45 protein-coding genes and 2 pseudogenes (1 of these 47 running past the window's edge) are annotated in these 57,671 nt (G+C 67.6%); 23 read left to right on the forward strand and 24 right to left on the reverse strand.

The window, feature by feature from the left end; genetic code table 11:
- Positions 1-151: 151 nt before the first annotated feature.
- The 7 genes and pseudogenes from QO207_RS21480 to QO207_RS21510 all read right to left on the reverse strand — a co-directional run.
- Positions 152-445 (reverse strand): annotated as a pseudogene (locus QO207_RS21480) (hypothetical protein); the annotation flags it as partial.
- A complete protein-coding gene (locus tag QO207_RS21485; RefSeq protein WP_301534316.1) occupies positions 445-1,452 on the reverse strand; it encodes a VWA domain-containing protein in 1,008 nt (335 codons plus the stop codon). The gene QO207_RS21485 and the pseudogene QO207_RS21480, both read right to left, overlap by 1 nt.
- A complete protein-coding gene (locus tag QO207_RS21490; protein WP_301534317.1) occupies positions 1,439-1,936 on the reverse strand; it encodes a DUF4381 domain-containing protein in 498 nt (165 codons plus the stop codon). Before QO207_RS21490 ends, QO207_RS21485 begins: the two co-directional genes overlap by 14 nt.
- Positions 1,933-2,874 (reverse strand): DUF58 domain-containing protein, encoded by a 942-nt coding sequence (locus QO207_RS21495; RefSeq protein WP_301534318.1) that lies wholly within the window; start codon positions 2,872-2,874, stop codon positions 1,933-1,935. The genes QO207_RS21490 and QO207_RS21495 overlap by 4 nt, the downstream gene beginning before the upstream one ends.
- Before the next feature lie 10 nt (positions 2,875-2,884).
- Positions 2,885-3,865 carry a MoxR family ATPase gene (locus tag QO207_RS21500; protein ID WP_301534319.1) on the reverse strand — a complete coding sequence of 327 codons (981 nt, stop codon included), beginning with the start codon at positions 3,863-3,865 and terminating at the stop codon, positions 2,885-2,887.
- Positions 3,866-4,021: 156 nt separating this feature from the next.
- Positions 4,022-6,319, reverse strand: coding sequence for a tetratricopeptide repeat protein (locus QO207_RS21505; RefSeq protein WP_367620481.1), 2,298 nt, complete (start codon positions 6,317-6,319; stop codon positions 4,022-4,024).
- A gap of 168 nt (positions 6,320-6,487) precedes the next feature.
- Positions 6,488-7,438, reverse strand: a complete 951-nt coding sequence (locus QO207_RS21510) for an AraC family transcriptional regulator ligand-binding domain-containing protein (RefSeq protein ID WP_301534320.1) — start codon at positions 7,436-7,438, stop codon at positions 6,488-6,490.
- 92 nt (positions 7,439-7,530) lie between these two features.
- On the opposite strand from QO207_RS21510, the gene QO207_RS21515 reads away from it, so the two are divergent.
- Together QO207_RS21515 and QO207_RS21520 are read left to right on the forward strand one after the other, a co-directional pair.
- Positions 7,531-8,385: a sterol desaturase family protein gene (locus QO207_RS21515; protein ID WP_301534321.1), complete on the forward strand. Its 855-nt coding sequence runs from the start codon at positions 7,531-7,533 to the stop codon at positions 8,383-8,385.
- Positions 8,382-8,978: an NADPH-dependent FMN reductase gene (locus QO207_RS21520; RefSeq protein WP_301534322.1), complete on the forward strand. Its 597-nt coding sequence runs from the start codon at positions 8,382-8,384 to the stop codon at positions 8,976-8,978. Before QO207_RS21515 ends, QO207_RS21520 begins: the two co-directional genes overlap by 4 nt.
- A 49-nt stretch (positions 8,979-9,027) precedes the next feature.
- On the opposite strand, the gene QO207_RS21525 is transcribed toward QO207_RS21520, so the two are convergent.
- Positions 9,028-9,933, reverse strand: a complete 906-nt coding sequence (locus QO207_RS21525) for a LysR family transcriptional regulator (RefSeq protein ID WP_301534323.1) — start codon at positions 9,931-9,933, stop codon at positions 9,028-9,030.
- A 178-nt stretch (positions 9,934-10,111) separates the two neighbouring features.
- On the opposite strand from QO207_RS21525, the gene QO207_RS21530 reads away from it, so the two are divergent.
- Positions 10,112-10,861, forward strand: a complete 750-nt coding sequence (locus QO207_RS21530; protein ID WP_301534324.1) for an SDR family oxidoreductase — start codon at positions 10,112-10,114, stop codon at positions 10,859-10,861.
- Between the two features lie 34 nt (positions 10,862-10,895).
- Here QO207_RS21530 and QO207_RS21535 read toward each other — a convergent pair whose 3' ends face one another.
- Entirely contained in the window at positions 10,896-11,927 is a 1,032-nt protein-coding gene (locus QO207_RS21535) for an aldehyde reductase (RefSeq protein ID WP_301534325.1), read from the reverse strand.
- 228 nt (positions 11,928-12,155) lie between these two features.
- On the opposite strand from QO207_RS21535, the gene QO207_RS21540 reads away from it, so the two are divergent.
- Positions 12,156-13,103, forward strand: a complete 948-nt coding sequence (locus QO207_RS21540) for an AraC family transcriptional regulator (RefSeq protein WP_301534326.1) — start codon at positions 12,156-12,158, stop codon at positions 13,101-13,103.
- Between the two features lie 88 nt (positions 13,104-13,191).
- On the opposite strand, the gene QO207_RS21545 is transcribed toward QO207_RS21540, so the two are convergent.
- Positions 13,192-14,286: a polyamine ABC transporter substrate-binding protein gene (locus tag QO207_RS21545; protein WP_301534327.1), complete on the reverse strand. Its 1,095-nt coding sequence runs from the start codon at positions 14,284-14,286 to the stop codon at positions 13,192-13,194.
- A 223-nt stretch (positions 14,287-14,509) separates the two neighbouring features.
- Here QO207_RS21545 and QO207_RS21550 point away from each other — a divergent pair, with 223 nt between their 5' ends.
- Entirely contained in the window at positions 14,510-15,298 is a 789-nt protein-coding gene (locus QO207_RS21550; RefSeq protein ID WP_301534328.1) for a nuclear transport factor 2 family protein, read from the forward strand.
- Between the two features lie 17 nt (positions 15,299-15,315).
- Here QO207_RS21550 and mrdA read toward each other — a convergent pair whose 3' ends face one another.
- Complete coding sequence (gene mrdA, locus QO207_RS21555; RefSeq protein ID WP_301534329.1) at positions 15,316-17,208, reverse strand: penicillin-binding protein 2; 1,893 nt, start codon at positions 17,206-17,208, stop codon at positions 15,316-15,318.
- A 320-nt stretch (positions 17,209-17,528) separates the two neighbouring features.
- On the opposite strand from mrdA, the gene QO207_RS21560 reads away from it, so the two are divergent.
- Positions 17,529-18,287 (forward strand): class I SAM-dependent methyltransferase, encoded by a 759-nt coding sequence (locus tag QO207_RS21560; protein WP_301534412.1) that lies wholly within the window; start codon positions 17,529-17,531, stop codon positions 18,285-18,287.
- 7 nt (positions 18,288-18,294) lie between these two features.
- Here the strand turns inward: QO207_RS21560 and QO207_RS21565 are convergent, their stop codons facing one another.
- From QO207_RS21565 to QO207_RS21575, 3 genes are read right to left on the reverse strand one after another with little or no spacing between them, the layout of a single operon-like run.
- Positions 18,295-18,699, reverse strand: a complete 405-nt coding sequence (locus QO207_RS21565; RefSeq protein ID WP_301534330.1) for a hypothetical protein — start codon at positions 18,697-18,699, stop codon at positions 18,295-18,297.
- A 16-nt stretch (positions 18,700-18,715) separates the two neighbouring features.
- Entirely contained in the window at positions 18,716-20,323 is a 1,608-nt protein-coding gene (locus tag QO207_RS21570) for an EAL domain-containing protein (RefSeq protein WP_301534331.1), read from the reverse strand.
- Between the two features lie 47 nt (positions 20,324-20,370).
- A complete protein-coding gene (locus QO207_RS21575) occupies positions 20,371-23,247 on the reverse strand; it encodes an autotransporter outer membrane beta-barrel domain-containing protein (protein ID WP_301534332.1) in 2,877 nt (958 codons plus the stop codon).
- Positions 23,248-23,394: 147 nt separating this feature from the next.
- Between QO207_RS21575 and QO207_RS21580 the strand changes: the two genes are divergently transcribed.
- From QO207_RS21580 to QO207_RS21590, 3 genes are all read left to right on the forward strand, one after another.
- Positions 23,395-25,137: a response regulator gene (locus QO207_RS21580; protein ID WP_301534333.1), complete on the forward strand. Its 1,743-nt coding sequence runs from the start codon at positions 23,395-23,397 to the stop codon at positions 25,135-25,137.
- A gap of 171 nt (positions 25,138-25,308) precedes the next feature.
- Complete coding sequence (locus tag QO207_RS21585; protein WP_301534334.1) at positions 25,309-26,895, forward strand: bifunctional 3-(3-hydroxy-phenyl)propionate/3-hydroxycinnamic acid hydroxylase; 1,587 nt, start codon at positions 25,309-25,311, stop codon at positions 26,893-26,895.
- Positions 26,896-26,958: 63 nt separating this feature from the next.
- Positions 26,959-27,615: a TetR/AcrR family transcriptional regulator gene (locus tag QO207_RS21590; RefSeq protein WP_301534335.1), complete on the forward strand. Its 657-nt coding sequence runs from the start codon at positions 26,959-26,961 to the stop codon at positions 27,613-27,615.
- A gap of 12 nt (positions 27,616-27,627) precedes the next feature.
- Here QO207_RS21590 and QO207_RS21595 read toward each other — a convergent pair whose 3' ends face one another.
- The 5 genes from QO207_RS21595 to QO207_RS21615 are packed head-to-tail and all read right to left on the reverse strand — an operon-like array spanning position 27,628 to position 33,653.
- Positions 27,628-28,857: an NADH:flavin oxidoreductase/NADH oxidase family protein gene (locus QO207_RS21595; protein WP_301534336.1), complete on the reverse strand. Its 1,230-nt coding sequence runs from the start codon at positions 28,855-28,857 to the stop codon at positions 27,628-27,630.
- 40 nt (positions 28,858-28,897) lie between these two features.
- Positions 28,898-29,971 (reverse strand): amidohydrolase family protein, encoded by a 1,074-nt coding sequence (locus QO207_RS21600; RefSeq protein WP_301534337.1) that lies wholly within the window; start codon positions 29,969-29,971, stop codon positions 28,898-28,900.
- 30 nt (positions 29,972-30,001) lie between these two features.
- Positions 30,002-30,382, reverse strand: coding sequence for a hypothetical protein (locus QO207_RS21605; protein WP_301534338.1), 381 nt, complete (start codon positions 30,380-30,382; stop codon positions 30,002-30,004).
- 2 nt (positions 30,383-30,384) lie between these two features.
- A complete protein-coding gene (locus QO207_RS21610) occupies positions 30,385-32,031 on the reverse strand; it encodes an FAD-dependent monooxygenase (protein WP_301534339.1) in 1,647 nt (548 codons plus the stop codon).
- Positions 32,028-33,653 carry a bifunctional 3-(3-hydroxy-phenyl)propionate/3-hydroxycinnamic acid hydroxylase gene (locus QO207_RS21615; protein ID WP_301534340.1) on the reverse strand — a complete coding sequence of 542 codons (1,626 nt, stop codon included), beginning with the start codon at positions 33,651-33,653 and terminating at the stop codon, positions 32,028-32,030. The genes QO207_RS21610 and QO207_RS21615 overlap by 4 nt, the downstream gene beginning before the upstream one ends.
- A gap of 263 nt (positions 33,654-33,916) precedes the next feature.
- Here QO207_RS21615 and QO207_RS21620 point away from each other — a divergent pair, with 263 nt between their 5' ends.
- From QO207_RS21620 to QO207_RS31545, 10 genes and pseudogenes are all read left to right on the forward strand, one after another.
- Positions 33,917-34,531, forward strand: coding sequence for a TetR/AcrR family transcriptional regulator (locus tag QO207_RS21620; RefSeq protein WP_301534341.1), 615 nt, complete (start codon positions 33,917-33,919; stop codon positions 34,529-34,531).
- Between the two features lie 79 nt (positions 34,532-34,610).
- The gene (locus QO207_RS21625) at positions 34,611-35,702 is read left to right on the forward strand and encodes a VOC family protein (protein WP_301534342.1); all 1,092 of its coding nucleotides are present in this window, start codon (positions 34,611-34,613) and stop codon (positions 35,700-35,702) included.
- 68 nt (positions 35,703-35,770) lie between these two features.
- Complete coding sequence (locus QO207_RS21630) at positions 35,771-36,724, forward strand: fumarylacetoacetate hydrolase family protein (protein WP_301534343.1); 954 nt, start codon at positions 35,771-35,773, stop codon at positions 36,722-36,724.
- Positions 36,724-38,625 carry an acyl-CoA synthetase gene (locus QO207_RS21635; protein ID WP_301534344.1) on the forward strand — a complete coding sequence of 634 codons (1,902 nt, stop codon included), beginning with the start codon at positions 36,724-36,726 and terminating at the stop codon, positions 38,623-38,625. The genes QO207_RS21630 and QO207_RS21635 overlap by 1 nt, the downstream gene beginning before the upstream one ends.
- 72 nt (positions 38,626-38,697) lie before the next feature.
- The gene (locus tag QO207_RS21640; protein ID WP_301534345.1) at positions 38,698-39,729 is read left to right on the forward strand and encodes an MBL fold metallo-hydrolase; all 1,032 of its coding nucleotides are present in this window, start codon (positions 38,698-38,700) and stop codon (positions 39,727-39,729) included.
- A gap of 78 nt (positions 39,730-39,807) precedes the next feature.
- On the forward strand, positions 39,808-41,658 hold the full coding sequence (locus QO207_RS21645; protein WP_301534346.1) for a DUF1302 domain-containing protein: 1,851 nt from the start codon (positions 39,808-39,810) through the stop codon (positions 41,656-41,658).
- Positions 41,659-41,660: 2 nt separating this feature from the next.
- Positions 41,661-43,025 (forward strand): DUF1329 domain-containing protein, encoded by a 1,365-nt coding sequence (locus tag QO207_RS21650; protein WP_301534347.1) that lies wholly within the window; start codon positions 41,661-41,663, stop codon positions 43,023-43,025.
- Between the two features lie 63 nt (positions 43,026-43,088).
- Positions 43,089-44,477, forward strand: a complete 1,389-nt coding sequence (locus QO207_RS21655) for a DUF1254 domain-containing protein (RefSeq protein WP_301534348.1) — start codon at positions 43,089-43,091, stop codon at positions 44,475-44,477.
- 167 nt (positions 44,478-44,644) lie between these two features.
- Positions 44,645-45,667: pseudogene (locus tag QO207_RS31540) on the forward strand (PucR family transcriptional regulator ligand-binding domain-containing protein); the annotation flags it as partial.
- A 296-nt stretch (positions 45,668-45,963) separates the two neighbouring features.
- Positions 45,964-46,092 (forward strand): hypothetical protein, encoded by a 129-nt coding sequence (locus QO207_RS31545; protein WP_367620482.1) that lies wholly within the window; start codon positions 45,964-45,966, stop codon positions 46,090-46,092.
- A 57-nt stretch (positions 46,093-46,149) separates the two neighbouring features.
- Here the strand turns inward: QO207_RS31545 and QO207_RS21665 are convergent, their stop codons facing one another.
- From QO207_RS21665 to QO207_RS21685, 5 genes are all read right to left on the reverse strand, one after another.
- On the reverse strand, positions 46,150-47,661 hold the full coding sequence (locus QO207_RS21665; RefSeq protein WP_301534350.1) for a CoA-acylating methylmalonate-semialdehyde dehydrogenase: 1,512 nt from the start codon (positions 47,659-47,661) through the stop codon (positions 46,150-46,152).
- Positions 47,662-47,749: 88 nt separating this feature from the next.
- Entirely contained in the window at positions 47,750-48,100 is a 351-nt protein-coding gene (locus tag QO207_RS21670) for a cupin domain-containing protein (protein WP_301534351.1), read from the reverse strand.
- A 12-nt stretch (positions 48,101-48,112) separates the two neighbouring features.
- Complete coding sequence (locus tag QO207_RS21675) at positions 48,113-49,495, reverse strand: FAD-binding oxidoreductase (protein ID WP_301534352.1); 1,383 nt, start codon at positions 49,493-49,495, stop codon at positions 48,113-48,115.
- 70 nt (positions 49,496-49,565) lie between these two features.
- On the reverse strand, positions 49,566-50,960 hold the full coding sequence (locus QO207_RS21680; protein WP_301534353.1) for an amino acid permease: 1,395 nt from the start codon (positions 50,958-50,960) through the stop codon (positions 49,566-49,568).
- A 220-nt stretch (positions 50,961-51,180) separates the two neighbouring features.
- Positions 51,181-52,071 (reverse strand): LysR family transcriptional regulator, encoded by an 891-nt coding sequence (locus QO207_RS21685; RefSeq protein WP_301534354.1) that lies wholly within the window; start codon positions 52,069-52,071, stop codon positions 51,181-51,183.
- Between the two features lie 104 nt (positions 52,072-52,175).
- Here QO207_RS21685 and QO207_RS21690 point away from each other — a divergent pair, with 104 nt between their 5' ends.
- The 4 genes from QO207_RS21690 to QO207_RS21705 all read left to right on the forward strand — a co-directional run.
- Complete coding sequence (locus QO207_RS21690; protein WP_301534355.1) at positions 52,176-53,150, forward strand: DMT family transporter; 975 nt, start codon at positions 52,176-52,178, stop codon at positions 53,148-53,150.
- 36 nt (positions 53,151-53,186) lie between these two features.
- Positions 53,187-53,513, forward strand: a complete 327-nt coding sequence (locus QO207_RS21695; RefSeq protein ID WP_301534356.1) for a gamma-glutamylcyclotransferase — start codon at positions 53,187-53,189, stop codon at positions 53,511-53,513.
- A 121-nt stretch (positions 53,514-53,634) separates the two neighbouring features.
- The gene (locus tag QO207_RS21700; RefSeq protein ID WP_301534357.1) at positions 53,635-56,007 is read left to right on the forward strand and encodes a type VI secretion system Vgr family protein; all 2,373 of its coding nucleotides are present in this window, start codon (positions 53,635-53,637) and stop codon (positions 56,005-56,007) included.
- A 23-nt stretch (positions 56,008-56,030) separates the two neighbouring features.
- Positions 56,031-57,671, forward strand: the 5' portion of a protein-coding gene (locus tag QO207_RS21705) for a M23 family metallopeptidase (RefSeq protein WP_301534358.1). 768 nt of this gene lie beyond the right edge of the window; 1,641 of the gene's 2,409 nt are visible here — the first part of the coding sequence; the start codon lies at positions 56,031-56,033; its stop codon lies beyond the right edge, outside the window.

Genomic DNA, 57,671 nt, shown 5'->3' on the forward strand with positions numbered 1-57,671 from the left:
GCGATGGCAACGACGGCATTCGTCCCGGCGGCAATGCGACGATCACCAACTACGGCGAGATCAGCAGCTCGGACATGATCACCGCCGATACCAAGAACGACGGCATCGACTTCCAGGGCGCTTCGGGCGGCTACGTGGAAAACCACGGCCTGATCAGCGGCGCGCGGTTCTCCAGGAAAGCCGGGCGGTCCTGCTCCCAGGTCGGCCCGGAAGCGGCCACGGCGCCGATCACCAGCACGGCGCCGAGCAGTTGCACCGGGCGCACGCGGTGCGGGTCGACGGGGGTGATCAGCAGGTGCTGCAGCAGATGCGGCGCGATGACGCCATCGAGGCGCCGCGCCAGGTCGTGACGCCGACTCCACAATAGCGGCAGCAGCACGCCCGGCAGCACCAGCAACAGCCACAGCGGGCGGAAGAAATGGAAGGCGCTCAGGTCGATGTCCATCAGCCCTCCGCTTCCTGGCCAGCCCGCGTGGTGCGCGGCACTGCCAGCCGGCCGGCTATCGCCGCCAGCACATGGGCCACCAGCAGCATCAACAGCGCGGCGCCCAGCGGCAGCCAGAACAGGTCGCGCTTGGGCTGGTGGCTGAGGGTCTTCACCTGGTGCGGAGTGAGCTGGTCCAGGGTCGCGTAGACCGCCTGCAGCGCCTCGCGGTCGCCGGCACGGAAGAAGCGCCCGCCGGTAGTCCGGGCGATATCGCGCAGGGTCTGCAGGTCCACCTTCGACTCACCACTGGCCTCGGGGTCGCCGATACCGATGGTGTGCACCACCACGCCACGTTCCTTGGCCATGGCCGCCGCGTGGCTGGGGGTGATGGCGCTGCCAGTGTCGTTGCCGTCGGTGAGCAGGATCAGCACCTTCTCCTGCTCGGGTGCCTTCTCTAGCAGCTTGAGGGTCAGGCCAATGGCATCGCCCAGGGCGGTATTCGGCCCGGCCATGCCGATGCCTACTTCGTCCAGCAGCATCAGCAGGCTGGCGTGGTCCTGGGTCGGCGGCGACTGCGCGAAGGCGCCGGTGCCGAACACGATCAGGCCGATGCGGTCATCCTTGCGCTGCTCGATGAAGCCGCGCACCACGTCCTTGACGATGCTCAGGCGGTCCACCCGGTTGCCCGTGGCGTCGCGGTAATCGTTGGTCTCCATGGACTGCGAGATATCGATGGCGAGCATCAGGTCGCGGATCGGCTGCACGCGCTCGATGGGCTTCTCCACCAGCACCGGGCGGGAACAGGCCAGCAGGAGCAGCGCCCACACCAGCAGGTTCAGCGGCAGTTGCCAGCGCCCACCGGCCGCGCCGCCACGGCTGGGCTCCTGGCCGGCAGCCTGGCTCATCGCCGCGAAGAACGGCACGCGCAGGGCGCTGCGCGACTCGCGGTAGGCCGGCAGGTAGTGCCAAGCCAGCCACGGCAGGGGCAGCAGGAACAGCAGCCAGGGGTACTCAAGCTGCCACATGGTGCACCTCGACCCAGTTCCGACAGGCCGTCAGCAGCGCCTGCACGGCCTGTTCATCCAGCTCGCGAAGGCTGGCGTCCGGCGCGTAGGCCAGCAGCGCCAGCTGGCGGCCGAGATCGGCGGGCAATGGGGTTGCGCTGCGCTGCTGCAGGAAGGCCTGCCAGTCTGCGCCACCCAGCGGCGCCGCAGCCGAGCCAGCGGGCATCGACAAGGCCACGCGTTTGACCAGTGCCGGCAATTGGCGCAAGGCGATCAACCGACGGGCCGGATCATCAGCAGCGACGCCCAACACCTCCAGCTGCACCAGTGCCTCGCGCCGATAGCGATCCCGCTGCCATTGCCGGTAACGCCAGATTGCCCAGACCGCCACGGCCAGCAGCAGCACCAGTGCCAGCACCGCCCAGGCCCAGGTCTGCGGCCAGTAGCTGGCCAGCGGCGCTGGCGGTGGCAGCTCCTGGAGTTGATCGATGCTGGGAATGCTCATCGCGACAGCCGCCCCAGCTCGCCGCGCAACTGCTCCAGGCTGTCGCGCCCGCTGCTGAACATCATCAGCGGCACCTGGCTGCGGCGCAGCAGCGTGGCAACATCCTTGAGCCGCCCGGAGAGGAACTCGCCCAGTGGCCGGTGCACCTGGCGCCGGCCGACCTCCAGTTCGACCTGCAGCTCGCCCTGGGTGACGGTCACCCGCCCGCGGTCGGGCAGCTTCAGGGCGATGGGGTCGAAGACCTGCAGGGCCAGCACGTCGTTGTGCGCGCTCAGCTGCCGCAACAATTGCAACGTCTGCTCGGTGACCCCGGCGAAGTCGCTGATGATCACCACCAGGCTGTCGTGCCCGGCCACGCCCAGGCACTGGCGCAGCGCAAGGTCCAGCTGGCCGGGCGAATCTTCGTCACTGCGCGTGGCCTGCAGCGCATGGTTGTGGCGGATGATCGCCGCGCACAGTGCCTCCACCCGCGCCCGGCTGCGCAAGGGGCGGATGTATTCGATGTTGCGGTCGCCGAAGACCAGGCCGCCAACCCGGTCGCCGGCCTGCAGCGCCATCCACGCGCCCAGCGCGGCGAGTTCGGCGGCGAGCACCGACTTGAAGCTGCGCCGCGAACCGAAGTACATGCTCATGCGCTGGTCCACCAGCAGCAGGGTCGGCCGGTCGCGCTCCTCGGTGTAGCTGCGCACGAAAGGTTTGCCGTAGCGCAGCGAGGCGCGCCAATCGAGGTGGCGCAGGTCGTCGCCGGGGTTGTACTGGCGCAGCTCGTCGAAGCTCAGGCCGCGCCCGCGCAGGCGCGCCGCATGGCTACCGGAAAGCACGCTGGACAGCGGTTGCCGCGAGAGGAAACTCAGGCCGCGCACACGGTGCTCCAGCAGCATCAACTGGTCCAGCGATGCGTAGACGTAACCGTCGGCAATGGGCTGCGCTTCGGCCATGGCGGCCTCCTCAGGCGGGGATCGCCACCTTGTCCAGCAATCGGTCGATCAGCTGATCAGCGTCGACGCCATCGGCCACCGCGTCATAGGACAGCAGCAGGCGATGGCGCAGGACGGGATGCACCACGGCGCGCACATCGTCGGGGGTGACATAGTCGTTGCCGGCCATCCAGGCGTGGGCGCGGGAAACCCGGTCCAGGCTGATGCCGCCGCGCGGACTGGCACCGACCTTCAGCCAGCGCGCCAGGTCGGCGTCGTAGTCGGCCGGGTGGCGGGTGGCATTGATCAGGTCGATCAGGTAGCGGTCGATGGCCTCGGAGACATGCACATCGCCGACCTCCCTGCGCGCGGCAAACACGGCTTCCTGCGCGAGTGGCGTGATCGCCTCGGCCGTCGCTCCCGACTGCTGGCTGCGCTCCTCCGCACGCACCAACTGCAGCACGCGGGACTCGTCCTCGACCCGTGGGTAATCGATCAGCAGCTTCATCAGGAAGCGGTCCATCTGCGCCTCTGGCAGCGGGTAGGTGCCTTCCTGCTCGATGGGGTTCTGCGTCGCCAGCACCATGAACAGCCCCGGCATGCGGTGGGTCTGCCCGGCCACGGTGATCTGGCGTTCCTCCATGGCTTCGAGCAGCGCCGCCTGGACCTTGGCCGGCGCGCGGTTGATCTCGTCGGCGAGGATGACGTTGCCGAACAGCGGACCGGGCTGGAACTTCAGCTGGTTGCCCTGCTCGGTCTGCTGGAGGATTTCCGCGCCGGTGATGTCCGACGGCAGCAGGTCCGGGGTGAACTGCACGCGGCTCATGCGCGCGTCGAGGTGCTTCGACAGCGCCTTGACGGTGCGCGTCTTGGCCAGCCCCGGCAGGCTTTCCAGCAGGACATGACCATTGGCCAGCAGGCCCAGCAGGATGTGTCGGACGGTTTCTTCCTGGCCCAGCACCTGCGCCGATACGGCGGCTTCCAGGGCGGCAATCTGTTCACGGGTGGACACGGCGAGTTCCTTGTTCCGTCGATTCGGATTCCCTGCCGATGGCGTGCTGGAGTCGCACACTGCCGTGCCACGGCTTGCGAGGTAACTGTAGCTCCTGTGAAACAGCGCGCCATGGTGGCACCTGCGATGAAATCAGCAGGTGCCCCAGCAAAAAAGCTACTGCGCCGGATTGCCCCACTGACGGTTGATCGGTTCCAGTCGTGGGTCGTTCGGTGCCACTTGCTGCAGGCGCTGCACATAGCCCTTGGCCTGGTCCAGCTGGCCCGCCGAGGTGTGCAGGTAGATCAGCGCGTAGAGCAGGTCGGGGTCATCGGGCGAGGTTTCCAGCCCCTTGGCCAGCGCACTGGCCGCCTCCCCCGGACGCCGCAGCTGGGCCAGCAGCAGGCCCTGGTTGTAGCGGACCCGCGCGTTGCCCGGCAGCTCGTCCGCCGCGGTGGACATCCACTTCACGCCCTCCTCCGAGTTGCCGTGCTCCACCAGCAGCAGCGCCAGCATGTAGGCCAGGTTGCCATGGTCGGTGGCCGGCAGGCCGTCCAGCGCCAGCCCCTCGCGCAGCAGTTGCTCGGCCTTGTCGCTCTGGTTGCTGCCGCTGTAGAGCGTCACAAGGTTCACCCGCGCCGGAATGAAGTGCGCGTCCAGGCGCAGGGCCTGCTGGTACTGCTCGATGGCCTGTTCGGTCTGCCCGCGGCGCTGGAGGAACACTGCCAGGTTCAAGCGCCCGCCCGGCAGGTCGGCGTTACCGCGCAGGCGCTTCTCGTAGTCGGCCAGCTGTTGCGAGAACGCATCGCGGCGCTCGGCCGGGATCGCTTCCAGCGGCACATCGGCCAGGGCTTTCAGCGCCTCGTCGCGCACGGCCAGGCTGGTGTCGTCCAGTTGCGCCAGCAGCAGCCGCGCACGGGGTTCGGGTGGCATCCGGGCGAAACCGGGAATCGCGTAGGCGCGCACCAGCGCGCTGTCGTCATTGAGCGCCCAGCGCAGGGTGTTCAGCCCCGGCTGGCCCAGTTCCACCAACTGCTGCGCGGCGCTGGCGCGGACGATGGGCGGGCTGCCGATATCGGCGATCACCGCACCCAGCAGGCTTACCGAGCCGGGGTCGCCCTGGCGCACGGCGTGGAAGGCTTCGCCATAGTGTTTCGGCCGCTTCGGCGAGCCGAACCAGCCTTCGATGGCCTTCGCCGCCCAAGCGGGTTTCTGCTCGCTGTGGCAGGCGGTGCAGGCATCCGGCGAGCCGGTCTGCTCGGTCAGGTCGGGGCGCGGCAGGCGGAAGTCATGGTCGCGGCGCGGGTCGACCACCATGTAATTCTTGCTCGCCATGTGGCAGTTGACGCACTGGGCGCCGGGCGAGCCGGCCGGATGGTGATGGTGCTCGGGGCTGTCGTAGTTCTTCGCCTGCAACTTGGCGAAGCGGGTGACCGGCGGATTGGCGTTGTGGCACTGGGTGCACAGGCCGTTGCCCTCGATACGCACCTTGCCGGTGTGCGGGTTGTGGCAATCGGTGCAGGCGACGCCGGCCGCATACATCTTGCTCTGGCTGAAGGAGCCGAACTCGTAGACCTCGCCGTCGATCTGCCCGTCGGCGTGGTAGAGCCCGGCGCGCAGGGTTGCCGGCAAGGACGTATCCAGCTGCGGATGGCCCGGTTGCTGGCCGACGCCCAAGGTCTGCCGGCGGCTGTGGCAGAAGGCGCACTGGCCCACCAGCTCCTGGCTGCTCAGCGCCTTGAAGTCGAACGGCAGGCCGATCTCCTTGGCCGAGGCATAGGTTTTGCTCGCGCTCTTATTCTGCTTGGCCCAGTCGACATGGGCCTGGCTCGGACCGTGGCAGCCCTGGCAACCCACGGTCTGTTCCTGCCAGGTGGTGGCGAAGGCATCGGTCTTGTCGTCGTAGTGCTTCATCAGCCGCGTCGAGTGGCAGTCGGCGCACATGGCATTCCAGTTCTGGAAGCGCCCGGTCCAGTGCAGGGCGTCGTCCGGGGCGAAGCGCTGGCCGGGATAAAGCGAGAACCAGCGCTGCCCGCCGGCCTCCTTGGGGCGACTGTCCCAGGCGATGGTCAGCACCTGCAGGTGGCCGTTGGGGAAGGAGACGAGGTATTGCTGCAGCGGGTAATGGCCGAAGCTGTACTGGATCGGGAAGTCGCCGGGCTTGCCGTCGCGCCCCTCGGTGTGGACGAAGTAGCGACCGTCCTTCTGGAAGAAGCGCGCGCTGACGCCGGCATCCTCGAACGTCTGGTCGGCGAAGTTGCCCAGCACGTTGCCGGCCTTGGCATCGCGCATGGCCCAGGAGTGATCGGATTGCTGCCACTGCTCGGCTTGCTCCTGATGGCAGCCCAGGCAGCTGGCCGCATCGGCATAGCCTTCGCGATCCTTCGCCAGCCCTGGCCTGGCCCCCGAGTCCGCGGCCATCACCGCGCCGCCCGCCAACCACAGAAAAAGCACCAGCACGTAGCGCAGCAGCACGCGGTTTCCTTACTCATCGGCCATGAGAGCTAACGGTTTGAAGGTATCGAGAGACGCGCTGTTTGGCATCGCTGCCCAGCGACTAGGTGATTGCTGCTCAAGCGTAGATACAAGGTGGCCGGCTTGCATGGAAATCGCCGGCACTGATGACCGCTGCCCGCCGCGTGACTATGAGGCCGACTCGCGCCAGCGCCTGCGCGCATGCAGATAGGCGTCCTGGTCGCCATAGCCCAGGCGCGTGGCGATCTCGCCGGTGGCCAGGCCCTGCAGCTCGAAGTGCTGCTCCAGTTCGCCGCGCACCAGGTCCAGCAGCTGGCGGAAGCTCAGCCCCTGTTCCTCCAGGCGCCGGCGCAGGGTACGGGCGCTCTGGTGCAGCGCCTCGGCCTGCTCCTCCAGGCCCGGCACCCGCCCTTCGGCGAGGGCGCGGCGCATGTTCCGCGCCAGCTTCCCCGCCCAGCCGCTGAGCTGCCGCTGGCGGCCGAGGCGGCGGTCGAGTTCCTGGCAGATGATTTCCAGCATGCCGGCGTGGCGGCCCAGCAGCGGCAGGGCCAGGTCCTGCGTGGCGAAACACAGTCGGTTGTCGAGCGCGCCGAATTCCACCGGCACGCCGAACGCCTCGACGTAGCGCGCGTGATGGGCCGGACGCGCATGGGCGAACTGCACCCGTGACGGTAGTACGCGGCAGCCAGTGGCCTCGCGCATCACGGTCAGGCTCATGACGAAATAGTGCTCGACGGTGAAGCGGGCGAGATCACCCGGCGCGTCGATCATCACCGCTACCCCGGCGCCGGCCTCGTCCTCGACGTAATCGATGGTGTCCATGTCCGAGGCCAGCCGGCCGTAGCGCGCCCAGAGCCGCAGGGATTCGCCGACATCCGCGCAATAGCCGGCAGACACCGCCAGGACATGCCGGTCCTGCGCGGTAAAGGTCTGGAACAGGTGCAGGCCGATGGCCGGGTCGTGCTGCTGCGCCTCGGCCAGCAGCTCCTCCAGGGCGACCATGCTGTAGTCGCCTTCGCGATGCCGCTGCACGCCCTGCAGGTAACGCTCCAGCACCGGGCCCAGCGCGCCACGGTGGTAACGCTGCGGATTGGCCACTTCTCGGGGATTTCTGTCCATTTCACGCCTGACGCAGACCGCGCCCTTGTTTTCTTATTGTTTCTGCCGCGCCCCGTGGGGCGAATCAACAAGCCATCCAACAAGAGAGTGCCATGAACTCCGAACTGCTCGCCAATAATCCGACCCCCGTGGTGGTCGCCATCTTCGTCGCCTTCATGCTGCTGGAAATGCTCTGTGCCCGCTTCCGCCAACCCGCCTCGCAGCGCCGCGATGCCATGGTGGAAATCTTCGGCTCGGGCATCCTGCTGCTGATCACCTTCCCGCTGATCCTGTTCACCACCAACCACTTGCTCGGCCACTTCGCCCCGCAGCTGCAGGGCCGCCTGGCGGACCTGCCGTGGTACGCCGCCCTCGGCCTGTTCCTGGTGCTCGACGACATGACCCAGTACTGGTGGCACCGCCTGACCCACCGCGTGCCGTTCCTCTACGCCCTGCACCGCGCGCACCACTCGGCGCCGTACATGAGCATCCGCATCGTCTATCGCAACAACAGCTTCTACTACCTGCTGATGCCCGGCATCTGGCTGACCAGCGCACTGGTCTACCTAGGGCTGGCGAACTTCTACTACGGCTACCTGATCGTGAAGATGCTGGTGATCTTCGGCGCCCACAGCAGCGTGGCCTGGGACGAAAAGCTCTACAACATTCGCGCCCTGCGCCCGCTCATGTGGCTGCTGGAACGGACCATCTCCACCCCCTCCACCCATTCCGCGCACCACGGCCTGAACGCCGAGGACGGCGTGACGAACTACAAGGGCAACTTCGGCAACCTGCTGTTCCTCTGGGACGTACTGTTCGGCACCGCGAAGATCACCCGTCGTCGCCCGCCGGCCTACGGCATCGAGGACATGCAGCCGGTGAGCTGGAAGCAGGAAGTGTTCTGGCCAGTGGTGCGTGACCCCAAACCACAGACACAAGTACAGGACGCCGCGGAGATCGCCCGATGAACCTGAATGTCACCCTGATCGCCGGCTCCAGCCAGCAGTCGAGCCAGTCCGCCAAGGTCGCCCGTTACCTCGCCGAGCGCCTGCAGGCGCTGGAAATCTGCCACAGCGCCAGCGTCGTCGACCTGGGCCGCACGCCGCTGCCACTGTGGCCGGCGCCCATCGAGGACAACGCCTGGGTCGAGCAGACCGGCGAGCTGCAACGCGCCGATGCGCTGGTGGTGATTTCCCCGGAATGGCACGGTATGGCCTGCCCGGCGCTGAAGAACCTGTTCCTGTATGCCGGCTACCGCGAGCTGGCCCACAAGCCGGCCTTGCTGGTGGGCGTGTCGGCGGGCCTGGGCGGCTCCTACCCGCTCTCCGAACTGCGCGCCTCCAGCTACAAGAACTCGCGCATCTGCTACCTGCCCGAGCAATTGGTCATTCGCCAGGTCGACCAGGTATTCAATGGCCCGGAGCCAACCGGCGAGGACGACCTGCGCATCCGCCGTCGGGCCGACTGGGCCTTGCGCGTGCTGAGCGAGTACGCCCACTCGATGAAGGGCCTGCGCGAGCGCATCCAGCTGGAGCACAGCGACTTCCACAACGGCATGTGAAGACGCCGACTGCGAGCCTGCGCAATGCAGGCTCGCTAGCGTTAAGCGCTCAACCGGCGACCTTCGCCGGAATGCACGCCACCAGCCAGTCGATGAACACCCGCAGGCGATGGGTCACGTAGCGGCTCTGCGGGTAGACGACGTGGAACGGATACGGCGCCGGGCGCCAGTCCGCGAGGATTTCCACCAGCGTGCCGTCGCGCAGCGCCGCACTGGCGGCGTAGCTGAAGGTCTGGATGATCCCCAGGCCCGCCATGCCGGCAGCCAGGTGCGCGTTGCTTTCATTGACGCCGATGCGGTGGTCGAGCTTCAGCTCGCTGCGTTCACCATCGCGCTCGAAACGCAGCGGCACCGCGCGGCCGTTCTGTGGCGACAGGTAGCTGACCAGCCGGTGGCCGTTGCGCAGCTCTTCCGGGTAGGCGGGGATGCCGTTGTGCCGCAGGTAGTCGGGAGACGCGCAGGTGAGCATGGTCGCCTGGCCAAGGCTGCGCGCCACCAGCGACGACGCGTCCAGCGCCCCGCCACGGATCACGCAATCGACGTTGTCGCTGATCAGGTCCACCGAGCGGTCGGATACCCCCAGGTCGATGCGGATGTCCGGATAGCGCGCGAGAAAATCCGGTAGCAGCGGCACCAGCACGTCCCGCGCGGTGGACCCACCGACGTCGATGCGCAGATGGCCGCGCGGCTTGCTGCGGGTGATGTCGAAGGACGAATCGATATCTTCCAGGTCGCGCAGCACGCGGCTGGCCTTGGCGTAGTAGTCCTGCCCTTCCGGCGTCACCGTCACCCGCCGCGTGGTGCGCTGCAGCAGGCGCACGCCCAGGTGCGCTTCCAGCTCCTGCACCAGCTTGCTCAGGGTGGCGTTGGGCATGTCCAGCGAATCGGCGGCGCGGGTGAAGTTACCGGCCTCGACGACGCGGGCGAAGGCGCGGATGGCCTGGAGCTGATCCATGGAAGTCTTCCTCGGCAAGAGAACTGCCGATTATCCATGGATATGGATAGTCATTCCATTGATCGCTATTTTTCCATCAATTATGACTCCCTAGAGTAGCGCCATGCCTCACCGCAAAGCCGCACAGAACGCGGCGACCGAGGCAGAACCCTCAACCACGAAAGCTATGGAGTCCATCATGAACAAGTCCCTCACTGGCAAAGTTGCACTGGTCACCGGCGGCAGCACTGGCATCGGCCTCGGCGCCGCCCAGGAACTCGCCGCCCAGGGCGCCCGCGTGTTCATCACCGGCCGCCGCCAGGCCGAACTGGATGCCGCCATTGAAGCCATTGGCCCGGCCGCCACCGCCATCCGCGCCGACGCTTCGGTGCTCGCCGATCTCGACGCGGTCTACGCGCAGATCGCCAGGAGCGCCGGGCGCCTGGACATCCTCTTCGCCAACGCCGGTGGCGGCGACATGCTGCCGCTGGGCGCGATCACCGAGGAGCACTTCGACCGCATCTTCGGCACCAACGTGCGCGGCGTGCTGTTCACCGTACAGAAGGCGCTGCCGCTGCTGAGCGATGGCGCCGCGGTGATCCTCACCTCCTCCACCACCTCGATCCAGGGCACCGCCAACTTCAGCGTGTACAGCGCGAGCAAGGCCGCCGTGCGCAACTTCGCCCGCTCCTGGGTGCTGGACCTGAAGGATCGCGGCATCCGCGTCAACGTCGTCAGCCCCGGCCCGGTGCGCACCCCCGGCCTCGGCGACCTGGTACCCGAGGAAGCACGCCAGGGCCTGTTCGACGCCCTCGCCAGCCAGGTGCCGCTGGGCCGCCTCGGCGAGCCGCGGGAGATCGGCAAGGCCGTGGCCTTCCTCGCCTCGGAGTCGGCCAGCTTCATCAATGGCATCGAGCTGTTCGTCGATGGCGGCATGGCCCAGGTCTGACCATAACGGGGCGTGCATCGCGCACGCCCCAACTTCAGTCAGCCAGCAAGCCCAGCCGCGCCAGGCTTTCCGCGGTAGCGACTATGGCCTCCTCGGAAGGCCGCGGCGACCAGCCCAGCAGCTTGCGTGCCTTGGCGCTGGTGGAGTTCATGTTGCGCCCCAGCAGCGGCACGGAACCCTTCAGCGCCGGGTCCTTGAGCGCGCCCAGGCGCACCACCCAGTTGGGCAGCACCCGCGTCGAGACCTTGGCTGCCACCGCGCCCATGCGTTCCTTGAGGATGCGCGCGACATCCCCCAGCCACAGGCTTTCCCCGGCGGTGGCGATGAAGCGCTCGCCACGGGCCGCCGCGTGGGTCATGGCCAGCACGTGGAGGTCGGCGACATCCCGCGCATCGACGAAGCCGCAGTTGATTTTTGGGCTGCCCGGCTGGCCGGCCAGCAGGTTGCGGATCAGGCGGATCGAGTGCGAATAGTCGGGGCCGAGCACCGGGCCGAGCACCGCCACCGGGTTGACCGCCGACAGTTCCTGCCCGCGGCCTTCCCGCGCGATGAAGTCCCAGGCGGCGCGCTCGGAGAGGGTCTTGGATTTCTGATAGAGCCACACGTCGCTGGCGGAAAGGTCGCTYCAGTCGTTCTCGTCGAAGGGCCGGCCCATCTCGCCGTGGCCCGCGCAGATGGCGCCGAAGGCCGAGGTCAGCACCACGCGTTTCACCCCGGCATCGCGGGCGGCACGCAGCACCCGCAGGTTGCCCTCCACGGCCGGGCGAATCCAGTCGTCCTCGTTGGCGTGCAGCCCGGTCGGGGTCGGCGAGGCACCGTGCAGCACATAGGAGCAACCGGCGGCGGCCTCGGCCCAGCCCTGGTCCTGCTCCAGGTTGGCGACCACGAAGCTCAGGCGTTCGCCGGCATCGATGCCGCCTTCACGCAGGTTGCCGCGCACTTCTTCTTCCCGGCCCAGCGAACGCACCGTGGCACGCACGCGATAGCCGCCGCGCAGCAGGGCCAGGATGCAGTGCTGGGCAATGAACCCGGTGCCGCCGGTAACCAGTACGGTTTCTTCGATCATGTTGTCTCTCAAGTTCAGGTGGCCCACCGCCTGGCGGGCCGGATGGGCAAAAAGTTACGCCCGCACCGCTGAACCGTGAATGCGCCGGAGTGCGCTTTACTTGCGTGAGCGTTCAAATTCACCGGCGGCCCGCTCGGCCGTTGCCCAGGCCGCTGGCCGATGCGACCCTGAACGCCACCGACCGCAACAGCGATCCCGGAAGGCACCCGCGATGGAAAGACAGCCGAGATGAATGCATTCCTGCCCCCCAGGTCCGACCCACTCTCCGACTTCCTCCGTGTGGCCGATGCCCAGCTGACCGTGGCCGGTGGCTTCAGCGCCGGCGGCGAGTGGAGCCTGCGCTTCCCGCCGCCGGCGCACCTGAAGTTCTTCGCCCTGGTGAAGGGCGCGTGCTGGCTGCAGATCGACGGCGAGGCAGAGCCGGTGCGGATCAACGAAGGCGACGTGTTCATCCTCTGCTCGCGGCAATCCTTCGTGCTGGCCAGCGACCTGGCGCTGACGCCGCTGGACGCGATGCAGGTGTTCAGCGGCGAAGCCAACGAGCGCACCGCCACCCTGGGCAGCGGCGAGGACTGCATCCAGCTGGGCGGCCACGTGCGCCTGGACCCGACCAGCGAGGAGCTGGCGTTCCGCCTGCTGCCGCCGGTGATGCAGGTGCACGCCGGCTCGCAACAGGCCGGACGGCTGAAATGGCTGCTCGACCAGATCGTCGAGGAACGCACGCAATGGCGGCCGGGCGTCGGCCTGGTGTCGGCGCAGCTCACCCAGCTGCTGTTCGTGCAGACCATGCGCGCCTACCTGGAAGATGCCGACTCGCTGCCCTGCGGCTGGCTGCGCGCGGCCAGCGACAAGCGCCTGGCGCCGGTGCTGGGGCTGATGCACAACGAGCCCGGCCGCGCCTGGCAGCTGGGCGAACTGGCCAAGGTCGCGGGGATGTCGCGCACCAGCTTCGCCGTGCATTTCAAGTCGATCACCGGGATGCCGCCGCTGGGCTACCTGAGCCAGTGGCGCATGGTCCTGGCGCAACAGGCCCTGCGCCGCCGCGACGTGACCATGGCGGAGCTGGCCGCCGAGCTGGGCTTCGCCTCCGAGAGCGCCTTCAGCAACGCCTTCAAGCGCATCACCGGCAGCGCCCCGCGGCACTACCGCAAGCAGTGGCGCGACGCTGCGACGTAAAACTGCGGGCAAAAGAAAACCCGCGTGGCCCCAGGCCACGCGGGTTGCTTCAGGCGGAACGATTCAGGCGAATAGGCTCAGACGGGTATCAGACCCCCGACTTGATCCGGCTCCAGCTGCGGGTGATCAGGCGCAGGATCGACGGGCTCGGCGGCAGGCTGACGTACATGCTCTTGACCAGCTGCGCGTCCGGGTAGACCGCCGGGTTGCCGCTGACCTTCGGGTCCATCAGCGCCTTGGCCGGCAGGTTGGCGTTGGCATAGTGCAGGTAGTCGCTGGTCTTGGCGATCACGTCCGGGCGCATCAGGTAGTTGATGAAGGCATGGGCGCCTTCCGGGTTGCGCGCGTCCTTGGGAATCGCGAGGTTGTCGAACCAGATGTTGGTGCCTTCCTTCGGCACGCTGTACTGGACATCCACCGAACCGCCGGCGTCCTTGGCGCTCTTCTGCGCCTGCAGCACGTCGCCGGAGAAGCCGATGGCCAGGCAGATGTTGCCGTTGGCGAGGTCGGCAATGTATTTGGTCGAGCTGAAGTAGGTCACCGAGGGTTTCAGGCTTTCCAGCAGCTTGGTGCCGGCCTCGTAGTCCGCCGGGTTGTTGCTGTTCGGGTCGCGGCCCAGGTAGTGCAGCGCCAGCGGCAGGATCTTCGCCGGCGAGTCCAGCAGCGCTACGCCGCAGCCCTTGAGCTTGGCCAGGTTCTCCGGCTTGAACACCAGGTCCCAGGAGTCCACCGGTGCGTCGGCGCCCAGCGCGGCCTTGACCTTGGCCGGGTTGTAGCCGATGCCCACGGTGCCCCACAGGTACGGCACGGCGAAGCGGTTGCCCGGGTCGGACAGCGCCACGCGGGCCAGCAGGTCGGGGTCGAGGTTCTTGCGGTTGGGCAGCAGCGCATCGTCCAGCGGGCGGTACACGCCGGCCTTGAGCTGGCGGGCGAGGAAGTCCGCCGAGGGCACCACCACGTCGAAGCCGGAATGCCCGGTGAGCAGCTTGGCCTCCAGCACTTCATCCGACTCGAAGGCATCGAGCACCACGTGGATACCGGTTTCCTTCTGGAAGTCCTGCAGCACGGTCGGCCCGATGTAGTCGGCCCAGTTGGCGAAGTGCACCTCTTGCGGCGCCGCCGCCAACGGCAACGCGACACCGGCCAGCAGGCCGGCCAGACAACCCAAAGCACGCTTGTTCATCTCTACTCCTGGAGCGCGCCAGCTAGCGCGGCGCAATGCGATCGGCAGGTGGGAATGGGCCTTCTTCTATTGTTTTCGGCCCTGGCCGAAAAGTAGGCGCGGCGCCTGCCGGCGTCGTTCTTCCGTGCACGCTCGGAATGCGCCATGCTGCTGCGGACCCGCAACACTGGGCAGGCCGCCCGCTGCGCCCTACCCTGCGGGCCCCGACGGTGGAGGAACGAGAGTGGACGAGGAAACCGAACGCACCCGCGCAGTGGTGACGCGCTACCACCAGTACTGGATGGACCGCGACATCGAGGGCGTGCTGGGCATGTTCCACCCGCAGGTGCAGTACTGCGACTTCTACAACGACCTGGAAATCCCCGCCAGCGAGCTACCCGCCTACATCCGCACGGCCATGCCGCGCAGCGCGCAGCACCGCATCGAGCACATCGACAAGATCCGCGCCGACGGCGACACCGCGTTCATCCAGTACCAGTCGCGCCTGACCCTGCGGCGCAGCAGCCGCCTGGCCTCGTTCCGCGCCAGCGAAGCGATCACCGTGCGCGACGGGCTGATCTGGCGCGTCCACGAATACGCCACCCCCGTGCGCGAACAGCGCGCCGAAGGCCCCGGCGACCAGCAGCGCCTGGGCCTGAGCTCGGCGCAGGTGGGCAAGATGCTGCTGGACATCGAATCCTACTTCGGCAGCGCCCGCCCCTACCTCGACCCGGAAATGGACCTGGAACGCCTGGCCCGCGCCACCGGCTACACGCGCAACCAGATTTCCTACCTGCTCAACCAGGTGCTCGGGCAGAGCTTCTACCGCTACCTGAACCAGGCGCGCATCGTCCACCTGCTCGAACGCCTGCGCGAAGAACCCGCCGCGCGCATCGACGAACTGGCCTTCGCGGTGGGCTTCAACTCGCTGTCGGTGTTCTACCGCTGCTTCCGCGAACACACCGGCCAGCCGCCACGGGCGTACCTGGCGGCGCTGGCGAGCGAGCCCAAGACTGACGACAGCACCGACTGAACGGCGCTGCGCCAGCCTCAGGCATGCTTGTCGCGAGCGGGTTGCTCGGGCGTGGCGTACTTCGGCTTGAGCTTGCCGTCGTCGTCGAGCAGCCAGGCGTCCATGATCTCGCGCACCACCGGGCCGGCAACGCGGCCGCCGGCCTCGCCGTTCTCGATGGTCACCGAGACCACGATCGATGGCGCGCCGGCCGGGGCGAAGCCGACGAACAGGGCGTTGTCACGCTGGCGCTCCTTGGTCTTCAGGCGGTTGTAGCGTTCGCCCTGGCGGATCGCGACGATCTGCGCGGTGCCGCTCTTGCCGGCGATGCGGTACTGCGCGCCCTGCCCCGCCGCCCGCGCGCCGCCGCCCGGATCGTGCATGACCAGCTGCATGCCGTAGTTCACCGCATCCCAGGCATGGGGGTCGTGCAACTGGATATCGGGCATCGGCTGGTTGTCGACGACATCTTCGCCGCCCACCGACTCGGCCAGGCGCGGCCGGTGCCAGACGCCCTTGCTGGCGATCAGCGAGGTCGCCTCCGCCAGCTGCAACGGCGTCACCTGCATGTAGCCCTGGCCGATGCCGAGGATCACCGTCTCGCCGGGGTACCAGACCTGCCTCCGCGTCGCGCGCTTCCACTCGCGTGAGGGCATCAGCCCGGTGGACTCCTCGTCCATGTCGATGGACACCTTGCTACCCAGGCCGAAGCGCGTCAGGTAGTCGTGCATGCGGTCGATGCCGAGCTTGTGCGCGACGTCGTAGAAGTAGGTGTCGTTGGAGCGCTTGATCGCCGTGTCGAGGTCCACCCAGCCGTCGCCGCTGTGGTTCCAGTTGCGGTACTTGTGGTCGTAGTTGGGCAACTGGAAGTAGCCCGGATCGAACACTCGCGTGGCCGGCGTGATGGTGCCGGTATCCAGCCCGGCGATGGCCACCACCGGCTTGATGGTTGAGCCCGGCGAATAGAGCCCGCGCAGCGCCCGGTTGAACAGCGGCCGGTCGATGGAATCGCGCAGTTCGGCGTACTGCGCCGAGCTGATGCCGTTGACGAACAGGTTGGGGTCGAAGCTCGGATTGCTGACCATCGCCAGCACCTGGCCGCTGTTCGGGTCCAGCGCTACCACCGAGCCACGGCGATCGCCCAGGGCCTTCTCGGCGGCCTGCTGCAGGTCGACGTCCAGGCCCAGCACGATGTTCTCGCCGGCCACCGGTGGGACCTTCTTCAGCACCCGCATCACGCGGCCCTGGGCGTTGGTCTCGACTTCCTCGTAGCCCACGTGGCCGTGCAGCTGCGACTCGTAGAAGTGCTCGACGCCGGTCTTGCCGACGTATTCGGTGCCGCGGTACTCGGTGCTGTCCAGGCGTGCGGCCTCGCGCTCGTTGATGCGCCCGACGAAGCCGACCGAATGGGCGAAGTGCTCGCCGTAGGGGTAATGGCGGATGAACTCGGCGTCGACGTCGATGCCCGGCAGCTTGTAGCGATTGACCTCGATGAAGGCGATCTGCTCCTCGCTGAGGTCATGCAGGATGGTCACCGGTTCGAACGGATGGCGGCTCTTCTTCAGCGCCTTGTCGCACTGCTGGCGCTGCTCGGCGGAGAGATGAAGAATCTCCGTCACCTGGTCGAGCACGTCTTTGGAGTTACCCGCGCGCTCGCGGGTCAGGGTGAGGTTGAAACTGGGCAGGTTCTCGGCGAGTACCTTGCCCTTGCGGTCGAAGATCAACCCGCGTTCCGGCGCAATCGGCAGCACGTGAATGCGGTTGTTCTCGGAGACGGTGGCATTGGTCGCGTAGTCGGTCACCTGGAGGAAGTACATCCTCGCCACCAGGGTCACGCTCATCAGGGCGACCAGTGCCCCGCAGGCCACCAGGCGTCGATTGACCAGCTTCGACTCCTGCTGATGGTCCTTGAGTTTGATCGGATCGTGCATCGCATTTCCAGAAGCGCCACACCGATTGCGCGCCAGCAGACGCACCCCGTCAGGCGGGGCTTACCGATCGATGCGGCCCTGTTGCAGCAGGTTCATGAGGAAGTCGCCGGCGGCCGAAACTGGCGTGGTGGTGACTGTCAGATGGCATACCGGCGCGGCATGGTAGCAGCCGAGGCCGCCACTGGCACGCCGCTATCCGACCGACAGCGCTCGCAGCAGTTCACCCACGTGCCAGGCCGGACGTCCGAATTCACCGACGCGCGCCCGCCTTGAGGTACCATGCCGCGCCGAAAATCCCGTCGCCCTGCTACTGGCCGCCTATGTCCTCCAACGCGCTGTACACCGATCTGTCTTCCTATTACGACCTGATGTGCGCCGACATCGACTACCCGGCGCAGAGCCACTGCGTGCGCCGGCTGCACCAGCTGTTCGGCAACCCGCCGGCCGACCGACAGGACAAGCGCCACCTGGACCTGGCCTGCGGCACCGGCCCCCACGTGCGGCACTTCCTCGATGCCGGCTACCGCAGCGCCGGCCTGGACATCAACCAGCCGATGCTCGACATCGCCAGCCAGCGCTGCCCCGAGGCGCGCTTCAGCTGCCAGGACATGGCCGATTTCCAGGTGGACGAGCCGCAGGACCTGATCACCTGCTTCCTCTACTCGATCCACTACAACGCCGACCGGGAGAGTCTGCGCGCTTGCCTGGCCAGCGTGCACCGCGCCCTGGCCGACGGCGGGGTGTTCTGCTTCAACTCGGTGGACAAGTTGCAGATCGACAACAACTCCTTCGTGCGCCATGGCGTGGAGCACGCCGGCAGCCAGTTCAGCTTCGGTTCCGGCTGGTACTACGCCGGCAGCGGCGAACGCCAGGCATTGCGCCTGAGCATCGAGAAAACCACTGACGGCGTGACCCAGAGCTGGCAGGACGAACACCCGATGGTCGCCCTGAGCTTCGCCGAGCTGCAGCAACTGCTGCAGCCGTATTTCGAGGTGCAGGTGTTCGAGCACGACTACGAGCGCATCACGCCCTGGGGCGGTGCATCCGGCAACGCCCTGTTCGTCTGCGTGAAGCGCTGAGCGCCGCTCACTCGATGGCGACGTGGATGCTGTAGTCCACCTTAGTGCCGCGGCGCGCCGTGGCGCGCATCTGGTACACCTGCACGCTGTAGGTCCCCGAGCTGGGCAGCGCGCCGCTCCAGTCCTGGCCGACCGCACCGCTGCCCAGGGCGGTGGCTTCGCCCGGCTTGTCGCCCGGCGCAAAGACGTTGAAGTTGGCGTTGCTGCTGCCGCTGACGCCGACCTTCATGTGCTGCCCGGCCTTCGCCGACAGTGTGTAGAGCACCGTGTCGTAGCCCTTGAAACTGCCTTTCATCACGGTGCTGCTGGCGCCCTTGGTGAAGTGCACCGGGACAGTGGTGACATTGTCGGCGGCCAGCGCCAGTGCGGGGCTGGCACTGAGCAGGCAGAACAGCAGCAGGGAAGTTTTCATGACGGTCATCCAGTGATTAACGATGGGGTTGGCAGGCCGCTTGGCCGGTGAAAAGAGGCTCGCAGCCGGGTGAGGACGCGGGCGCCTGGCTGGCAGCGACGAAGGCCAGGAACGCCGGCAGCGGCATCGCCTTGCCGAACAGCCAGCCCTGCCCGTACTGCACGCCGCGCAGGCGCAGGTATTGCAGTTGTTCCTGGGTCTCGACGCCCTCGGCCACCAGTTCCAGCTGCAGGTGGCGCGCCAGGGCGATGGTGTGATCGGTCACCGGGCAGCCTGCATTCTGCTCCAGGGACTGTACGAAGGAACGGTCGATTTTCAACAGGTCCAGTGGCAGGCGCTTGAGGTATTGCAGGCTGGAGTAGCCGGTGCCGAAGTCGTCCAGCGCTACCCGGTGCCCGGCCTCGCGGCTGACGGCCAGGGTGCGGCGCGCCTCCTCGATATTGATCAGGCAGCTTTCGGTGACCTCCAGCCAGACCGCGGCGGCACCGATGCCGGCCTTGCGCATCGCTTGCGCCAGGTACGGCTGGTAGTGCCCGGTGGCCACGTCGCGGGCCGAGAGGTTGAGCGAAACATGCTCCAGGCGCCCACTGGCGAGGCTGCTGCCGAGGTCCGCACAGGCCGCCGCGATGACCTGCTCGGTGATCGGCAGGATCAGCCCGCTGGACTCGGCCAGCGGCAGGAAGGTATCCGGCATGCTCACCGAACCGTCTTCATGCAGCCAGCGCACCAGGGCCTCGGCGCCGACGCAGCGGCCGTCGCGCAGGTCGATGATCGGCTGGTAGAAGGCGCAGAACTCGCCCTCCGCCACCGCCCGCATCAGGTCGGCCAGCGGCGACAGGCGCTTGCGCGTGTGGCGCACCACGGCCCAGACCCACAAGCCCGCCATCGCCAGGCCCAGCGGCAGCAGCAGAAGCTGTTCCTGCCAGAGGTCGCTGAGCATTTCCTTGCGACTGACCGCGGCGACCGCCTGCCAGTTGCCGCGGGTGATCCGCGTATAGACGTAGCCATCCTTGAGCCCCGAAGCTGGCGCGGCATGAATGCGCGTCAGTACGCGGGCGAACCCCTCGGCCGGCTCGCCCAGCCAGCGTCCGTCGCGGGTGCCCAGTGCCAGGCTGACGCCCGGTTCGAGGGAGGTTTCGAGGAAGTGCTCGGGGTCGATCAACAGGTGGAAGGCGGCGTATTGCAGAGCCAGCATCGGCTTGGCCGGCACTTCGCGCGGCTGAACGTTGATCGATACGCCCACGCCGTCCTGCGTCTGGAAGTCCTGCGCCCAGGGCGTCACGTTCTTGCCGATCGGCCCCCAGGAGCTGCAGAGGAAGATTTCCTCTTCGACATAACCCACCGACTTCACCGCCACGGTGTCGATGGCGACCAGGCGCATCTGCTCGATGCTATCGACCGAGCAACGCGGCAGCGGCGAATCGTGCAGTGAACGCAGCGCCTGGGTGGCCTTGGCGAAGGTGCTGTCGGCGCGGCTGGAGGCAAGGCTGGCGAGCAGTTCCAGGCGCTGTTCGGTCTGTTTGAGGACCAGCGTCCAGGTCAGGTAGGCGGCGCCACCGAGGATCAGCGTGGCGCCCAGCAGGCCGGCGAAGACACCGGTGCGGATGATGCGAGCGCGTGGCATGGGATGCTCCAGAGGGCGCACGGCGTGCGCCCGAGCGGAATGAGCGGCTACCAGAGGTAGCGGTAGCCGAGGGTCAGCGAGAGCGGTTGCTCGATCTCGTGACCGTTGGCGTAGTGGGCCTCGACCATCACCTTCTGGTGAGAGCTGAGGAGCAGCGAACCGCCAGCGCCCAGCTCGGCGCGCGAGCCCGGCAGTTGGTTGTCCAGGGCGTGGCCGTTGACCTCGACCGTGCTGTCGCCGGCCAGTTCGTCGATCCACGAGGCGCTGAGATAGCCCTGCACCTGGGTGCCGGAGTCCAGCTGCCAGTTGCGCCCGGCGCGGCCGCCTGCGCGGGCCTGTACCGAGTCCACGGCGTCGCCGTCCACTTCCAGGTCGTCGCTGCTGGTGTACTGCGGCCCTTGCAGGTGCGCGCCGGCCAGCTGTATCTGCGGCTCGACGAACCAGCCCTGGCCCAGCTGCAGGGTGCGGCCCAGCTCGACGCTGGCGCCGTAGGCGTCGGCGTCGTAATGGCCGCGTACCTGCCCGCCGACATTGCTGGGAACCTTGACCTCGCCGCGTAGATGGTCGGCCTTCAGCACGGAGTCCAGGTACCAGCCGTCCTCGCGGACGTAGGTGACGTAGAGGCCGATGCTGCGGCTGTCGAGATCGCCGGAGCTGTGCTCGCCGAAGTCCTGGTCGGAGTGGCCGACCCCGAGCATGCCGCCGACATAGAGGGTGCCGTCGCCTTGCTCGAAGGCGCGGTCGGCACCGATCTCGGCACCGCTGAGGTTCTGCTCGAAGGCGCGGCTGTCGCCGTTGTCCACGTTCAGCCGGCCGCCCATGGCGCGGGTCCAGAGGCCGCCCTGGTCATGGCCCTGGCGCAGGTCGCCGAGGCGCCGGGTCAGGGTGCCGAGTTCGTTCTGCCAGAGATTGGCAGCGGCGGTCTGCATCCCCAGCGCGGCGTTGGCGCCCTTGGACAGGCGCTGCGCCTGGTTCGCCGGGCGCATGGCCGGGGTCAGCGTGCTCATCGGTACGGTGGCGGTCTGGCTCGTGGTCTGGGCCGTGGTCGCAGCCTGTTGCGCCGGCTGCTGTGCCGGAGTCAGGGCAGTCATCGGTAGTGTGGAGACTTGGGGCTGCGGCACCTGTTGCGGGTGCAGCGACGGGTTCAGCGCGGTCATCGGCACCTGGCTGCCGTTGGGCACTGGCACCTTCTGCGGTTGCAGGGCGGGTGTCAGCGCCGTCATCGGAATGCTGGAGCCGTTGGGCACCGGCACTTGCTGCGCTTGCAGCGCCGGGGTCAGCGTCTGCATCGGTGCCAGCTGGCCGGTCTGCACCAGGTACCAGTCATTGCCCTGTTGCTGCAGGCCATAGCGGAAAGCGCCGGCGTCCACATGGCCGCCCAGCAGGCTGAACTGCCCGGCGCCACCGCCGGTGCCGACCAGCTTCAGCGGCGCGCCCTGGGCGTCCCTGCCGCTGTCGGCCACCAGGATCTCGTGGCTACCCTGGGCCTGGCCCAGCACCTGCAGCAGGTCACCCTGGGAGGTGGAGAGATCGGTCTTCATGCGGAAGCGTCCGCTGCCGCTGAGGTCGCCGTTGACCGTCAGCACCTGGTAGCCGGAGCCGCTGAAGAACAGGGTGGTGTCCTGCAACTTCAGGTTGCTGACGGCGGAGTCACCGTCGAAGGCCCAGGTTGTCGAGCGCAGGTCCATGTCCAGCCGGCCACGGGCCGGGTCCGCCAGCAGGCTGTTGCCGCGCAGCGCGCTGCCGTCCGCGCTCAGCTGCAGTTGGCCGTTATCGGAAACGCTGGCGAGTGTCGGCGCGTCGACCGTACTGCCGCTCAGGCTGGATTGCAGCGCGCTGTCCGCCGCCACGGCAAAGGCCGGCCCGCCGCTGGAATTCATCCGGGTGCCCTGCACGGTCGCCTGGCCGTGGCTGCCGTCAGTGGTTTCGATCAACGCCCGCTGGCCGGTCAATGCGGTGTCGGTCAGGCTCAGTTGGCCGACGCCGGAACTGCCGGTGAAGCGGGCGGTGCTGCCATCGACATTGGCCACCGAACCCTGCAGCACGCTGATGCTGCTATCACCGTCGATGGACAGGGCCGGCGCCTGGGCGCCGACGCTCAGCACCTGGGTGCGCACCAGGCCGATGCTGCTCATGCGTGCCCACGCGCCTGCTGCCTGGCTGCCCTCGGTGAACAGAGTGCCATCGCTCATGTCGAGCACCGAACCGTAGGCCGCACTCAGCGCGGCGGCGTTGTCGCCTTGCGTGTGGACAGTGCTGCCCTGGCTAAGGGCGGCGCGGCTGCTGCGCAACGAGACGCCCTCGCTGCCGACGCCCTCGGTGAGGACGCTGGTGTTGACCAGCGACAGCGGGCCACTCCCGGACATGCCCACGCCGGCGCTTTCGGCCTTGTGCGTGTGGATCGCCGAATCGCTGACGTTCCCGGGCAACACGTTGCCCTCCTCCAGGATGCCTGTACTGCTGGTTTCGAAGGTCTCGATGGTCGAGCGTTGCACCTGCAGACCGGACTGTGCCCCGACCTTGATGCCCTGGCTGACGATGCCGCGGGTGACCAGGCTCGAATCGACCAGTTGCAGGTCGCTGCCGTCCAGGTGAATGGCCGGGCTGCTGGCGCCCAGCGTCTGCGCGTCGATGGCCGCCGCATCCAGGATCGCGCCGCCAATGATCTCCAGCGCACCGCCGCTGCCGGCGTTACGCAGCACTTCATCGCGCAGGGAAAAGTCCGTGCCCTGCACGCTGATGGCCGGGCCGTTGTCGGGGATGGCCACGCTGCCCTGCGCCAGCGCGTGGGGTTGTGCGCTGGCGGCGCTGAAGACCTGGGCCGTGGTGAAGTCTGCCGCCAGCGCCGGGGCGGCGATGAGCATGGCGATGATCAGCGCCAGTGGTGTGTGGGAAAGGTTGGGACTGCGTGTGAGGGGTTCCATGGCGAGTCACCTTGGCAAGAGCGGATGACGCCATTCTTGGCGGGCCCGGGCAAAGTGAGGATGCGAAAACCAGTCACGTTTTGTAGGAAAATGATTACACGACAGAACTCGCGTGCCCTAGAGTGAATGGCAGCCCAGGGGGAAGAGATGGCCCGGATACTGATCGCCGACGAACACCCGATGACCCGCTACGCCGTGCGCATGCTGCTGCAGGCCGAGAAACACACGGTGGTCGGCGAGGCCAGCAACGGCCTGGAAGCGCTGAGCCTGGCCACGCGCCTGGCGCCGGACCTGCTGATCATCGATATCGACCTGTCGCAGCTCACCGGGCTGGACGTCATCTCGCGCTTGCGCGCCCGTGGCCTGAGCCTGCCGATCCTCGGCTACAGCACCCAGGACTCGGAGCACTACGTCGGCCGCTTCCTGCAGGTCGGCGCCTCGGGCTTCGTCAGCAAGCACCAGGACATCGACAGGCTCAAGGAAGCCCTCGGCGTGGTGCTGCGCGGGCACAGCTACTTCCCCAGCGAGATGCTCGGCAGCGTGCACCGCGGCAGCCTGCACGAGAACGACGCCGAGCGCGTGGCCGCGCTGTCGAACCGCKAGCTGAGCGTGCTCAGCCTGCTCGCCAGCGGCTACAGCAACCAGGAGATCGCCCGCGAGCTGACCATCAGCGAGAAGTCCGTCAGCACCTACCGCGCGCGCATGCGCAGCAAGCTCAACCTCTCCAGCATGCTCGACCTGATCGACTTCGCCCGCCGCAACCGCCTCGCCGCCCCCGCCAGCCAGACCCACGGCAGCGCCGCCGACGAGGGCGAGGCGCCGCTCTGGCGCTCCATGGTCGAAAGCCTGCCGGCGGCCTTCTACGTGCGCGACACCGAGGCCCGCCTGGTGTACGCCAACCCGGCGCACCTGGCGCTGTACCAGGCCGAACTGGACGACGTGCTCGGCACCCGCACCACCGAGGTGGACTGGTACCAGCCGGGCGACGCGAAGAACATGCTGCGCTTCCTGCAGCGCGCCATCGCCGAGGAGAAATCCTTCAGCAAGGACATCGAGCTGAGCGTGCACGGTGAACGCCGTGTGCTGCACCACTGGGGCACGCCCTACCGCGACGGCGACGGCACCCTGCTCGGGATGATCTGCTGCAGCACCGACATCACCGAGCGCTACGACCAGCTCAACGAACTGCGCAGCCGCGCCGAGGCCGGCGAGCTGGCGCACCAGCAGCTGACCGACCTGTTCACCAGCGCCACCACCCACCTCAACGAACGCATCCAGGCCCTCGCCGAGCAGTTGCAGGAACCGAACGCCGGGCAGCTCGACCAGGCCCGCGCCATCCTCGAGGAACTGCGCCTGCACGGCGCCTCGCTCAAGCGCGCCCTGATCGCCCAGGACGACGTCCCGCTGCAGGCGGCACGCCTGGACGAGCTGGCCGCGGAGCTGGTCGATGAACTGCGCGGCCGCGCCGAGCAGAAGCAGCTGCGCCTGCAACTGGACAGCGACAGCCGTTCGCGGCAGGCCGTGCTGGTGGACGCCCGCTCCCTGCGCGAGGCCCTGCGCCACCTGCTGCTCTACGTCATCGAGCTGACCGACCAGGGCAGCGTGCAGCTGCGCCTCGCCACCAGCCAGAAAGCCGAAGGCCTCGGCGTGCGCCTGAGCCTGGAGGGCGTCGCGCCCGCCGGGAAAAAGGAGCTGCGCGCCTACTCGCTGTCCGAACTGACCATGGACCTGCCCGCGCGCAACCCGGCGCGCAACAGCCTCAGCCTGAACATCGCCCAGCACCTGATCAACAGCCTCGGCGGCGAACTCCACGTCAGCCACCTGGCCGGCCAGGGTTGCAGCGCCAGCGTGCACCTGCTGCTGGCGCGGGCGGAAAAACACCCCGCCTGATCCACTCACGCCACCCTCGATTCAGCCGAGCAGGCAGCCGCGCCGGCGCCTGTCGCGCGCCCAGGGAAATTAATTGGCGAAATAACCAATATTGAATATTTCGTCAATATTGGTAAATTCCGCTGACCCGGATGCGTGCACCGGGCACCCTCCACTTGATCGGGCTACTCCATGCATAACAACAATCAAGCTGTTCCCGAATCGGTCGACGTCCTGGTGATCGGCAACGGTCCCGTAGGGGCGACGCTGGCCGCCCTGCTGGGCCGCTATGGCGTCGACACCCTGGTCGTCGACAAGGCCCACGAAGTCCTGCTGATGCCCCGCGCCATCGCCCTCGACAACGAAGCGCTGCGCATCCTCCAGCTGGCCGGGCTGGCGGAGGACGCCTTCGACACCGTGGTCATCCCCCATGTGAAGATGCACTGCCCCATCGTCGGCCAGTTCGGCCAGGCCAACACCCACGGGCGCATCGACGGCCACCCCAAGCTGGTGACCTTCTACCAGCCTGACCTGGAGCAGGCCATGCGCCGCCAGGCCCAGCGCTTCGCCAACCTGCGCTGCCTGGGCGGGCTGGAGCTGCTGGAGTTCGTGCAGGACGAGACGGGCGCCAGCGCCACCCTGCTGGACGAAAACGGCGAGCACCACCAGGTGCGCTGCAAATACCTGGTCGGCGCCGACGGCGCCAGCTCGAAGGTGCGCGGGCTGATCGGCCAGGAGTTCGCCGGCCAGAGCTACGCCGAGGACTGGCTGATCGTCGACGCCGGCGCCCGCGAGGGCCACGCCATCGATCACGTCGAATTCCTCTGCGACCACCGCCGCCCCACTCCGCACATGCCCGCACCGGGCGGCCGCGAGCGCTGGGAGTTCATGCTGCGGCCGGGCGAGACGCGCCAGCAGATGGAAGACCCCGCGCAGATCTGCCAGCTGCTGGCACCCTGGATCGAGCCGCAGCAGCTGAGCATCGAACGCAAGGCGGTGTACCGCTTCCACGCGCGCTGCTGTGACAGTTTCCAGCAGGGCCGGGTGTTCCTCGTCGGCGACGCCGCGCACATCACCCCGCCCTTCGTCGGCCAGGGCCTGGTCGCCGGCCTGCGCGATGTCGCCAACCTCGCCTGGAAGCTCTGCTGGGTACTACAGGGGCGCGCCAAAGCGCAGATTCTCGACAGCTACGACGAGGAGCGCCGCCCCCATGCCCGCGAGATGATCGACCTGGCGCGGCTGATGGGCAGCCTGGTGATGCCGCGCAACGCCCTGGTGGCAGCGCTGGTCCACGGGCTGATGAAGACCCTGCGGATCATCCCGGCGGCGCGGCGCTACTTCGACGAACTGGATATCAAGCCCAAGCACCGTTACGCCCGTGGCCTGTTCGTCGGCTCGCGCGGGCGGCGCGCGCCGCAGAACGGTGCGCTGTTCCCCCAGGCCTGGGTGCGCAGCGCCGGCCAGGTGCGCCTGAGCGACGAGCTGCTGGGCGACCGCCTGCAGCTGGTGGGCCTGGGCACCGACCCGCGGCGCTGGCTGAGCAGCAGCGAACAGGCGCGCTGGCAGGAGCTGGGCGGCGATTTCCTGCAGATCGGCTACGGCTATGGCCAGGCGGCCGGCGCCGGCGATTTCGCCGATTCGCTCGATGGCAGCCTGCTGCAGGCCTGGTCCAGGCCAACCCTGGCGGTGGTGCGTCCGGACCGCATCATCATGCACCAGGGCGCCCCGCAGCAGGCGGCCGAGCTGCTACGCCAGTGCGAGGCGCTGCTGCGTGCATGAGCCGATACCGACCACCGGCGCGCTTCCCGTATCATGGCCGGCCTGTACAACCTGGGCCGCGCCATGACTGACCGAACCCCGCCGACCGCCAGCGACGACTGCGCCCCGCTCAGCCGTGGCCACAAGAAGCGCGCACGCACCCGCCAGGGCCTGCTCGATGCAGCCCTGCGCGTGTTCGCCCGGCAGGAGATCGCCGCCACGGTATTCCAGGACCTGGCCGCCGAGGCGCAGGTGTCCACCGGCACCATCTACAACTACTTCAAGACCCGCGAGGAGCTCGCCGAGGCGGTGGGCATCTCGCTGGCCGGCGAGTTCTCCGAGGCCATCACCCGGCTCAGCGACGGTATCTCCAGCGGCTCGCGGCGCCTGGCCATCGGCGTGCGCCTGTTCGTGCTCAAGGCGCAGGCGGATGTGCAGTGGGCCAGCGCGCTGGCGCGGCTGATCCACTTCGACCGTGCCATGCACGTACAGCTGACGCAGAACGTCCTGCACGACCTGCGCGCCGGGGTCGAGGAAGGGGTTTTCAGCTACACCGACGAAGACCTTGCCCTGGACCTGGTGGTGGCCTGCGCCACCGGCGCCATGCGCGCGGTGATGGAAGGCCGCGCGGTGCCCGAGCACGACGTGAAGATCACCGAGATGGTCCTCCGCGCCCTCGGCGCCAGCCCGGCGAAGGCCAGGAAGATCGCGGCGCTGCCGCTACCTCCGTCCCTCCCCTGAGGCCGCTGCCGATCAGCTTTCGGCGACCCAGCGGCGGTAGCGTTTCGACTGTCGCCGCTGCTTGATCTGGCCGAACAGCAGCGCCAGCAACGGCGAGGTATCCGGCTTGGTGGCGCGCCCCTGGCTGAGCAATACCAGCTGTTGCTTGACCACCGACTGGGTGGCAGCGGCGGCCAGCGCGCGGTTCTTCCAGGGCACCACGATGGGTTCCACCTGTGCCCGCTCACCAAGCTTCCAGCGGCCCGGCAATGCCGGTTCCACGGCCAGCGCGGTGGCCATGCCAACCATGGAGACGCGGCCCTGCAGCGCCCGCTCGGCCACTTCCAGGCGGCGAATCCCGCCGGTCACCATCAGCGGCATGCGCGCCACCGCGCCGATGCGTTCGGCGAAGTCGAGGAAGTAGGCCTCCCGCGCCAGGGTACTGCCGTCGCGGGTCTGGCCCTGCATCGCCGGGCTTTCGTAGCTGCCGCCGGAAAGCTCCACCAGGTCCACCGCGCGCTCGTTGAGCATGGCGACCACTGCTTCGGCATCCTCGGCGGCGAACCCGCCGCGCTGGAAGTCGGCGGAATTGAGCTTCACCGCCACGCAGAAATCCGCCACCACACAAGCACGCACCGCGTCCACCGTGCGCAGCAGGATGCGCGCGCGGTTTTCCAGGCTGCCACCCCACTCGTCCGTACGCTGGTTGCTCAGCGGCGAGAGGAACTGACTGAACAGGTAGCCGTGCGCTGCGTGGATCTGCACACCGCTGAAGCCGGCCCGCTCCGCCAGCTGCGCGGTGGTGACGTAGCGCTGGATGATGTCCTCGATCTCCGCCACGGTCAGCGCGCGCGGCTGGGCGAAGACATTCTTCAGGCCGGGAATCTCCACGGCGATGGCCGACGGCCCCAGCGCCGGCTGGCCGAGCCCGGCCATCAGCTGGCGGCCGGGGTGGTTGATCTGCAGCCAGGCCTGCGCGCCACGGCTGCGGCAGGCCTGCGCCCAGGCAGTGAAGCGCGGCAGGTGGCGTTCATCCTCCAGCACCACGCCGGCCGGGCCGGTGAGCGCGCGGCGGTCGACCATCACATTACCGGTGAGGATCAACCCGGCGCCGCCTTCGGCCCAGGCGCGGTAGAGGCGGATCAGCGTCTCCCCCGGCGCATGGTCGGCGTCGGCCAGGTTCTCTTCCATGGCCGCCTTGGCCAGGCGGTTGCCGATCACCTGGCCGTTGGGCAGGCGCAGCGGTTGGAACAGCTTGTTCATGGGGTCGCTCCTTGAAGGACGGCGAAAACGGCAGCGCGCTTCAGCGGCTGCGCACACGCTCGACGAAGGCGCCCAGCGGGCGGGTCAGGCTGCGCTTGAGGCGGCTGGAGAAGGACTCGCCGGCATAGATCGGCGCCGGGATCACCTGCTCGTTCGCCTGGCGGTACTGCGGGAACAGGCTCAGCGCGTGGCCACGGTTGATTCCGTAGCGCTGCGCATCCGACCACAGGGTGTTCTGCTCCAGGGTCTGGCAGGACAAGGTGGTGACCGGCGCCGGGGCGAAGGGAAAGTCGCTGCCGAAGAGAATCTGCGAGGGCTCCACCAGTTCCTTGAGCGCCGCCATGGAGTAGCGCGACGGCGACAGCGCGGTGTCGAAGTAGAAGCGCTTGAGGTAGGTCATCACCCCCTGCGGGGCCTTGTCCTGGAACTGCGGCAGGGCGTTGGCCAGGGACACGCGCCAGGCCACGTAAGGCAGGAAGCCGCCGCCGTGGGCGAGAATCCAGCGGATGCGCGGGTACTTTTCCAGGGTGCCGGTGAGGATCAGGTTCACGGCCGCACGGGTGGTGTCGCAGAGGAATTCGACCAGGAAGCCTGGTGCGGCGATGCCGAGCTTCTCGCTGCTTTCATGCATGTTCGGGTGGACGAAGACGATGGCCGCGCGGCGGTCCAGTTCGGCCATCAGCTCGTCGAAACGCTCATCGCCGAGGAACACGCCATCGGTGCTGCCCAGCAGCACCACGCCTTCGGCCTTCAGCTCATCCAGCGCGCGGATCGCCTCGCGGCAGGCCGCCTCGGTGAATGGCGTGGGCAGCACGGCGAAGTTGCCGAAGCGCCCCGGATAGTCGACCCGCATCTGCGCGGCGAAATCGTTGCAGCGCATCGCCAGCTCGCGGGCCTGCGCCACGCCCCCGCCGAAATGCACGCCCGGCGCCGACAGCGAGGTGATGGCGGTCTGGATGCCGTTGAGGTCCATCACTTCGATGGACTTCTGCGGTGACCATGTCGGCAGCGGGGCACCGGCCACCATGTCCAGCCCCTTGCTGGCCATGACCTCGACGAAAGCCGGCGGGATGATGTGGTGGTGCACGTCGATGCGACCTTGTTGGATCGTCATTGTTGTTGTCCTTGGGTGATCCGTGAGGGGCTAGGCAGCCCGGGCGATCTTCATGGCTTCGTTGAACCACAGGGCCACCGCGAAGCGCCCCTGCAGCTGGCACTGCCCGCCTTCGACGGCGCGCAGCATGTCGGTCTCGTCGCGGCTGAGCATCACCCGCAACGCATCGGCGCTGTGCTGCCAGTGCTGGACGAAGTCGGGCCGGCGGTGTTCGCCGCGGTGCAGGCTGAGCACGCCGCCCCGCAACTGGTAATAGCCGCCGACGCCGTCGCCAGTGCGAATCTGCAGCACGAAGGACTCCTCGTGGAGCAGTTCACGCAGGCGCGCCGAGCGCCGTTCGGCGCGGCGCAGCAGCGGGATGGACGCCAGCAGGAGCAGGCGCAGCTTCAGCGAATCGATGAACAGGCTCATGGTCAGCGGGCTCCGCGCAGACGGTTGAACAGCGAGTAGCAATCGACCGGCAGGCTGTCGCCACGCCAGCACACATGCTGGTCCGGGCGCACCAGCACGAAGCGCCGCTCGTACAGGGTCGCCAGGTACTTCTCATGGATCGGCAGCACGCTCAGTGGCACCCCGCATTCCTGCGCGGCCTCCAGCAGCGGTGCGCAGTCCTGCGCATCGGCAGCGAACGCAAGCAGGGTGTAATGACCGAGGGCCAGCTGGTCGAACAGCGCGGTGCCGTCCTCGCGGAATGCACTGGGCAGCCGCGCACCGGACCAGGTGGTGGGCGTATAGCGAATCTCCTCGTAGGCCGGCTCGCTGGCGGTGTCCGTCTCGATGGCGGGCGAGCCGTGGTAGCGGTAGCCGATCTCCACGCCCAGCGACTCATAGAGCCGCGAGACCTTGCGCTCGAACTCAAGCCCGGCCGCCTCGCGCGCCGCCTCGCCTCCCGGCCCCTGGGCGAGCAGCGCTTCGTCACGGCGCATCTGCGCCTCGAAGGTCGCCGCCGCACATTTCTTCACGTGGTCGCGGTTGCGCCGGGCCACCGGCAAGCGTTCCGCCTCGTAGCTCTCCAGCAGGCGCGGGCCGCCCCAGCCGGCCAGGCAGGCCGCCAGCTTCCACGCCAGGTTGTGCGCCTCGGCCACCCCGGTGTTCATCCCCAGCCCGCCGGTGGGCATGAACTGGTGAGTGGCGTCGCCGGCAATGAACACCCGCTGCCGGCCGAACGAACGGGCCACCAGGAACTGCGGGCGCCAGGGGCCGGACTGGACGATCTCGTAGCGCAGCCGGGTTCCGAGGGCGGCATCCACCACGCTTTCCAGCGACTCGCCGGGGCGCGGCGCAAAGGGCCGGTGCAGCACGTAGTCGTTGCGGCTGGCATCGGGCGAGACCAGCAGCCCGGCGAAGCCCGGCCGGGTCAGCCAAGTGTGCCAATACGGCTGGTTGTTCGGGAACAGCCCGGCGATGTCGTCGGAGCGCAGGTGGATGATGAACAGCTCGCCGACCAGGTCGCGGGTGCCGTCGTAATCGATGTTGAGGAAATTGCGCACGCGGCTGTTGGGGCCGTCGCAGCCGACCAGGTACTGGGCGAAGAACTGCTGCGCCTCGCCGCTATCCACTTCGTGGGCCATCGCCACCACACCGGTGGAGCCCTGTTCGAAGCCATACAGGCGCCAGCCCATGCGCAGCTCGATGTTGGGGTCGGCCTCCACCTCGGCCAGCAGCACCGGTTCCAGGTGCATCTGCGCGATGCGCTGCATCGATTCCAGCGGCAGGCTGCCGTCGCGGCAGGCGCGGATGGCCTGCGCGGCCTGGCTGACCGGCTGGTAGATCAGGTGGCGGTCGGACATCACGCTGTAGAACGGCCCGCTGGCCGAAGCCGCCATCGCCGAATACTGGTTGGCGTCGGTCGGGTTGCCGGCCGCGCGGATGCGCTCGGCCAGGCCCAGCTGGCGGAAGATTTCCATCGAGCGGCAGTTCACCACGTCCAGCTTGGGGTGCGTGGTGGTCTGCCGGCGGTCGTTGAGCAGCACCGAGCGAATGCCCAGGCGGCTGAGGTTCAGCGCCAGGGTCAGGCCTACCGGGCCGGCGCCGCTGATGAGAACGGGGGTGTCGATCATGCCGCCACTCCTTGGGGTTGGTTGCTGTGGCGGACCAGCGCCAGGCCAGCGAGGAAGCGCTCGGCGACACGGCCGAGCTGGTCGGCGCGGCCGGCGTCGAAGACGTAGCGGTCGGGGCGGATCAGCACGAAGTCCATGCCGGCTTCGTCGAACCAGTCCTGCAGCGCGCCGGTGGGGTCGCCGAGCACCGCGCCGGCCGGGTCTTCGGCGAACTCCAGCACACGAATGTCCACCTGCTGCGCCAGTCGCTCCAGCTGCGCGCGCTGGCTATCGAGGCTGCCGCGCCGGGCGAGCAAGGCGAAGCCGTGGCCGAGCGCCTCATCCAGCAGTACCCGCTCACCCTGCTCCTCGCGCAACACCTTCGGCTGCAGGGCCAGGTGGCCGGACAGCCGGTGCCCCCAGCCGCAGAAGCCGGCGGCCAGTGGCTTCTTGCGGTTGGCCTTGTCGGCGAACGCCTTGTTGGCGAACGGCAGCATGCCGGCGATGCGGAACAGCAGCCAGTCGCGCAGGAAGGCCACGCCGCGGTGGCGGGTCTGGATGACGTTGCCGAGGAACATCGCGCCGTTGATGATTTCGCGCACGTGGGCCGAGCGCTCGGCCTCGTAGTCGTCGAACAACTTCTCCCGCGCGGCGCCGCGCAGCACCATGTCCAGCCGCCAGCACAGGCTGCTGGCGTCGCGCACGCCCGAGCACATGCCCTGGCCGAGGAACGGCGGCATCTGGTGCGCCGAGTCGCCAGCAAGGATGATCCGGCCGTTGCGCCAGTCGTTGGCCCAGAGGCCGTGGAACTTGTAGTAGGCGATGCGGGTGATCTCGATCTTGTCGAGGTCGACGAAGTCGCGCAGTTGCTGGCGCACCAGGTAGGGGTCGGTGGCCTCGCGCTCGGACTTGCCGCCGGTGACCATGAACTGCCACTCGTAGTACGGCCCGGCCATGGGTACGTAGGTCACCGGCTGCGCCGGGTTGCACACCTGCGAGTGGTTGGCCGGCAGCAGCGCGTCCTTCTTGCCGGAGCGGGTCTTCGTATCGACCACCACCCAGGCCTCGTCGAAGTCCGCCGACTCCAGGCGCAGCCCGGCCTCGCGGCGGACGAAGCTCTTGCCGCCGTCGCAGCCGATCAGGTAGCGGCCCTGGAACACCCGCTCGCTGCCGTCACGCTGCACGGCGGTGGCGCGCACGCCGTCGGCATCCTGCTCGACGCCGACGACGCGGCAGCCATACACCGGAGTGACGTTGGGGAAGCGCTTGAGCCCGTCGTGGAAGTGCCGCTCCAGGGTCGGCTGGTGGAACCACCAGGCGCCGGGGTGGCCGTAGCGACGGTCCTGGCTGCCGATGCGCGAGCCGGTCACCGGCTTGCGCCCGGGGCGCAGGATGATCTCCATGTCGGTGAACGATTCGCTGGTGCGGCCGATGTCGCCGGCCAGGCCGGCGAACTGGAAGATGCGCATGATCTCGTCATCGAAGTGCACGGCACGCGGGGCGTAGTACAGGTCCTCGTCGCGCTCCAGGCCGACCACCGACCAGCCGTAGCGGCCCAGCAGGTTGGCCAGCACCGCCCCGGTGGGGCCCAGGCCGACGATGATCACGTCGCAGGTTGTCGTTGTTGTTGTGGACTCTTGCATTGCTTGCTCCAGGGGAAGACATCGCCGAATCATTTTGAACACCAGTGTTCAATTCAGTCAACTGGAGATCAAATCTGTTCGCGAAATCCCGCTAAAACCTGCCGTCCAGAGCCTCTCCTGCAAGCCATCTGAGCAGTGGAAAGCCCCGAAATACACGGGAAGCTCGGAAAGAATCGGCAAAAAACACGACCAATAGACCCTGTTGACTTATTTTGAACGCACGTGTTCAATCAGCCCAAGCTTGACCTTGGAGCCGATTTTTCATGGAAACCCTCAACCCCGTACAGCGCCGTATCCACCAGGCCGCCCTGCGCCTGTTCGCCGAAAAGGGCGCGAGCCAGGTGAACATCAGCGACCTGGCCCAGGAGGCCGGCGTGGCCAGGGGCACCATCTACAACAACCTGCAGTCCATCGACGACCTGTTCCAGCACGTCGCCAGCCACCTGGCGGCGGAGATGCACCAGCGCGTGGTGAAGAGCTTCGGCGAGACCTCGGACCCGGCCCTGCGCCTGGCCAACGGCATCCGCTTCTTCATCCGCCGGGCCCACGAGGAACAGCACTGGGGCGCCTTCATCAGCCGCTTCTCGATGAGCGAGGAATCGCTGCGCGGCATGTGGTTCGGCCCGCCCACCGCCGACCTGCTCAGCGGGCTCGCCAGCGGCCGCTACAGCTTCCGCCAGGAGCAGCTGCCCTCGGTGATCTCGATGATCGCCGGCTCCGTGCTCAGCTCCATCTTCCTGGTCCTGGAGGGCCACCGGACCTGGCGCCAGGCCGGCAGCGACTCGGCCGAGCTGACCCTGCGCGCGCTCGGCGTGGCGCCGGAGGAAGCGCGCAGCCTGGCCACCGGTGAGCTGCCGGTGTTACCGCCAGCGGACTGATCCACCCGTACCTGCCAACGCTCCATTTCCGGGGCGATGGCGAAGCCTTGCCTGACGAAAGCCACGGAGAACAACAAGCATGAGCCGTCAGACCACCAGCCCCACCCTGGCCACACCGCAGCCGGCGCGCCATCCGCAGCCGACGGTGAAGGCCCGCGAGCTGGCCTACCTGATCTTCCAGCGCCCGGACCTGGAGCAGGCCGAGCGCTTCCTCGGCGACTTCGGCCTGGTGCTGGCGCGGCGTGATCGCGACTGCCTGTACTTTCGCGGCACCGGCAGCGCGCCCTACTGCTACCGCGTGCAGCGCGGCGAGCAGGCGAGTTTCCTCGGCTTCGGCCTGAGCCTGGGCAGCGCCGCGGACCTGGCGCGCATCGCCCGCCTGCCCGGCGCCAGCGCCATCGAATCGCCGGACGTCCCCGGCAACGGCCAGCGCGTGAGCCTGCGCGACCCGTCCGGCTTTCTCATCGAGGCCGTGTACGGCCGGCAGCCGGTGGCGCCCCTGCCCCACCGCAGCGCCCTGCCGCTCAATCAGGTCGACGAGGCACCGCGGATCAATGCCACCCAGCGCCCGCCCATCGCCCCGCCGGAGATCATCAAGCTCGGCCACGTGGTGCTCGAAGTCGCCGACTACCAGGCCACCGCCGGCTGGTACACCGAGCACTTCGGCTTCATTCCCAGCGACGTGCAGGTGCTGCCCGACGGCTCGCCCGCCGTGGCCTTCCTGCGCCTGGACCTGGGCGAAACGCCCGCCGACCACCACACCCTGGCACTCGCCCAGGGCTTCATGGCCGCCTACAGCCACAGCGCCTACGAGGTGGTCGACGCCGACGCCGTCGGCATCGGCCAGCGGGTATTGCGCGAGCGCGGCTGGAAGCATGCCTGGGGCATGGGCCGGCACATCCTCGGCAGCCAGATCTTCGACTACTGGCAGGACCCCTGGGGCGACAAGCACGAACACTACTGCGACGGCGACCTGTTCACCGCCGAACGCCCCACCGGCCTGCACGCCATCAGCCCCGAGGCCATGGCGCAGTGGGGCCAGCGCATGCCGCGCAGCTTCACCAAGCCGGTGATGAACCTCGCCGCCGTGCGCGCCCTGCTGCACAACCTGCGGCACAGCCCGGACCTGACCCTGCGCAAGCTCATCACGCTGGCGCGGATGTTCGGCTGAGCCGGCGACAACAACAAGAAGACCCACGCCGTTCGATGCGGCCAACCGCTGTACCAGGAGTCGTTGCCATGCCCGTGCACCTCGTCCGCTACCAACACCAGAATGCCGTCCGCTGGGGCGTGCTGCGCCAGGGCCGGATCACCCCGGTCCCCGGCGACTATGCCAGCACCGGCGCGCTGATCCAGGGGACCACCGCGGAGCAGCTCAAGGCGCTGCAGGGCGATGAGCTCGAACTGTCTGCCGTGACGCTGCTCAGCCCGGTGACCCGCGACCAGCAGTTCGTCTGCCAGGGCGCCAACTACCGGCAGCACATGATCGAGTCGGGCATGGACCCGGACGCCAAGCACTTCAACATGATCTTCACCAAGGCGCAGAGCTGCATCGTCGCCGCCGACAGCGACCTGATCAAACCGCGCCAGGTGCGCTTCCTCGACTACGAGATCGAGCTGGGCCTGGTACTGCGCCGCGAGATCACCGGCAAGGTCGCGGTGAGCGACGCCAACCTGCATGAGTTCATCGCCGGCGTGGTCATCGTCAACGACTACTCGGCCCGCGACATCCAGATCCCGCAGATGCAGTTCTACAAGGGCAAGAGCTTCCGCACCTTCGGCCCGGTCGGCCCCTACCTGTGCCTGCTGGAAGCGGCCGACATGCGCTACCTGAAGGAGCTGCAGCTGCGCCTGACGGTCAACGGCCAGGTGCGCCAGAGCGACAGCACCGCCAACCTGGTACACGGCCCGGCAGCGACCCTGAGCGAGCTGTCCGGCGTGCAGGATTTTGCCGCCGGCGACCTGATCGCCACCGGCACCCCGGCCGGCTGCGCGCTGTCGGTCCCCTCGCCGGCCAAGCAGCGCATCGCCGCCTTCCTCCCCGAGCGCATCAAGTGGCAAGCCTTCCTCAAGACCCAGGCGGGGCGCAGCCAGTACCTCAAGGCCGGCGACGTGGTCGAGGCGAGCATCCGCAGCGCCGACGGCGTGATCGACCTGGGTGTGCAGCGCAACCGCGTGGTGGAGCAAGCCTGATGGCCGTTCGCAGTCTCGCCGACATCCACTTCCTGGAGACTACGCCGCTGGCCGCACGCGGTCTGCCGCAGAGCACCTACGAGGCGCTCGGGCACAGCGCCCGCGAGCACGCCGATGCCAACGCGCTGAGCTTCTTCCTCGATGCCGGCGACTTCGCCCGCACCCACGACTGGAGCTACGCCGAGCTGTTCGCCGAGATCACCCGCGCGGCCAATGCCTTCCATGACCTGGGCGTGGCGGCGGGCGATGTGGTCGGCTTCGTCCTGCCGAACCTGCCGGAAACCCACTTCACCATCTGGGGCGGCGAGGCGGCCGGGATCGTCATGGCGATCAACCCGCTGCTCGACGCCGCACAGATGGCCGAGTTGCTGCGCGCCGCGAAAGTGAAGGTGCTGGTGACCCTGGCACCGACGCCGGGCAGTGACCTGTGGCCGCGCCTGGCCGCCCAGCTCGCCAGCCTGCCCGACCTGCAGCAGGTGGTCTGGGTCAGCCTGGCGCCCTACGTCAATCTACCCAAGGCATTGGTTCTGCGCTGGCTGGCGCGGCGCGAGAGAGCCCGCCACAAGCACCTGCCGATCCACGACCTGCGCGCGCTGATGAAGCGCCAGGACGGCGCGCGGCTGAACAGCGGCCGGCGCATCCGCGCCGAGGAACGCTCCTCCTACTTCTGCACCGGCGGTACCACCGGCCTGCCGAAGATCGCTGCGCGCACCCATGGCTCGGAGGTGTTCAACGCCTGGGCCATGGCCGCCAACATGCAGCCGCGCGAACCCGGCCAGGTGATCTTCTGCGGCCTGCCGCTGTTCCACGTCAACGGCCAGCTGGTCACCGGGCTGATGCCCTGGACCCACGGCGACCGGGTGATCCTCGGCACGCCCCAGGGCTACCGCGGCGAAGGCGTGGTGCAACGCTTCTGGGAAATGGTCGAGCACTTCGGCATCAACTTCTTCTCCGGCGTGCCGACGGTGTACGCCGCCCTGCTCCGCCAGCAGCCCGAACGCCACGACCTGTCGAGCCTGAAGTACGCGCTGTGCGGCGCGGCGCCGATGCCGGTGGAGCTGTTCCGTGACTTCGAAAAGCAGACCGGCGTGCGCCTGCTCGAAGGCTACGGCCTTACCGAAGGCGCCTGCGTGTCCTCGACCAACCCGCCCGAGGGCGAGCGACGCATCGGCTCCATCGGCCTGCGCCTGGCCTATCAGGCGATGCGCGCGGTGATCCTCGACGAGCATGGCAACTACCAGCGCGATGCCGCGGTGGACGAGGTCGGCGTCATCGCCCTGCACGGCCCCAACCTGTTCGACGGCTACCTGGAACCCCGGCACAACGACGGCATCTGGCTGCAAATCGACGGCCAGCGCTGGCTCAACACCGGCGACCTCGGCCGCCAGGACGACGAAGGCTACTTCTGGCTCACCGGGCGCAAGAAGGAGCTGATCATCCGCGGCGGCCACAACATCGACCCGAAGGTGATCGAGGAAGCCCTGCAGGCCCACCCGGCGGTAGCCCTGGTGGCCGCCGTCGGCAGCCCCGACGCCCACGCCGGCGAACTGCCGGTGGCCTATGTGCAACTGATTCCGGGCCAGGCCTGCAGCCCGGCGCAACTGCTCGACTTCGCCAGCACGCAGATCAGCGAGCGTGCCGCCGTGCCCAAGCGCATCGAAGTGCTCGACGCCCTGCCACTGACGGCGGTGGGCAAGATCTTCAAGCCGGCCCTGCAACAGCGCGAGATCGCCCGCGTGGTGCGCGAGGAAGCTCGCGCGCTGGGCATCCATGAGCTGTCGGTGGAGGTGGTGCAGGACGCCCGGCGCGGGCTGGTCGCCCAGGTGGCCGGCGGCGCGCAGCGTGAAAACCTGGCCCGCGCCCTGGGCCGCTACAGCTTCCAGACCGACTGGTCGGGGTGACCGACACCCGCCCGACACCCTTGCCTGCGCGTCGATATCCCTGACAAGAAAAAACAAGAAAGGAAAAGAGACATGCGACTGAAGTGGAAACTTGCCCTACCCGCCCTGCTGCTCGCCGCCGTGGCCGCTGGCGTCGTGCTCAACGGCCAGCGCATCCAGGAGGCGATCCTCGATGCCGAGGTACGCGACCGCACCGACAACAGCCTGACCAACGCCGACGGCAGCATCCGCGTGATCCTCTGCGGCACCGGCACGCCGCAGGTCAACGCGCCGCGCGGACAGGCCTGCACCCTGGTGGCGGCCGGCGGCCAGCTGTTCCTCTTCGACGCCGGCGAGAACGCCATGCGCAATATCGAGGACAACCACGTGCCGCTGCCGGCGCTGAACCGCGTGTTCATCACCCACTGGCATTCGGACCACTTCAACGGCCTCGGCGCGCTGATCAACCACACCTGGATCAACGGCCGCAAGACGCCCTTCGAGGTCTACGGCCCGCGCGGCGTCGAGCAGGTGGTCAAGGGCCTGGCCATGGCCTATGCCGAGGACGTCGAGTTCCGCCACCTGCACGCGCTGCCGGCGATCTCCACCGAACTGGCCTATGCCCAGGCCCATGTGGTCGAGATGGCCGACGACGCCGAGTCGATGCGGGTGTTCGAGCAGGACGGCGTGACCATCGACGCCTTCCGCGTCGACCACCGCCCGGTGGACCCGGCCTTCGGCTACGTGCTGCGCTACAACGGCAAGAAGGTCTTCATCAGCGGCGACACCCGCGTCACCGAACGCTACTTCGGCGCCCTGCAGGACGCCGACCTGGTGGTGCACGAAGCCATCAACGGCCACCTGATCCGAATGGGCGCCGCCGCCCTGCAGCGCACCGGCCAGACCGCCGCCGCGGCGCAGGCGGTGCGGGTGCTCGACTACCACGCCGACACCCTCGGCCTGGCCAGGCTCGCCGAGAAGGCCAAGGTCCGCCACCTGGTGCTCACCCACCTGATCCCCAGCCCGACCAACTTCGTCAGCCGCCAGCTGTTCCTGCGCGGCATGCAGGAGCGCTTCTCGGGCGAGCTGACCCTCGGGGAGGACGCCATGGAAATCCGCCTATGACCCCATGCCGCCGCTGACCGCGGACACCCCAAGCCTTGCCAGCAGCACCTCACCAACACAATAAAAAAAGGTGATCCCATGCAACGCCCACACCTGCGCCAGCCCCTGCGGCTGAGCGTGCTCGCCCTCGCCATCTCTGCGACAAATGCACCGGCCGCCACCTGGCAGCTCAACGACGACTGGAGCCTGACCAGCAACACCACGCTGTCGCTGGGCACCAGCTGGTCCCTGCAGGACGCCGACAAGGGCCAATTGACCCGCGCCGACGCCAACAGCATCGGCAAGTCCGGCCACGGCGTCGCCTACAACGGCGACGACGGCAAGCTCAACTTCGACAAGGGCGACACCATCTCCACAGTGTTCAAGGGCCTGTCGGACTTCGACCTCAACGACGGCAGCCAGGGCGCATTCCTGCGCCTGAAATACTGGTACGACCAGGCCCTGGAAAACGGCGACGGCGACTTCACCCGCTTCGACGATTCCGGCTGGCAGGACCTGGCCAAATTCAAGGGTTTCGAAGCCCTCGACGCCTATGCCTGGAAGGACTTCGACGTGGACGGCCACAAGCTCGGCGTGCGTGCCGGCAAGCAGGTGCTCAGCTGGGGCGAGGCGCTGTTCCTGCAGAACGGCATCAACGCCATCAACCCGCTGGACGCCTCGGCGTTCAACCGCCCCGGCGTCGAGCTCAAGGAAGGCCAGCTGCCGGTGGAGATGCTCAGCTTCAACTATGACTTGAGCGACAAGCTCAGCCTGGAAGGCTTCTGGCAGTACAACTTCCGCCCCACCGTGCTGGACGGCTGCGGCACCTTCTTCAGCCTGGGCGACAACATCCAGGAAGGCTGCCAGTTCGACGCGCTGATCGTCGGCGGCATCGGCACCACCCAGCAGAGCCTGGTGCCCAATGCCCTCGACGCCGCTCCCGGCGAGGCCGCCTACGCCGAGCGCTACCTGCGCCGCACCTCCACCGACTGGGCCCGCGACACCGGCCAGTACGGCCTCGCCGCGCACTACTCGATCGAGCAACTGGGCGACGCCGACCTGGGCCTCTACTACGCCAACTACCACAGCCGCACCCCGCAGCTGGCCGGCGTCATCGCCCGGCAGGCGCCCAACAGCGGCGGCAACCTCGGCGCCAACCTGAATACCGGCGACTACTTCACCGTCTACCCCGAGGACATCCGCCTGTTCGGCGTCAGCCTGAGCACCGTGCTCGACACCACCGCGGTGTTCGGCGAGCTGAGCTACCGGCCCAACATGCCACTGGGCTACAACCCGGTGGACATGGGCGCGCTGCTCGCCGGCCAGGCCAACACGCCAATCCTGCCGATGACCGCCGACCAGCTCACCGCCGCGCGCGGCAGCACCGTGGAAGGCTACGCGCGCAAGGAGTTCTGGCAGCTCAGCCTGGGCGCCATCGACACCGTCTCCAACGTGCTGGGTGCCGAGCGCTTCGCCTGGGCCGGGGAAGTGGGCGCCAACTGGATCGGTGGCCTGCACGAGCGCTTCGGCCGCGCCGGCAGCTTCGGCCGCACGCCACCCAGCGACGGCAGCCTGTGCAACCCCGGCACCGCCCTGGGCAATCCGGGCGGGCTGAGCGACACCGAGCTGGCCGCCTACAACGCCGACAACTGCAACACCGACGGCCTGATGACCGACTTCTCCTGGGGCTACCGCCTGCGCCTGGCGCTGAACTACGAAGGTCTGCTGCCGGCCACCGTGGTCACGCCCTCGCTGACCTGGCGCCATGACGTCGAGGGCAACAGCCCGAACTTCCAGGAAGGCCAGCAGGCCGCCGGCCTCGCCCTGACCTTCGACTACCGCAACAACTACTCGCTGGAGCTGGCCTACAACACGTTCTTCGGCTCCAACGACTACTCCACCATCGATGACCGCGACTTCGCCTCGGTCACCCTCAAAGCGAGCTTCTGACCATGACTTTCAAAGTGCTCTCTTCTGACCTGGTTCCTGCCCTGACCCTGGCGTTCTCCCTGGTGATTGCCAGCCCCTTCACCCTGGCCAAGGAAACCGACGCGGCGAAACTCGACGGCCCGCTGACCGTGGTCGGCGCCGAGCGCGCCGGCAATGCCGACGGCAGCATCCCGGCGTGGAACGGTGGCCTCAAGCCCGGCGCCGCCGCCATCAGCGCCAACGGCGACTATGCCGACCCGTTCGCCGGCGAGAAGCCGCTCTACGTGGTCGAGCGCGGCAACCTGGAGCAGTACGCCAAGCTGCTCAGCCCCGGCCAGCAGGCGATGTTCAAGCGCTACCCGGACTACCGCATGCCGGTCTACCCGACCCACCGCACCAGCACACTGCCCAAGGCCTACCAGGACGAAAGCCGCGCCAACCTGGCCCGGGTGACCCTGGCCGAGGGCGGCAACGGCCTGCTGGGCTACAACTTCGGCGTGCCCTTCCCCGAGCCGAACCAGGCGCTGGAAGTCATGTGGAACCACCTGACGCGCTACCGCGGCGGCTCCGCACGGCGCTCCACCGCCTCGGTGACGGTGCAGGAGAAAGGCGACTTCACGGTGGTTACCAACGACGCACTGACTGCCTTCCGCGAGCGCGTCAGCGACCTGGATGCCGGCGAGAACCTGCTGTTCTTCAACCGCATCCTCACCACCTCGCCCTCACGCTATGCCGGCGAAGCCCTGGTGGTACAGGAGCCGATCAACCAGGTGGAAGAACCGCGCTCGGCCTGGCAGTACATCCCCGGCCAGCGCCGCGTGCGCCGGGCGCCGACCCTGGCCTACGACAGCAGCGCGCGGCAGAGCTTCGGCCAGGTGGTGACCGACAGCGTCGACGGCTACAACGGCGCGCCGGATCGCTACGACTGGAAGCTGGTCGGCAAGCAGGAACTGCTGGTGGGCTACAACGCCTTCCGCCTGGCCAGCAAGTCGTTGAAGTACGCCGACCTGCTCAAGCCCGGCTACCTCAACCCCGAGCAGACCCGCTACGAGAAGCACCGCGTGTGGGTCGTCGAGGCCACCCTCAAGCCCGGCGCGCGCCACGTCTACGCCAAGCGTCGCTTCTACATCGACGAGGACACCTGGCAGATCATGGTTTCCGACATCTACGACACCCGTGGCGAGCTGTGGCGCCTGTATGAATCGCACCTGGCCAACTACCACGACGTGGAGCTGCCGATCACCGTCGCCGAAGCCACCTACGACTTGATCTCCGGCCGCTATGCAGTGGGCTACCTGAGCAACGAGGTGCGCGGCAAGGCGGAGTTCGGCATGCCGCTGTCCAAGTCCGAATTCACCTCGGCGCAGCTCAAGCGCCTGGGCAAGTGATGCCCCCCTTCCCTGAAAAAAAGCAGCAGAACAAGCAGAAGAATCCGCACAAGGAGCAAACGCATGGCCCTGAGTAAGAAAACCCGCCTGGCCCTGGGCATCGGCGCCGCCCTGGTTGTTGCCGGCGGGCTCGCCGCCAATACTGTCATCCACCAGGCCAAGGAGACCGCCGAGGCCTACCTGTACGGCTACCCGCTGGTGATGATGGAGGTGACCAAGCAGCACCAGATGCTGATCGGCACCAGCGCGATGAACCACTTCAACCACAGCAAGCGTTTTCCCGACCCCGGCTTCAACGGCGTGGTTTCGCCCAACGTCGACACGCTCTACAGCATCAGCCACTTCGACCTGCGCAGCGAACCCCTGGTCCTGGAAATCCCCGACACCAGCGGGCAGTTCTACATGATGCAGATCCTCGACGCCTGGACCAACGTCACCCTGAGCCCCGGCACCCGCACCATCGGCAGCCACGCCAAAACCTACTTGATCGCCGGCCCCGGCTGGAGCGGCGAAGTCCCCGCCGGCATGGAGCTGGTGCACGTGCCGACCCGCCTGGCCTGGATGATCGGGCGCATTCGCAGCAGTGGCGAGGCGCAGTACCAGCAGGTCACCGCGCTGCAGGAAGGCTTCAAACTGACCCCGCTGAGCACCTGGCAAGGCAAGGCCGGCGCCCAGGCTGCGGCGGTGGCGCTGGTCAACCTGCCGACCCTGGGCAAGAGCCCCGCGCCGGATCGCCAGGTGGCGTCCTGGAGTCAGGAGCAGTTTTTCAACACCTTCTGCCAACTGCTCAAGGACAACCCGCCGGCCGCCGCCGACGCGCCGATGATGGAACGCATCAAGGCCATCGGCGTGCTCGGCACTGACTGCAAGCAGGACCTCTCGCCGCTGCAGAAACTCGGCAGCGCCATCGGCTACCGCAAGGTGGTGGAGGCCATCGACAACAGCCAGCAGTTCCTCGAACGCCTGCCGACCCAGAACGGCTGGCGCATCGCCTACGACATCGGCCAGTACGGCACGCGCTACGACCAGCGCGCGGTGGTGGCGAAGATCGGCCTGGGCGCCAACCTCGCCGCCGACGCCATCTACCCCAACCTGTGGAAGGACCAGGACGGCCAGCCGCTCAGCGGCGAGCACCGCTACGTGCTGCACTTCGCCAAGGACCAGCTGCCGCCGGTGAAGGGCTTCTGGTCGCTGACGCTGTACAACGCCAAGCAGTTTCTCTCCGACAACCCGCTCAACCGCTACGCCCTGAGCGACGGCGACCCGCTGCACTACAACGCCGACGGCTCCCTCGACCTCTACGTGCAGCACGCCAAGCCCGAGCAAGCCCAACAGAGCAACTGGCTGCCGGCGCCGGAGCAGGGATTCAACCTGTTCCTGCGGCTGTACTGGCCGCAGCAGGCGGCGCTGGACAAGCAGTGGATTCCGCCGGCCATCCAGCGCCTGCCCTGAAGCTGCCCCGCACCTGCCCTGAAGCTGAAGCTCCACCGCCGCCCGCCAGCGATGTGGCGGGCGGCCCTTGCGCCGGTTCCACGACCGGCGCTTTTTTTCCGTCCCTTGATCCAGCCGCAGCGTTTGCCAGTAGCATGGGCGACGGAACAATCGCGGACGCTTTGCCCATGCTGACGGTACAGGACCTCATCGACATCGAAGCGCTGAAACTGCAGGCGCTTGCCGGCCAGAGCGGCACCAGCCGGCTGATCACCTGGGCGCATGCGGTCGACCTGCCGGACCCCTGGCGCTGGATCTCTCCGGGCGACCTGGTGATGACCACCGGCCTTGGCCTTCCTGCCGGCGCCGAGGATCAGGTGAGCTGGCTGGAACAGCTGGTGCAGAGCAATGCCAGCGCGCTGGTCTACGCCCCCCGCGAAGGCGCGCCGAAGCTTTCCGCCAAGCTGCTGAAGGCCGCCGACCGCCTGCTCTTCCCGATCCTGCGCGGCAGCTTCGAGCTGGAGTTCAACAAGCTTTCCCACCACGTCATCGAGAGCGTGCTGCAGGCCCAGCGCGAGCGCTTCAATGCCAGCGAGCGGCTGTTCCAGACCTACGCCGAGGCGCTGCGCAAGGAGCCGGAAATGGCCGGGCGGCTGTCGATCCTCGCGGCGACCCTGGATCTCAATCTGGCCATCGAGGATGCGGTCAGCGGGCAGACCGTGGTCGAGTCTCGCACGGCACGGCAACCGGCTGCGCAGCAGGTCGAACGCATCCCCATCGGCGGCCGCACACGGGCCAATCTGGTGCTCGCGCGCAAGGGCGAACGCACGCTGGACGACCCCATCCTGGTGCGCTCGCTGGTCGGCCTGCTGGGCGTCGAGCTGGAGCGCCTGATGATCCACCGCGACACCCAGCGCGAAGAAGGCGCCGCGCTGCTGCGCAGCCTGCTGGCGAGCGAAACCGAATTCACCCTGGCGCGCCCGCTGCTGGAACAGCGCGGGCTGGTCGGCAGCCTGGTGTGCCTGGCGATCAGGCCGGGCAGCCGTGGCCCGTGGAGCGCCGAGGAGCTGCACCAGGCGCCCGCGCTKCAACGGGCCAGCCCGCTGCTGCTTAGCGACAACGGCCTGCTGCTGGCGATCAGCCGCGACGACAGCGCCATTTTCGACGCCCTGCGCAGCAACCTCGGCGAAGGTACGGTGATCGGCGTCAGCGGTGCTATCGCAGCGGCCACGGGCTTCCGCGAAAGCGTGCGCCAGGCGCGCCTGGCGCTGACCCAGGCGCAAGAAGTCGAGGCCGGCGTGCTGCGCTACGGCGAGGCGGAAACCGGGCTGATCATGGCGCCCAAATCCCTGGCCGAAGCCCGCGCGCTGGTCGGCCGCTACCTCGGCCCGCTGATCGAGCACGACCGCACGCAAGGCGCGGAACTGCTGAAGACGCTGCTGACCTTCCTGGAGAACGACGCAACTGGAAGGCTGCCGCCTTCGACCTGGGCATCCACCGCCAGACCCTGGTCTATCGCCTCAAGCTGGTGGAACAGCTCATCGGCATCAAGCCCACCACCACCCAGGGCATCGCCCGCCTGTGGATCGCCATCCAGGCCGGCAAGAACACCGAGCTGTTCGACAGCCTGGGCTGAATGCACAGCGGCCCCGTACCGAGGTACGGGGCCGCTGTCAGTTAGCCGCCAACTGCATCAATTGCTGGTCGGCATGGCGAACTCGGCGCCCTTGGCAATCGCCTGCGGCCAGCGCTGCATGATGCTCTTCTGCTTGGTGTAGAAGCGCACGCCCTCCTCGCCGTAGGCATGCATGTCGCCGAACAGGCTCTTCTTCCAGCCGCCGAAACCATGCCAGGCCATGGGCACCGGGATCGGCACGTTGATGCCGACCATGCCCACCTGGATGCGCCGGCCGAACTCGCGGGCGACGTGGCCGTCGCGGGTGTACAGGCTGACACCGTTGCCGAACTCGTGGTCGTTGATCAGCTGCACCGCTTCGGCGAAATCCTTCACGCGGAGGCACGCCAGCACCGGGCCGAAGATTTCCTCCTTGTAGATGCGCATGGCCGGGGTGACGTTGTCGAACAGCGTGCCGCCCAGCCAGAAGCCGTCGCCGCAGCCTTCGCCGGCCACTTCACCGTTGAAGCCGCGCCCGTCCACCAGCAGCGTTGCGCCCTCTTTCACGCCCTGCTCGATATAGCCGGTGATGCGCTCCAGGGCCGCGCGGGAAACGATGGGGCCCATCTCGGCGTCGAGGTTGGTGCCGTTGAGCACCTTGAGACTGCGGGTGCGCTCGATCAGTTTCGGCATCACTTTTTCGGCAGTTTCGTCGCCGACGAACACCGCCACGCTGATCGCCATGCAGCGCTCGCCGGCCGAGCCGTAGGCTGCGCCGATCAGCGCATCTACCACCTGATCGATGTCCGCGTCGGGCATCACCACCAGGTGGTTCTTCGCCCCGCCCAGGGCCTGCACGCGCTTGCCGTGGCGCGCGCCGGTCTCGTAGATGTGGTTGGCGATCGGCGTGGAGCCGACGAAGGAAATCGCCTGCACGTCCGGATGCTCCAGCAGCGCGTTGACCGCCTCCTTGTCGCCCTGCACCACGTTGAATACGCCATCGGGCAGGCCGGCCTGCTTGAGCAGCTCGGCGATGAACAGGCTCGGGCTGGGGTCGATGGGGCTCGGCTTGAGAACGAAGGTATTGCCGGTGGCCAGGGCCACCGGGAACATCCACATCGGCACCATCACCGGGAAGTTGAACGGGGTGATACCGGCCACCACCCCCAGCGCCTGGCGCAGGGTCCAGTTGTCGATGTTGGTGCTGACCTGGTCGGTGAAGTCGGTCTTCAGCAGCTGCGGAGCGCCGCAGGCGAACTCGACGATCTCGATGCCGCGGGTGACTTCGCCCTGGGCGTCGGTGAACACCTTGCCGTGCTCGGCGGTGATCAGCCGGGCCAGGTCGTCGCGGTGCTCGTTGAGCAGCGCCAGGAAGCGGTTGAGGATGCGCGCGCGGCGCAGCGGCGGCAGGTTGCTCCAGGCCGGAAACGCGGCCTTGGCCGAGGCCACGGCGGAATCCACATCGGCATGGCTGGCCAGCTGTACCTGGCCGGTGACCACGCCGGTGGCCGGGTTGTAGACCGGCAGTTGCTGGCCACTGGTGGACGCGACCTGGGCGCCGGAAATCCAGTTGAGGATGGTTTGGGTCATTGCGATGTCTCGATCAGGGGGCGCACAGCGTGGCGCCCGGACTATCAGGGTCGGCGGAGGTGTTCCCCCGCCGGTGAAGCGGCCTCGATCAGTAGATCGCGTAGACCTTGCGCACGGTTTCCAGCACGTCCCAGCGACCGCTCCAGCCCGGCGGCAGGATGATCAGGTCACCGCCAGTGACCTCGACCTTCTCGCCGGTGGCGTCGTCGGTGAGCTGCGCGCGGCCGGAGATGATGTAGGTGAACTCGGTGTCCGGGCGGTTCAGCACCGGCCAGCCGCCGGGCTGGCATTCCCAGACGCCGAGGTTGCCGGTGGCCTCGGGCGCCAGCTGCTGGATGGCGATCTGCGGATCGCCGCGGTCGGCGCCGGCGCGCTGGCCGGCCTTGACCAGCGGCAGCGAGTGGATGGCGGCGGACTTGATGATCGTGAAAGTGGTCACGGCGTACTCCTGTTAATGCGCACCGGTGAGCTTTTCCAGCAGCATCGCGGTGCGGGATGGACGATGGGTGATGCGTTCTTCGATGTCGCTCAGGGAGGCGGCGGCAAGGCCGCTGTTGACCCCCAGCCAGCGCAGCGGCTCGGGCTCCCAGGACGGCGAACGGTGGTTGACCAGCGGCAGGTGGTTGATTGCCTCGTCGCGACCCTGGATCAGGTTGCGCAGGATGCGGCCGGCCAGGTTGCTGGTGGCGACGCCGTCGCCGACGTAGTTGCCGGCCCAGGCGATGCGCCGGGTGCGGTCGATGCTCACGGTCGGGCACCAGTCGCGTGACACTCCCAGCGCGCCGCCCCAGCGATGGGTGATGCGCGCGTCACGCAGCGCGGGGAAGAACTCCAGCATCGTCTGGTGGATCTTGCCGTGGATGCTGTCCACCAGGTCGGCGTCCTCGGTGATCCGCGAGCCCCAGCGATACGGCGCGCCGCGCCCGCCGAAGACCAGCCGGCCCTCGGCCGTGACCTGGCCGTAGACGCGCAGGTGGCGCATGTCGTTGAACGCCAGGCGGTGGTCGAGGTTGAGCTGGCGGCGCAGTTCCAGCGGCAGCGGCTCGGTGGCCAGCACCAGCGAGTACAGCGGAATGACGAAGCGCGAGTAGCCGGCCTGCTGCGAGGTGAAGGCCTCGGTGGCGCGCACCGTGAAGCCGGTCTTGAGCGAGGCGCGCTCGGTGCGCACGACGCCCGGCGCCATCTCGATCACGGCGGAATGTTCATGGATGGTCGCGCCCATCTTCTCCACCAGCCGCGCCAGGCCACGCACCAGCTTGCCGGGATGGATCAGCGCACAATGCTCGGTGTAGAGCCCGCCGAGGGTGCCTTCGGCGCCGACCCGCGCGCGGGTCTGGCTGGCATCCAGCGCCTGCCATTGCTGCGGCAGGCCGAAGCGCGCGGAAGCCGCCACCGCCGCCTGCACGCGCTTGAGCTGCGGTGCGCTGCGGGCCAGTGAGAGGAAGCCCTGCTTGGCGTAGTCCGCCTCGACGCCTTCCAGCGCCAGTACCCGGCCGATCTCGTCGACGGTTTCATTCATCGCCTGCTGCAGCTGCAGGGCGGCGTCGTGGGAATACATCTGGGCGACGCGATCCAGCGAGATCGGGAAGATCGCCGAGGCCCAGCCGCCGTTGCGCCCGGAGGCGCCGAAGCCGACTTCGCGCTTCTCCAGCAGTACGACGCGCAGGGACGGGTCGCTCTTGAGCAGGTAGTACGCCGTCCACAGACCGGTGTAGCCGGCGCCGACGATGACGACATCGGCCTCGCCGGCGCCCTCCAGCGGCGCGCGGGACGGGCCCTGCTCGAACCACAGGGGCTTGTTGGGTAGCTGGGTCAGATCGATTCTTGCGTTCATGAGGTTGGCTTCCGGTTGACGGCCATGGAACAGGGTTTGGATCGGCGGCGAACGGGCTTTGCGCGGCGGGTTACGCGGCGCTGCGCGCCGGCAGTGTTGCGTCCGGCTGGCGGCTGCGGGACAGGCGCACCAACGCGTAGGAAGCGGCAATCGCGGCGATGGCGATCAGGCACTGCAGCAGGCTGATCTGCATGCCCGGGTCGAAGGCCATGCTCACCAGCACCGCGATGATCGAGGCGGTCACCAGCAGCGGCAGCCAGGGATGGCCCCACATGGCGAACTTCAGGTTGCCCTCGGCCACCCAGCGCCGGCGCAGCTTCAGCTGCGACAGGCAGATCACCAGGTAGACGAAGAGGAACACGGTGCCGGAGGAATTGATCAGGAACTGGAACACCGTGTCCGGCCAGAGCGCGGCGATCACCACGCAGCCGTAGCCGACGAGGGTCGAGGCGATCACCCCGCGCACCGGCACGCCTCGGCTGCTGACGCCGGCGATCCAGCGCGGCGCCTCGTTGTTGGAGGCCAGCACGTAGAGCAGGCGCGACGAGGTGTAGAGCCCGGCGTTGAGCACCGACAGCACCGCCACCAGGATCACCGCGGTGAGCATATGGCCGGCGCCGGGGATGCCGATGTGTTCCAGGGTCGCCACGAACGGCGACTTGCCGGCCTTGATCTCGGTCCAGGGCTGCGCCACCACGATGAAGAAGGTCGCCAGCACGAAGAACACCAGGATGCGCAGCATCACCGTGTTGACCGCCTTGCGGATATTGCGCGAGGGGTCTTCGGACTCGGCGGCGGCCAGGGTCGCGACCTCGACGCCGGTCATCGAGAAGATCACCACCACCACGCCGGTGAACAGCGAGGACACGCCGTGGGGCAGGAAGCCACCGTGCTCGGTGAGGTTGCCGAAGCTGGCGGTGGAGTTCGGCCAGAGGTGGAGGGCGTAGGCCCCGGCGACAATCAGGAAGACGATGATCGCCGCCACCTTGATGCCGGCGAACCAGTACTCGGCCTCGCCGAAGGAATGCACCGACATCAGGTTGAGCAAGGTCATGCCGACCATCAGTCCGAGGGCGATGACCCACACCGGCAGATCGGGGAGCCAGCCGTTGATGATCTGCCCGCCGACCACGGCCTCGAAGCCGACCACGATCACCCAGAAGTACCAGTACAGCCAGCCGGTCATGTAGCCGGCCGAACGGCCGAAGGCCATGCGCGCGTAATCGACGAAGGAACCCTTGGCCGGATGCGCGGCGGCCATTTCGCCGAGCATGCGCATCACCAGCGCAACGATGATTCCGGTGATGGCATAGGTAATGAAAGCGCCGGGCCCGGTGGAGGCGATCACCGCGCTGGAGCCGACGAACAGCCCCGCACCGATGACGCCGCCCAGGGCCAGCATGCTGATGTGTCGCGTCTTGAGGGCACGCTTCAAGCGCGGGTCGTGCTCTGTCTGAATAGGCACTGGCTGTCTCCTTTTATTATTAGTGATCAACGCCGCCAGCCCGGAGATTAGGGACGCCCAGCCGGGCTGAACATCGACCAAATCCAAGCTGGGAGGGGTGGCGCTGTACAAATGTATGAAGGAGGTAGCGGCAGGCTGCAGGCGGCAAGCTGCAAGTGAACAGCGAGGAGCGGAGCGAAGAGCTGGAGCGGTTGCGCCGGGGAGAAAGGTCGAGAAGGCGTTAGCGGCCTTCGCCGATCAGGTAGGTGACCAGTTGGCGGGCGTGGGAAGACAAGGCGTCCCAGCTCGGCACGCAGATGCGCAGTTCGCGGGTGGCCCAGGCATCTTCCAGGGCGACCACCGCCACCGGCAGCTCCTGCGCCATGCGGGTGGCGGCGGCTTCCGGCAACATCGCCACGCCTACCCGCTGCGCCACCAGTTGGGCGATGGCGTCGAAGCTCGGGGCGCGCACGCGCACCTTCAGCGGCATGGAGTTGCGCACCGCCATCGCCTCGACGAAGCGCTGCATGGCACGTTCGGCCGGCAGGCAGACGAAGGGGAAGCTCAGCGCGTCGCGCAGGCTCGGCAGGCGCTGCTCGCTCAGCGGGTGGTCCTGGGGCACCAGCAGCACCAGCTTGTCCTGGCGGAACGGCAGCGACAGCAGGCCGGCGGTGGGCAGGTTGCCGTCGTAGACGCCGATATCGATGGCGCCGTCCTGCACCGCGCGCAGCACGTCGCGGCTGTTCTGCTCGATCAGTTGCAGGTCCACCTCCGGGTAGTCCGCCAGGAACGGCCCCAGCGCGGTGGGCAGGAAGGTGCTGTTGGCCACCGTCGAGGCGCCCAGGCGCAGGGTAATGCGCCGCTCGCCCTTGAGCTCCTGCAGGGTGTCGGTGWGCTGACGGGCCTCCTTGAGCACGCGCTGGCCGGCCTCCAGCACCAGGCGCCCGGCCGGGGTCAGGCTCATGCCGTCGCTGTGCCGGGCGAACAGCGCCAGCCCGCAGCGCTCCTCGAACAGGCGCAGGCGATTGCTCGCCGCCGAAACCGCCACAGGCACCGAGGCCGCCGCCTTGCTCAAGCTGCCGGTGCTGGCAATAGCCGCGATGAGGCGCAGGTCGGCGAGATCGAAATGCACTTGGCGTTCTCCGAAAGTGAAAGCCATGTTCGCCAAACTGGGATTCTAGCGGCGCGGCCTTCTCTCTAGAATAAAGCCTTTCCCCTGCCTTGCCTGCCTGTCCCATGAACAAACTCAGCTCCCTGTACCAGCGCAGCCTGCAGAACGGCGTGCTCTTCGCCGTGCTGTCCGCCACCGGCTTCAGCCTCAAGGCCGTCTTCGTCAAGCTGTCCTACGCCGCCGCTTCGGTGGACGCGGTGACCGTGCTGGCGATCCGCATGGGCCTGGCCCTGCCGCTGTTCCTCTGGCTGCTGTGGTTCAGCCGCGGCCCGGAGCAGGCGCGCCTGTCCCTGGGCGATGGCGCACGCATCCTGCTGCTCGGGATGGTCGGCTACTACCTGTCGAGCCTGTTCGACTTCTACGGCCTGGAATACATCAGCGCCGGCCTGGAGCGGCTGATCCTGTTCACCTACCCGACGCTGGTCCTGCTGCTGCAGATGGCCATGACCCGCGAACGCCCCAGCTCGCGCACCCTGGCGGCCATGGCGCTGTGCTACCTGGGCCTGGGCATCGCGCTGGTCCACGACATCCGCGTGGAAGGCAGCGGCGGGCAGATCATGCTCGGCGCCATCTGGGTCTTCGCCAGCGCCGTCACCTACGCGATCTACTACATCGGCACCGCCGCGGTGATCCAGCGCGTCGGCTCCATGCGCCTGTCCGGGCTGGCCGGCATCACCTCCTCGGTGATGGTGCTGATGCACTACGCGGTGAGCGGCGACTTCCACCAACTGGCCACCCTGCCCGGCTCGGTGTGGCTGTACGGCGGCCTGATGGCGCTGATCTCCACCGTGCTGCCGATCTACTGGATGGCCCTGGCGATCCAGCGCATGGGCGCCACCCACGCCGCGGCATTCGGCAACCTCGGCCCGGTGCTGACGGTGTTCGCCTCCTGGGCGCTGCTCAACGAAGCCATCTCGGTCTACCAGATCGCCGGCCTGGCGCTGGTGCTCTTCGGCGTGTCGCGCCTGTCCGGCGGCAAGGCCAAGGCTCCAGCCCCGGCCAAGCAGCCGGCGCCGGACAGCCAGGCCGCCAACGGCTGAATCCCCCTTCCCCACTTGCAAGGAGCCGCGCCCAGCATGACCGACCGCCTCTTCGTCTACGGCACCCTCGGCCCCGGCCGCCCGAACGAACACGTGCTGGCGCGCATCGGCGGTACCTGGCTGGAAGCGCAGCTCAAGGGCGAACTGATCCAGGCCGGCTGGGGCGCCGGCATGGGCTTTCCCGGCCTGGTCATCGACGCCGACGGCGAGATCATCCGCGGCCACGTATTCCAGTCCGAGCACCTCGCCGAACACTGGGACGCGCTGGACCGCTTCGAAGGCGCCGAATACCAGCGTGTGCTGACTGCGGTCACCCTGGTCGACGGGCAGCAGGTCCAGGCGTACGTCTATGCGTTGCGCTGAGCTGGATCCACGCAGCTCTGCCGGTCTGGCGACAGATCGGACGGACTTTCCAGACGTGTCTGAATGACAGGACGGCGGCCTAACTGGTGGGATCGTCGTTCTTCTGGAACGGACGCCCGCCATGCTCATCAACGCTGCCCACCTGTTCTTCGATCACAGCCGCCACAGCCTCAAGGTCAGGGACGTTGACGCACCGCTCGACGTGCTCGCCTTCGCTGGTGAAGAAGCCCTCAGCCAGCCCTTCACCTATCGCATCGAATTCACCAGCACCGACCGCGACCTCGATGCCAACGCCTTCCTCTGCAAGGACGCCAGCTTCAGCCTGCGCGCGGCGCCTGAGCAGTTGGGCATCCCCGGCTACACGCCTGCGGTTGCCCCGCCCCTGCGCACCCTGTACGGCACCATCAGCCACTTCGCCCTGCTGTCCGTTTCGCGAGATGAGGCCCGCTACGAAGTGCTGCTGGAGCCCCGCGTCAAACTGCTCGACCGCGGCCGTCAGTTCCGTATCTACCAGAACCAGAGCGTCCCGCAGATCGTCGAGCAGGTACTGCGGCGCAACGAGTTCGAGGGGCAGGATTTTCTCTTCCAGCTGACCCGCGACTACCCGCAGCGCGAACAGACCATGCAGTACGGCGAGGATGATCTCGCCTTCATCCAGCGCCTCGCCGCCGAAGTAGGCATCTGGTACTGCTTCAGCATGGACGAGCGGCTGCGCATCGAAGTGCTGGAATTCCACGATGACCAGCGCCACTACCAGCCCGCGCCCCTGCTGCCCCTGCGCTCGCTGTCGTCGCTGGAAGCCACCGGCCAGGATGCCGTGTGGAACCTGCAGAGCAGCCATGAGCTGGTACAGCAGCAGGTCAGCAATCGCGCCTATTACTACCGCGATGCCGCTGCGCAACTGGACGCCAATGTGGACCTGCTGAAGTCGCCGAAAACCACTTACGGCGAGGCCTATCACTACGGCGAGCCGCACCAGAAACTCGGCGACGCCTACGCCCAGGATGAAGACCTGGAAAGCGAGAGCGGCTACTTCTACGCGCGCCTCGCCCACGAGCGCTACCTCAACCAGCGCACGCGCCTGAGCGGCTCCACGAGCAGCCCTACGCTTCTCCCCGGCCACGTACTGAAGGTCGATGGCGCAGAAAGAAGCTTCGCGCCCGGCGCGGTCATCGTCCGCCTGCGCAGCAGTGCCGCCCGTGATCGCAGCTTCGAGGTGAGCTTTGAAGCCATCCCCTACGACGAACAGATCTGCTTCCGCCCCGAAGTACCGGCGCGGCCGGTCATCGCCGGCACCATCCCCGCCCGCGTCACCAGTCCCGAGCCCAACGACCTGTACGGCCATATCGACATGGAAGGCCGCTACAAATGCCACTTCCTGTTCGACCGCGACACTTGGCCGGCCGGACGGGAAAGCATGTGGCTACGCCTGGCAAGGCCCTATGGCGGTGATACCTACGGCCTGCACTTCCCACTGATCCAGGGCACCGAAGTACGGATCGCCTTCGAGAATGGCGACCCCGACCGCCCCTACATCGCCCACGCGATTCACGACAGCCAGCACCCTGACCACGTCACCCTGAAGAACTACAAGCGCAACGTCCTGCGCACGCCGGCCAACAACAAGCTGCGCCTGGACGATTCGCGCGGAAAAGAGCACATCAAGCTCAGCACCGAATACAGCGGCAAAAGCCAGCTCAACCTCGGGCATCTTGTGGACGCCCAGCGCGAACAGCGCGGGGAAGGTTTCGAGCTGCGCACCGATGGCTGGGGCTCGGTGCGAGCCGGCAAAGGCGTGTTCATCAGTGCCGATGTGCAGCCCGGCGCGCAGGGCCAGGTGCTGGCCATGCAGGAAGCGCTCGACCGGCTCAAGCAGGCTGGCGCGGAGATACAGAAGCTCTCTGCCGATGCCGAAACCGCCAAGGCCGATCCGGCAAATGTGCTGGCACAGATCGCGTTCATGAACGAACAGCTCAACCAGATCGAAGGCGCCGTCGCCCTGCTCAGCGCCCCACAAGGCATCGCCCTTACCAGCGGCCAGCACCTGCAACTGGCCGCCCAGCAGAACCTGATGCTCAACGCCGGCGCCGAGGCGGATATCAGCGTGGCCAAGCGCCTGTTCGCCGGCATCGGCGAAGGCATGAGTCTGTTCGTCCGCAAGCTCGGCATGAAGCTCTTTGCCAACCAGGGCGCGGTCAGCATCCAGGCGCAGAACGACAAAATGGAGCTCACCGCCCGCCAGGCCGTGGACATCGTCAGCACCGAAAACGAAATCCACATCACCGCCAAGAAACGCATCGTCATCAACGCCGGCGGCAGCTACCTGCGCATGGATCAGCACAGCATCGAATACGGAACCCAGGGTGACCACCTGATCAAGTCGGCGCATTACGAGTATCGAGGGCCGGCCAGCCTGCATCCGGACATCCCGTTCCTGCCGCGCGAATCCACGGGCGAAGCGAAGAAGAAATCCCGCTACCCGCTGTCACTCTGAACCTGGGCAAAGGAAGCCTGCACATGATCATCAGTCCTCCCTTCATCCCCGCCCCGGTGGCCGGGGAAACCGACGAAGCCTTCGTTGAGCGCGCCATGCCCGGCGGCAACCTGGGCGATGGCGCCTTCCCCCTGAGCTTCGACCTCAACTGGCATGGCGGCCTGCATCTGCGCGCCCCGCAGGAGAACGGAAAGAACCTGCCTGTCCGCGCGATTGCTGACGGAACGCTCGCGTACTTCCGCGCCCCAACCGCCAAGAGCACCGAAGAAACACACGCGCTGAACTACCGCACGGACAGGAGTGTCGGCGACGGCTGGACCGACAATGGCTGCATCGTCCTACGCCACGAAACCGAAATCGGTGAAGGCGCACGCAGCCAGGTGGTGTTCTATTCGATCTACATGCACCTGTCGAAAATCAACATCGCCAACCCGCAGCTCAAGCAGCGCATCTACCGCAAGGACAGCATCGGCGAGGTCGGGGAAATCTACGGCAGTGCCGGCAAGATTCACTTCGAGATCATCGCCAGCGACACCCAGGTCGAGCACCTGACCGGCCGCAGCACCGGGGGCCTGGACTACCGCACCGGCGATGGCCGCACCGATAGCTGCTGGGGCGACATGTACTTCTACGTGCCCAGCACCCTGCACGGCTTCGCCGCGCCGCCAACCAACTTCGCCTCGCCCACCACCACGGGCACCGCTGCCTTCAGCTTCCCCACCCTGCCGGAAGGCTGGCTGACGCCAAGCGGAAGTCCCAGCGGACTCGCCATCACCACCACCCAGATCGATGGCTACCGCCCGGAAATGGTCAAGCAGATGCAGCAGGGCCTAATCGTTCGCATGCGCTACGACAGAGGCCAGTGCCAGCTCACCACCTACCACCTGACCGGCGAACTCATCGGTAGCCAGAACGAAGACACGGACTTCGAATACAACCTCTACACCACCGCCACCCGACGCTATCCCGCCTGCCCCAGTGCCGGTTATGAACTGCTGCGCTTTGGCCGCATCCTGGGGCCAGACGCTCTCCAACCGGCCAACGCCGCACACTGGCGGAGGATCAGCCTGCCGCCGCGCACCGAGACAGGCGAAGCGGAGCGTCACGCCTGGTTCAACCTCAACGCCCCCGGCGTGACCCGCTTCAGCGATGCCGACTTCCCGCACTGGATGGGCTGGCGCCTGATCGATGACGACGACGACTCCGACAGCCACTGCCAATCCGAATACATCCGCACGCTACTCGAACCGCCAAGCCCCTATACCAACCCACCGCCTCGCCAACCCGATGCCGCCAGCATTGCCATCTCTCCTGCGTACGACACGATGACCGCAGGAGATCAGCGGCGGCTTTCCGAACAGTACGTGCTTGACCATGAGCGAAACGCAACCCGGCTATCCGATGCGGGAAATCAGGAAAAACTCAGGCGTCTGATCTGCAAATTCCCCACCGAATGGGCGCGCGATGATTTCGACACGCGCTATGGCTGGTTAAAGAAGGTCGCGGCGGATGGGCCAATGTCGGAGGATGACTTCAAGGAGCTTGAGGAGCATCACAAAGCGTTGGCGTTTTGGGAAGAAGCCAATTTAGCGGATATAGAAACAAAGCATTGGCACTTTCCACCATACAACTTCATTTCCATCTATAGAAAATGTGGATGGCTG

This window comes from Pseudomonas sp. CAN1 (assembly GCF_030462585.1).
Lineage (GTDB): Bacteria > Pseudomonadota > Gammaproteobacteria > Pseudomonadales > Pseudomonadaceae > Pseudomonas.

What these genes read in the sequence shown, in the direction of transcription:
- mrdA (WP_301534329.1), bottom strand. Translation starts at nt 17,208, where the DNA reads ATGCACGATCCGATCAAACTCAAGGACCATCAGCAGGAGTCGAAGCTG.
- QO207_RS21650 (WP_301534347.1), top strand. Translation starts at nt 41,661, where the DNA reads ATGACTTTCAAAGTGCTCTCTTCTGACCTGGTTCCTGCCCTGACCCTG.
- QO207_RS21495 (WP_301534318.1), bottom strand. Translation starts at nt 2,874, where the DNA reads ATGGCCGAAGCGCAGCCCATTGCCGACGGTTACGTCTACGCATCGCTG.
- QO207_RS21515 (WP_301534321.1), top strand. Translation starts at nt 7,531, where the DNA reads ATGAACTCCGAACTGCTCGCCAATAATCCGACCCCCGTGGTGGTCGCC.
- QO207_RS21640 (WP_301534345.1), top strand. Translation starts at nt 38,698, where the DNA reads ATGCGACTGAAGTGGAAACTTGCCCTACCCGCCCTGCTGCTCGCCGCC.
- QO207_RS21545 (WP_301534327.1), bottom strand. Translation starts at nt 14,286, where the DNA reads ATGAACAAGCGTGCTTTGGGTTGTCTGGCCGGCCTGCTGGCCGGTGTC.
- QO207_RS21630 (WP_301534343.1), top strand. Translation starts at nt 35,771, where the DNA reads ATGCCCGTGCACCTCGTCCGCTACCAACACCAGAATGCCGTCCGCTGG.
- QO207_RS21485 (WP_301534316.1), bottom strand. Translation starts at nt 1,452, where the DNA reads ATGTGGCAGCTTGAGTACCCCTGGCTGCTGTTCCTGCTGCCCCTGCCG.
- QO207_RS21585 (WP_301534334.1), top strand. Translation starts at nt 25,309, where the DNA reads ATGCATAACAACAATCAAGCTGTTCCCGAATCGGTCGACGTCCTGGTG.
- QO207_RS21530 (WP_301534324.1), top strand. Translation starts at nt 10,112, where the DNA reads ATGAACAAGTCCCTCACTGGCAAAGTTGCACTGGTCACCGGCGGCAGC.
- QO207_RS21620 (WP_301534341.1), top strand. Translation starts at nt 33,917, where the DNA reads ATGGAAACCCTCAACCCCGTACAGCGCCGTATCCACCAGGCCGCCCTG.
- QO207_RS21595 (WP_301534336.1), bottom strand. Translation starts at nt 28,857, where the DNA reads ATGAACAAGCTGTTCCAACCGCTGCGCCTGCCCAACGGCCAGGTGATC.
- QO207_RS21560 (WP_301534412.1), top strand. Translation starts at nt 17,529, where the DNA reads ATGTCCTCCAACGCGCTGTACACCGATCTGTCTTCCTATTACGACCTG.
- QO207_RS21570 (WP_301534331.1), bottom strand. Translation starts at nt 20,323, where the DNA reads ATGCCACGCGCTCGCATCATCCGCACCGGTGTCTTCGCCGGCCTGCTG.
- QO207_RS21520 (WP_301534322.1), top strand. Translation starts at nt 8,382, where the DNA reads ATGAACCTGAATGTCACCCTGATCGCCGGCTCCAGCCAGCAGTCGAGC.
- QO207_RS21645 (WP_301534346.1), top strand. Translation starts at nt 39,808, where the DNA reads ATGCAACGCCCACACCTGCGCCAGCCCCTGCGGCTGAGCGTGCTCGCC.
- QO207_RS21675 (WP_301534352.1), bottom strand. Translation starts at nt 49,495, where the DNA reads ATGAACGCAAGAATCGATCTGACCCAGCTACCCAACAAGCCCCTGTGG.
- QO207_RS21605 (WP_301534338.1), bottom strand. Translation starts at nt 30,382, where the DNA reads ATGAGCCTGTTCATCGATTCGCTGAAGCTGCGCCTGCTCCTGCTGGCG.
- QO207_RS21510 (WP_301534320.1), bottom strand. Translation starts at nt 7,438, where the DNA reads ATGGACAGAAATCCCCGAGAAGTGGCCAATCCGCAGCGTTACCACCGT.
- QO207_RS21615 (WP_301534340.1), bottom strand. Translation starts at nt 33,653, where the DNA reads ATGCAAGAGTCCACAACAACAACGACAACCTGCGACGTGATCATCGTC.
- QO207_RS21590 (WP_301534335.1), top strand. Translation starts at nt 26,959, where the DNA reads ATGACTGACCGAACCCCGCCGACCGCCAGCGACGACTGCGCCCCGCTC.
- QO207_RS21540 (WP_301534326.1), top strand. Translation starts at nt 12,156, where the DNA reads ATGAATGCATTCCTGCCCCCCAGGTCCGACCCACTCTCCGACTTCCTC.
- QO207_RS21625 (WP_301534342.1), top strand. Translation starts at nt 34,611, where the DNA reads ATGAGCCGTCAGACCACCAGCCCCACCCTGGCCACACCGCAGCCGGCG.
- QO207_RS21565 (WP_301534330.1), bottom strand. Translation starts at nt 18,699, where the DNA reads ATGAAAACTTCCCTGCTGCTGTTCTGCCTGCTCAGTGCCAGCCCCGCA.
- QO207_RS21575 (WP_301534332.1), bottom strand. Translation starts at nt 23,247, where the DNA reads ATGGAACCCCTCACACGCAGTCCCAACCTTTCCCACACACCACTGGCG.
- QO207_RS21525 (WP_301534323.1), bottom strand. Translation starts at nt 9,933, where the DNA reads ATGGATCAGCTCCAGGCCATCCGCGCCTTCGCCCGCGTCGTCGAGGCC.
- QO207_RS21600 (WP_301534337.1), bottom strand. Translation starts at nt 29,971, where the DNA reads ATGACGATCCAACAAGGTCGCATCGACGTGCACCACCACATCATCCCG.
- QO207_RS21700 (WP_301534357.1), top strand. Translation starts at nt 53,635, where the DNA reads ATGCTCATCAACGCTGCCCACCTGTTCTTCGATCACAGCCGCCACAGC.
- QO207_RS21665 (WP_301534350.1), bottom strand. Translation starts at nt 47,661, where the DNA reads ATGACCCAAACCATCCTCAACTGGATTTCCGGCGCCCAGGTCGCGTCC.
- QO207_RS21655 (WP_301534348.1), top strand. Translation starts at nt 43,089, where the DNA reads ATGGCCCTGAGTAAGAAAACCCGCCTGGCCCTGGGCATCGGCGCCGCC.
- QO207_RS21695 (WP_301534356.1), top strand. Translation starts at nt 53,187, where the DNA reads ATGACCGACCGCCTCTTCGTCTACGGCACCCTCGGCCCCGGCCGCCCG.
- QO207_RS21690 (WP_301534355.1), top strand. Translation starts at nt 52,176, where the DNA reads ATGAACAAACTCAGCTCCCTGTACCAGCGCAGCCTGCAGAACGGCGTG.
- QO207_RS21610 (WP_301534339.1), bottom strand. Translation starts at nt 32,031, where the DNA reads ATGATCGACACCCCCGTTCTCATCAGCGGCGCCGGCCCGGTAGGCCTG.
- QO207_RS21490 (WP_301534317.1), bottom strand. Translation starts at nt 1,936, where the DNA reads ATGAGCATTCCCAGCATCGATCAACTCCAGGAGCTGCCACCGCCAGCG.
- QO207_RS21635 (WP_301534344.1), top strand. Translation starts at nt 36,724, where the DNA reads ATGGCCGTTCGCAGTCTCGCCGACATCCACTTCCTGGAGACTACGCCG.